52 protein-coding genes and 1 pseudogene (2 of these 53 cut by a window edge) are annotated in these 57,671 nt (G+C 35.4%); 46 read left to right on the forward strand and 7 right to left on the reverse strand.

From position 1 onward, the window contains the following. The 10 genes from NFR82_RS00300 to NFR82_RS00345 all read left to right on the forward strand — a co-directional run. A protein-coding gene (locus NFR82_RS00300) for an ABC transporter ATP-binding protein (protein WP_251716151.1) crosses the window boundary here: on the forward strand, window positions 1–278 show its 3' portion. The gene continues 700 nt to the left of window position 1, outside the view; the window shows 278 of its 978 coding nt (coding positions 701–978); the start codon falls outside the window, past its left edge; the stop codon is at window positions 276–278. A 2-nt stretch (window positions 279–280) separates the two neighbouring features. Beyond that, the gene (gene opp4B / locus NFR82_RS00305) at window positions 281–1,240 is read left to right on the forward strand and encodes an oligopeptide ABC transporter permease (protein WP_251716152.1); all 960 of its coding nucleotides are present in this window, start codon (window positions 281–283) and stop codon (window positions 1,238–1,240) included. Between the two features lie 13 nt (window positions 1,241–1,253). After that, window positions 1,254–2,180 carry an ABC transporter permease gene (locus NFR82_RS00310; protein WP_251716153.1) on the forward strand — a complete coding sequence of 309 codons (927 nt, stop codon included), beginning with the start codon at window positions 1,254–1,256 and terminating at the stop codon, window positions 2,178–2,180. 226 nt (window positions 2,181–2,406) lie between these two features. Beyond that, entirely contained in the window at window positions 2,407–4,170 is a 1,764-nt protein-coding gene (locus NFR82_RS00315) for an oligopeptide ABC transporter substrate-binding protein (RefSeq protein WP_251716154.1), read from the forward strand. Between the two features lie 185 nt (window positions 4,171–4,355). After that, entirely contained in the window at window positions 4,356–6,125 is a 1,770-nt protein-coding gene (locus NFR82_RS00320) for an oligopeptide ABC transporter substrate-binding protein (RefSeq protein WP_251716155.1), read from the forward strand. 103 nt (window positions 6,126–6,228) lie between these two features. After that, window positions 6,229–6,912, forward strand: coding sequence for a ribonuclease III (rnc, locus tag NFR82_RS00325; RefSeq protein WP_251716156.1), 684 nt, complete (start codon window positions 6,229–6,231; stop codon window positions 6,910–6,912). A gap of 13 nt (window positions 6,913–6,925) precedes the next feature. Beyond that, on the forward strand, window positions 6,926–10,492 hold the full coding sequence (gene smc / locus NFR82_RS00330) for a chromosome segregation protein SMC (RefSeq protein ID WP_251716157.1): 3,567 nt from the start codon (window positions 6,926–6,928) through the stop codon (window positions 10,490–10,492). Next, window positions 10,492–11,850, forward strand: coding sequence for a signal recognition particle-docking protein FtsY (gene ftsY / locus NFR82_RS00335; RefSeq protein WP_251716158.1), 1,359 nt, complete (start codon window positions 10,492–10,494; stop codon window positions 11,848–11,850). The genes smc and ftsY overlap by 1 nt, the downstream gene beginning before the upstream one ends. Before the next feature lie 58 nt (window positions 11,851–11,908). After that, entirely contained in the window at window positions 11,909–13,333 is a 1,425-nt protein-coding gene (locus NFR82_RS00340) for a C69 family dipeptidase (RefSeq protein WP_251716159.1), read from the forward strand. A 504-nt stretch (window positions 13,334–13,837) separates the two neighbouring features. After that, the gene (locus tag NFR82_RS00345) at window positions 13,838–15,424 is read left to right on the forward strand and encodes an ATP-binding cassette domain-containing protein (protein WP_478334632.1); all 1,587 of its coding nucleotides are present in this window, start codon (window positions 13,838–13,840) and stop codon (window positions 15,422–15,424) included. 121 nt (window positions 15,425–15,545) lie between these two features. Here the strand turns inward: NFR82_RS00345 and NFR82_RS00350 are convergent, their stop codons facing one another. Then, on the reverse strand, window positions 15,546–16,970 hold the full coding sequence (locus NFR82_RS00350) for an APC family permease (protein ID WP_251716160.1): 1,425 nt from the start codon (window positions 16,968–16,970) through the stop codon (window positions 15,546–15,548). A gap of 126 nt (window positions 16,971–17,096) precedes the next feature. On the opposite strand from NFR82_RS00350, the gene ylxM reads away from it, so the two are divergent. From ylxM to rplS, 6 genes are all read left to right on the forward strand, one after another. Then, on the forward strand, window positions 17,097–17,438 hold the full coding sequence (gene ylxM / locus NFR82_RS00355) for a YlxM family DNA-binding protein (protein WP_251716161.1): 342 nt from the start codon (window positions 17,097–17,099) through the stop codon (window positions 17,436–17,438). A 4-nt stretch (window positions 17,439–17,442) separates the two neighbouring features. Beyond that, on the forward strand, window positions 17,443–18,873 hold the full coding sequence (gene ffh, locus NFR82_RS00360; protein ID WP_251716162.1) for a signal recognition particle protein: 1,431 nt from the start codon (window positions 17,443–17,445) through the stop codon (window positions 18,871–18,873). Between the two features lie 89 nt (window positions 18,874–18,962). Beyond that, the gene (gene rpsP, locus NFR82_RS00365) at window positions 18,963–19,235 is read left to right on the forward strand and encodes a 30S ribosomal protein S16 (RefSeq protein WP_251716163.1); all 273 of its coding nucleotides are present in this window, start codon (window positions 18,963–18,965) and stop codon (window positions 19,233–19,235) included. A gap of 68 nt (window positions 19,236–19,303) precedes the next feature. Continuing rightward, a complete protein-coding gene (rimM, locus tag NFR82_RS00370; RefSeq protein ID WP_251716164.1) occupies window positions 19,304–19,819 on the forward strand; it encodes a ribosome maturation factor RimM in 516 nt (171 codons plus the stop codon). Further along, window positions 19,809–20,528 (forward strand): tRNA (guanosine(37)-N1)-methyltransferase TrmD, encoded by a 720-nt coding sequence (gene trmD / locus NFR82_RS00375; protein WP_251716165.1) that lies wholly within the window; start codon window positions 19,809–19,811, stop codon window positions 20,526–20,528. The genes rimM and trmD overlap by 11 nt, the downstream gene beginning before the upstream one ends. A gap of 112 nt (window positions 20,529–20,640) precedes the next feature. Beyond that, on the forward strand, window positions 20,641–20,988 hold the full coding sequence (rplS, locus tag NFR82_RS00380; protein WP_251716215.1) for a 50S ribosomal protein L19: 348 nt from the start codon (window positions 20,641–20,643) through the stop codon (window positions 20,986–20,988). 477 nt (window positions 20,989–21,465) lie between these two features. Here the strand turns inward: rplS and lepB are convergent, their stop codons facing one another. Then, window positions 21,466–22,080 (reverse strand): signal peptidase I, encoded by a 615-nt coding sequence (gene lepB / locus NFR82_RS00385; protein WP_420908720.1) that lies wholly within the window; start codon window positions 22,078–22,080, stop codon window positions 21,466–21,468. A 167-nt stretch (window positions 22,081–22,247) separates the two neighbouring features. On the opposite strand from lepB, the gene NFR82_RS00390 reads away from it, so the two are divergent. From NFR82_RS00390 to NFR82_RS00400, 3 genes are read left to right on the forward strand one after another with little or no spacing between them, the layout of a single operon-like run. Further along, window positions 22,248–22,667: a bis(5'-nucleosyl)-tetraphosphatase gene (locus NFR82_RS00390; RefSeq protein ID WP_251716166.1), complete on the forward strand. Its 420-nt coding sequence runs from the start codon at window positions 22,248–22,250 to the stop codon at window positions 22,665–22,667. 46 nt (window positions 22,668–22,713) lie between these two features. Then, window positions 22,714–23,361, forward strand: a complete 648-nt coding sequence (locus NFR82_RS00395) for a uracil-DNA glycosylase (protein ID WP_251716167.1) — start codon at window positions 22,714–22,716, stop codon at window positions 23,359–23,361. Beyond that, complete coding sequence (locus NFR82_RS00400) at window positions 23,362–24,144, forward strand: SGNH/GDSL hydrolase family protein (protein ID WP_251716168.1); 783 nt, start codon at window positions 23,362–23,364, stop codon at window positions 24,142–24,144. A gap of 57 nt (window positions 24,145–24,201) precedes the next feature. Here NFR82_RS00400 and lexA read toward each other — a convergent pair whose 3' ends face one another. After that, on the reverse strand, window positions 24,202–24,825 hold the full coding sequence (lexA, locus tag NFR82_RS00405) for a transcriptional repressor LexA (protein WP_251716169.1): 624 nt from the start codon (window positions 24,823–24,825) through the stop codon (window positions 24,202–24,204). Between the two features lie 160 nt (window positions 24,826–24,985). Between lexA and NFR82_RS00410 the strand changes: the two genes are divergently transcribed. The 6 genes from NFR82_RS00410 (at window position 24,986) to NFR82_RS00435 (ending at window position 32,655) form a co-directional block, all read left to right on the forward strand. Beyond that, window positions 24,986–25,234: a DUF896 domain-containing protein gene (locus NFR82_RS00410; RefSeq protein WP_251716170.1), complete on the forward strand. Its 249-nt coding sequence runs from the start codon at window positions 24,986–24,988 to the stop codon at window positions 25,232–25,234. 70 nt (window positions 25,235–25,304) lie between these two features. Beyond that, window positions 25,305–25,526, forward strand: a complete 222-nt coding sequence (locus NFR82_RS00415) for a YneF family protein (RefSeq protein ID WP_251716171.1) — start codon at window positions 25,305–25,307, stop codon at window positions 25,524–25,526. An 83-nt stretch (window positions 25,527–25,609) separates the two neighbouring features. Beyond that, window positions 25,610–27,376, forward strand: a complete 1,767-nt coding sequence (locus NFR82_RS00420) for an ABC transporter ATP-binding protein (protein ID WP_251716172.1) — start codon at window positions 25,610–25,612, stop codon at window positions 27,374–27,376. Then, window positions 27,369–29,162: an ABC transporter ATP-binding protein gene (locus NFR82_RS00425; protein WP_251716173.1), complete on the forward strand. Its 1,794-nt coding sequence runs from the start codon at window positions 27,369–27,371 to the stop codon at window positions 29,160–29,162. Before NFR82_RS00420 ends, NFR82_RS00425 begins: the two co-directional genes overlap by 8 nt. A gap of 12 nt (window positions 29,163–29,174) precedes the next feature. Then, window positions 29,175–31,112, forward strand: coding sequence for a M13 family metallopeptidase (locus tag NFR82_RS00430; protein WP_251716174.1), 1,938 nt, complete (start codon window positions 29,175–29,177; stop codon window positions 31,110–31,112). Between the two features lie 115 nt (window positions 31,113–31,227). Beyond that, window positions 31,228–32,655, forward strand: a complete 1,428-nt coding sequence (locus tag NFR82_RS00435) for an FAD-binding oxidoreductase (RefSeq protein WP_251716175.1) — start codon at window positions 31,228–31,230, stop codon at window positions 32,653–32,655. A gap of 61 nt (window positions 32,656–32,716) precedes the next feature. On the opposite strand, the gene NFR82_RS00440 is transcribed toward NFR82_RS00435, so the two are convergent. Further along, a complete protein-coding gene (locus NFR82_RS00440) occupies window positions 32,717–33,895 on the reverse strand; it encodes an SAM-dependent methyltransferase (RefSeq protein ID WP_251716176.1) in 1,179 nt (392 codons plus the stop codon). Between the two features lie 362 nt (window positions 33,896–34,257). Here NFR82_RS00440 and NFR82_RS00445 point away from each other — a divergent pair, with 362 nt between their 5' ends. The 5 genes and pseudogenes from NFR82_RS00445 to NFR82_RS00465 all read left to right on the forward strand — a co-directional run bounded on the left by NFR82_RS00445 (window position 34,258) and on the right by NFR82_RS00465 (window position 37,436). Continuing rightward, on the forward strand, window positions 34,258–34,959 hold the full coding sequence (locus NFR82_RS00445) for a DUF4097 family beta strand repeat-containing protein (RefSeq protein WP_251716177.1): 702 nt from the start codon (window positions 34,258–34,260) through the stop codon (window positions 34,957–34,959). 39 nt (window positions 34,960–34,998) lie between these two features. Then, a complete protein-coding gene (locus NFR82_RS00450) occupies window positions 34,999–35,523 on the forward strand; it encodes a GNAT family N-acetyltransferase (protein WP_251716178.1) in 525 nt (174 codons plus the stop codon). Next, window positions 35,520–35,600 (forward strand): annotated as a pseudogene (locus NFR82_RS00455) (DUF6176 family protein); the annotation flags it as partial. The gene NFR82_RS00450 and the pseudogene NFR82_RS00455, both read left to right, overlap by 4 nt. A gap of 164 nt (window positions 35,601–35,764) precedes the next feature. Beyond that, window positions 35,765–36,880 carry an MFS transporter gene (locus NFR82_RS00460; RefSeq protein WP_251716179.1) on the forward strand — a complete coding sequence of 372 codons (1,116 nt, stop codon included), beginning with the start codon at window positions 35,765–35,767 and terminating at the stop codon, window positions 36,878–36,880. Between the two features lie 313 nt (window positions 36,881–37,193). Then, window positions 37,194–37,436, forward strand: a complete 243-nt coding sequence (locus tag NFR82_RS00465) for a hypothetical protein (protein ID WP_251716180.1) — start codon at window positions 37,194–37,196, stop codon at window positions 37,434–37,436. 49 nt (window positions 37,437–37,485) lie between these two features. Here NFR82_RS00465 and NFR82_RS00470 read toward each other — a convergent pair whose 3' ends face one another. The 3 genes from NFR82_RS00470 to NFR82_RS00480 all read right to left on the reverse strand — a co-directional run bounded on the left by NFR82_RS00470 (window position 37,486) and on the right by NFR82_RS00480 (window position 38,874). Then, window positions 37,486–37,938 carry a hypothetical protein gene (locus tag NFR82_RS00470; RefSeq protein ID WP_251716181.1) on the reverse strand — a complete coding sequence of 151 codons (453 nt, stop codon included), beginning with the start codon at window positions 37,936–37,938 and terminating at the stop codon, window positions 37,486–37,488. Beyond that, on the reverse strand, window positions 37,928–38,140 hold the full coding sequence (locus tag NFR82_RS00475; RefSeq protein ID WP_251716217.1) for a helix-turn-helix transcriptional regulator: 213 nt from the start codon (window positions 38,138–38,140) through the stop codon (window positions 37,928–37,930). Before NFR82_RS00475 ends, NFR82_RS00470 begins: the two co-directional genes overlap by 11 nt. 119 nt (window positions 38,141–38,259) lie before the next feature. Further along, complete coding sequence (locus NFR82_RS00480; RefSeq protein ID WP_251716182.1) at window positions 38,260–38,874, reverse strand: lysophospholipid acyltransferase family protein; 615 nt, start codon at window positions 38,872–38,874, stop codon at window positions 38,260–38,262. Window positions 38,875–38,936: 62 nt separating this feature from the next. On the opposite strand from NFR82_RS00480, the gene NFR82_RS00485 reads away from it, so the two are divergent. The 16 genes from NFR82_RS00485 to NFR82_RS00560 all read left to right on the forward strand — a co-directional run. Next, window positions 38,937–39,968 carry a GIY-YIG nuclease family protein gene (locus NFR82_RS00485; protein WP_251716183.1) on the forward strand — a complete coding sequence of 344 codons (1,032 nt, stop codon included), beginning with the start codon at window positions 38,937–38,939 and terminating at the stop codon, window positions 39,966–39,968. 157 nt (window positions 39,969–40,125) lie between these two features. Further along, on the forward strand, window positions 40,126–40,896 hold the full coding sequence (gene rpsB / locus NFR82_RS00490; protein ID WP_251716184.1) for a 30S ribosomal protein S2: 771 nt from the start codon (window positions 40,126–40,128) through the stop codon (window positions 40,894–40,896). A gap of 45 nt (window positions 40,897–40,941) precedes the next feature. Continuing rightward, complete coding sequence (gene tsf / locus NFR82_RS00495) at window positions 40,942–41,970, forward strand: translation elongation factor Ts (protein ID WP_251716218.1); 1,029 nt, start codon at window positions 40,942–40,944, stop codon at window positions 41,968–41,970. Between the two features lie 127 nt (window positions 41,971–42,097). Next, window positions 42,098–42,826: a UMP kinase gene (pyrH, locus tag NFR82_RS00500; protein WP_251716185.1), complete on the forward strand. Its 729-nt coding sequence runs from the start codon at window positions 42,098–42,100 to the stop codon at window positions 42,824–42,826. After that, the gene (gene frr / locus NFR82_RS00505; RefSeq protein ID WP_251716186.1) at window positions 42,826–43,383 is read left to right on the forward strand and encodes a ribosome recycling factor; all 558 of its coding nucleotides are present in this window, start codon (window positions 42,826–42,828) and stop codon (window positions 43,381–43,383) included. The genes pyrH and frr overlap by 1 nt, the downstream gene beginning before the upstream one ends. Before the next feature lie 2 nt (window positions 43,384–43,385). Further along, window positions 43,386–44,120, forward strand: coding sequence for an isoprenyl transferase (locus NFR82_RS00510; protein ID WP_251716187.1), 735 nt, complete (start codon window positions 43,386–43,388; stop codon window positions 44,118–44,120). Window positions 44,121–44,131: 11 nt separating this feature from the next. Continuing rightward, window positions 44,132–44,935 (forward strand): phosphatidate cytidylyltransferase, encoded by an 804-nt coding sequence (locus tag NFR82_RS00515; protein ID WP_251716188.1) that lies wholly within the window; start codon window positions 44,132–44,134, stop codon window positions 44,933–44,935. A gap of 10 nt (window positions 44,936–44,945) precedes the next feature. After that, on the forward strand, window positions 44,946–46,202 hold the full coding sequence (rseP, locus tag NFR82_RS00520) for an RIP metalloprotease RseP (protein ID WP_251716189.1): 1,257 nt from the start codon (window positions 44,946–44,948) through the stop codon (window positions 46,200–46,202). A gap of 30 nt (window positions 46,203–46,232) precedes the next feature. Further along, window positions 46,233–47,936 carry a proline--tRNA ligase gene (locus NFR82_RS00525; RefSeq protein WP_251716190.1) on the forward strand — a complete coding sequence of 568 codons (1,704 nt, stop codon included), beginning with the start codon at window positions 46,233–46,235 and terminating at the stop codon, window positions 47,934–47,936. Between the two features lie 6 nt (window positions 47,937–47,942). Next, window positions 47,943–52,250: a PolC-type DNA polymerase III gene (locus NFR82_RS00530; RefSeq protein WP_251716191.1), complete on the forward strand. Its 4,308-nt coding sequence runs from the start codon at window positions 47,943–47,945 to the stop codon at window positions 52,248–52,250. 109 nt (window positions 52,251–52,359) lie between these two features. Then, window positions 52,360–52,839 (forward strand): ribosome maturation factor RimP, encoded by a 480-nt coding sequence (gene rimP, locus NFR82_RS00535; RefSeq protein ID WP_251716192.1) that lies wholly within the window; start codon window positions 52,360–52,362, stop codon window positions 52,837–52,839. A gap of 18 nt (window positions 52,840–52,857) precedes the next feature. Further along, complete coding sequence (gene nusA / locus NFR82_RS00540) at window positions 52,858–54,060, forward strand: transcription termination factor NusA (RefSeq protein ID WP_251716193.1); 1,203 nt, start codon at window positions 52,858–52,860, stop codon at window positions 54,058–54,060. Window positions 54,061–54,074: 14 nt separating this feature from the next. Next, a complete protein-coding gene (rnpM, locus tag NFR82_RS00545; protein ID WP_251716194.1) occupies window positions 54,075–54,371 on the forward strand; it encodes an RNase P modulator RnpM in 297 nt (98 codons plus the stop codon). Window positions 54,372–54,373: 2 nt separating this feature from the next. Further along, on the forward strand, window positions 54,374–54,685 hold the full coding sequence (locus tag NFR82_RS00550; protein WP_251716195.1) for a L7Ae/L30e/S12e/Gadd45 family ribosomal protein: 312 nt from the start codon (window positions 54,374–54,376) through the stop codon (window positions 54,683–54,685). 4 nt (window positions 54,686–54,689) lie between these two features. Continuing rightward, on the forward strand, window positions 54,690–57,344 hold the full coding sequence (infB, locus tag NFR82_RS00555) for a translation initiation factor IF-2 (protein ID WP_251716196.1): 2,655 nt from the start codon (window positions 54,690–54,692) through the stop codon (window positions 57,342–57,344). Between the two features lie 26 nt (window positions 57,345–57,370). Further along, a protein-coding gene (locus tag NFR82_RS00560; protein ID WP_251716197.1) for a ribosome-binding factor A crosses the window boundary here: on the forward strand, window positions 57,371–57,671 show its 5' portion. It continues 62 nt past the right edge of the window; only the first 301 of its 363 coding nucleotides appear in the window; its start codon is at window positions 57,371–57,373; its stop codon lies beyond the right edge, outside the window.

Here is a 57,671-nt window from a genome sequence, read left to right on the forward strand (position 1 = left end):
TGGTTGAATTAGGAAGCCGTGAAGAAATTTACAAGCACCCAATTCACATTTATACTAAGAGACTTCTTTCCGCTATTCCAGAAGTAGACGTAGATAAGCGTGAAGAACATAAGCTTGAACGTGAAAAGGTTGAACGTGAATTCCAAGAAAACCAAAGTAAGTGGTACGACAAAGACGGTAGAGTTTTCCCATTACAAAAGATTGCACCAAATCACTGGGTAGCTGTACCAAAGGATGAAGTACAAGAAGCAAAGCTTGAAGAAAAGGAGGGTAATTAAGCATGTGGAAAACTGTTTTACGTCGTTTACTGATTATGATCCCACAATTGATCATTTTGAGTTTGCTAGTCTTCCTCTTAGCTAAGATGATGCCTGGTGACCCATTTAGTGGATCCATTAACCCTAATACCGACCCTAAACAAATCGATGCGTTAAGACGTGCTGCAGGTCTTTATGACCCTTGGTACGTGCAATATGGACGTTGGGTAGGTAATTTATTACATGGTGATCTTGGAACTAGTTACATTCAACACGTTCCAGTATCCTCATTAATTGCCGATCGTGCAGTTAACACTTTCTGGCTTTCACTTTTGACTACTATTTTAACTTACTCAATTGCGATTCCTTTAGGTATTACAGCCGGTCGTCACCAAGATCAATGGCAAGATACTTCAGTTAGAATCTTCAACTACATTACTTTAGCCATCCCTGGATTCGTATTCTATATCTTAGGTTTATGGTTATTCGGATTCACATTAGGTTGGTTCCCAATTTCAGGTTCTGTTTCAGCTAATGCATCAGGATTCTGGGGAATTCTTGGAAGTCGTCTTTACCACATGATTTTGCCGGCTATCCTTTATGCTTTGATTACTACAACATTTACTGTTCAATACCTTAGAACTGGTATCATTGATAACAAAGTAGAAGACTATGTGAGAACGGCTCGTAGTAAGGGTGTTCCAGAAAATGTTGTTTTCCATAAGCATATTTTAAGAAACTCACTTCTTCCTATTGCTGCCTTCTTGGGTAACACTATTACTGGACTCCTTAGTGGTTCAATGATTATTGAAACTGTATTTAGTTACCCTGGAATGGGTAAGTTGTTTATTGACTCAATCGGACAACGTGATTACACTACTTTGACTGCTTTGATTCTTATTTTTGGTATCTTGACTTTAATTGGTAACTTGTTATCAGATATCATCATGAGTATCATCGACCCACGTATTAGAATTCAATAGGGAGGAGAGAAAAATGGCTAATAAAAAAGAAGATACAAAAAAGACTAATGTAAAAACTGATGCGCCTAAGGCTTCTCTTCCTCCTTCAGGTTTCAAGATTGTTTTACGAGAAATCCTTAGAAGTAAGTCCGCTTTGACGGCTTTAATTATTGTAATTTTAATTTTGCTGTTTACCTTCGGAGGCTCATTATTCCTTAATAAAGCTCAAGTAACAGAAATTAACATTGCAGACGCATATTATGGCTGGGGTGAAGCTGGTCACTTACTTGGAACCGATGATGGTGGTCGTGATATTCTTAAGTTACTTATCATGGGTGGTAGAAACTCAATCATGATTGGTATTTCAGTAACTATCATTACTGAAGTTGTTGGTTTAATAGTTGGACTTGTTGCAGGATACTATGGTGGCGCTATTGACTCTGTAATTATGAGAATAGTTGACTTCGTGCAAATCTTGCCACAGATGCCAATTATCATCGTTTTGACTACAGTTATTCCAAACTATAACGCTGTAACTTTGGTATGGCTTATTGCGATGTTTGGTTGGACAACAACGTCGCGTTACTATAGATCATTTGTTTTGTCACAACGTGGTCGTGACTACATTTTGGCATCAAAGACCTCTGGTTCTAATAATTTCCAAATTATGTTCCGTGAACTTTTGCCAAACATTACATCAATGATTATCATCGACGTTGTTTTAACTATTGCTGGTAACATTGGTATCGAAACATCACTTTCATTCTTGGGCTATGGTTTACCATCAACTACACCATCACTTGGTACTTTGATTGGATTTGCTAACGATCCAGTTAACGTTATTAATCGACCATGGTTATGGCTTCCAGCAACCTTATTACTTTTGATCATTTCATTAAGTATTAACTATGTTGGTCAAGCATTACAACGTGCAGGTGATGCAAGACAACGTGAAAATTAATAATTTAATATTCTAAAAATACTCCTATCTTCATGATAGGAGTATTTTTGTGCCTAAGATAATGGTTTGTATTAAACTTAACGTTAAAAATGATTATTTAATTATTAAAATAAATCTCATAAAACTATTGCATTTTTAATTTAAGATGGTATTATTTAATCATCAACTTGTTTCAGAGAAAAATAAAGAAGATTAAGAGACCATCTAGTTATGGGGGAATACTATAATGAAAACAAAGAAGATTTTAGCTTCAATCGGAATCGTTTCTGCAGCAGCTTTGTCATTAGTTGCCTGTGGTAAGAATGGTAATAATGACGCAGCAAAGGATGCTAAAAAATTTCCATCCTCAGCTCCAGTAAAATCTGAAAAGCAAGGTGGAACTGTAACAGTAGCTTTAGAAACTGATACTCCGTTTACCGGAATTTTCTCAGATGAATTATCAACAACATCTATTGATTCAAGTGTTGCTGCACCAGCTGAAGAATCATTATTTGATACTGATGATCATTACAAAATCAACGATAAGGGTGCAGCCAAATTAAAGATTGATAAAAATGCTAAGACTGTAACTATTACAGTTAAGAAAGGCGTTAAGTGGTCAGATGGTCAACAAGTAAATGCCAAGGATCTTGAATATCCATACGAAATCTTGGCTAACAAAAAGACTAAGGCTCAACGTTACGACAGTACTCTTGAATATATTGAAGGTATGAAAGAATACCACGAAGGTAAGGCTAATAGTATCTCAGGTATTGAAATGCCAGATGGCGAAAAAGGTCGTACAATTGTAATTCACTATAAGGAGTTAAAGCCAGGTATGTATTACAGTGGTAATGGTTATTTCTGGGAAGCTGCGGCACCATACCACTACTTAAAGGATGTTCCATTTGATAAGTTAGAATCATCAGATAAGATTAGAAAGAACCCAATGTACTTTGGACCATTTAAAGTTCAAAAGATAGTTCGTGGTCAATCTGTAACTTATGTTCCAAACAAGTATTACTGGCGTGGTAAACCAAAGTTGGATAAGATAACTTATCAAGTAGTCTCACCAAACTCAGCTTCACAAGCAATTAAGAGTCACAAATTTGATATTGCAGGTGTAGTTAACTCACAATGGGATCAAGTAAAAGATACAAAAGATGTAAACTTTGTTGCCCAAGTTCCATTGGCATATAATTACCTTGGTTTCAAGGTAGGTAAATGGGATGCAGCTAAAGGTAAGAACGTAATGGACAAGAATTCAAAGATGAATAATAAGGCATTACGTCAAGCTATTGGTTATGCAATGAACATTGATGCTGTTAACGATCGTTACTACAATGGTTTAACCTTTAGAGTCCCAACTTTAATTCCAAAGGGATTTGGTGATTACCATGATAGTAGTATCAAGGGTTACACTTACAATTTAAAGAAGGCTAATGAACTTCTTGACAAGGCTGGTTACAAGAAGAAGGGTAAGTGGCGTGTACAACCAAACGGTAAACCATTAACTATTAATTACATGGCAATGAGTGGTAACTCACTTAATGAATCAGTAACTCAAAACTACATCCAACAATGGCACAAGATTGGTTTGAATGTTAAATTGCTTGGTGGTCGTTTGACTGAATCTAACTCATTCTACGATAAGCTTCAAAATGATGATAAGAGCGTAGATATGTTTAATGCAGGATGGACATTAGCATCTGAACCATCACAAGCAAGTATGTACGGTGAAACTTCACCAATGAACTTTACTCGTTTTGTAACTCCAGAAAACAACAAATTACTTAAAGAAATGGATTCACAAAAGGCATTTAACCACAAGTACCGTGTTGATGTCTTCCATGAATGGCAAAAGTACATGTTTGACGAAGCTTACGTAATTCCAACAACTAACTCATACAGTATCATTGCTTTGAACAATAAGATTACTGGTTACTCAACCAAGCCTTCACAAAACAATAATGGTCACCAATTATGGTACAAGGTTGGTTACGCTAAGTAGTGCAATAAATCTCTAAATTTTATAACGGTATAATTCTTTATTTAAAACACAATATATATCCTTAACTAACACATAGTGAGCACAGATATTCATATGAGTATCTGTGCTTATTTGTTGTAACCGCTTTTCAGTAATGGTAAGATGGAATAGTCAACTTGCTTCGTTTGCTGGAGGATTTTTATTCTATGAAAAAATTAAAATTACTTGCTGGCGTTACTTTGCTGTCAGGTGCGGCATTAACATTGGCCGCTTGTGGAAATTCTAATAGATCAGGCGACGAATCAAAAACTGCTTCAAAATTCAGTGAAACAGTCCCAACTAAAACACCTAAGAACGGTGGTACAGTAAAGGTCGCTGTAGAAACAGATACACCTTTCACTGGTATTTTTAATGATGAACTTGCAACTAGTGCAACCGATACTGAAGTAGCACAATACGGTGCTGAAAGTTTGTTCGCTACAGACGATAACTACAAGTTCACCAATAAAGGTGCCGCTACTGTTGATATCGATCAAAAGGCTAAGACTATTACTATTAATATCAAGAAAGGCGTTAAGTGGTCAGATGGTAAGCAAGTAAATGCTAAGGACTACGAATATGCTTACGAAATTATTGCTAATAAGGCTTCAAAATCTCAACGCTATACTTCAAGTTTAGCTGAACTTGAAGGTCTTAAAGAATACCACGAAGGCAAGACTGATAAGATTTCAGGTATTGAAATGCCAGATGGTGAAAATGGTCGTAAGATTGTCTTACACTTTAAGACTATGAAGCCAGGTATGGAAATGAGTGGTAATGGTTACTTCTGGGAAACAGCAGCTCCATATCACTACTTGAAGGATGTTAAGTTCCAAGACTTGATGTCAAGTAATAAGATCCGTAAGGCACCTCTTTACTTCGGACCATACAAACTTCAAAAGCTTGTTCGTGGACAATCAGCAACTTGGGTTCCAAATGAATACTACTACAAGGGTAAGCCAAAGATTAAAAAGATCGTTGCTACTGTTGTTAACCCTAACTCAGTTGCTCAATCAATTAAGTCGAATAAGTTTGATGTAACTAAGGTCATCAACTCACAATGGCAAAATGTTAAGGGTACAAAGGACGTAAACTTTATTGCTAATATTCCTTTGGCATACTCATATCTTGGATTTAAGGTTGGTAAGTGGGATGCTGCTAAGGGTGAAAACGTCATGAACAAGAACTCCAAGATGAATAATAAAGCCCTACGTCAAGCTATTGCATACGGTATGAATGTTAATCAAGTTGCTAAGCGTTACAACTTTGGTCTTTCATTTAGAGTTCCTACTTTGATTCCAAAGCAATTCGGTGACTACTACGACAAGGACATCAAAGGTTATACTTATAATATTAAGAAGGGTGAAGAACTTCTTGATAAGGCAGGTTACAAGAAGAAGGGTAAGTACCGTGTACAACCTAATGGTAAGCCATTAACTATTTACTTGGCTGCTATGACTGGTAGTTCAACTCAAGAACCAATTGTTCAAAATTACATCCAACAATGGCAAAAGATGGGACTTAACGTTAAGCTTACAACTGGTCGCTTAATCGAATTTAACTCATTCTACGACAAGGTTCAAAACGATAGTCCAAACGTTGATATGTTCTTAGGTGCATGGTCACTTTCAAGTGAACCTTCACCAGCTGATCTTTACGGAAAGAACGCACCAATGAACTATAGTCGTTTCACTACACCAGAAAATCAAAAGCTTCTTGATGAAATCGACTCAGAAAAGGCCTTTGACAATAAGTACCGTGTTGACAAGTTCCACGAATGGCAAAAGTATATGTTTGACCAAGCTTATGTTGTTCCGGTTTCAAACAACTACTCAATTACAGCTGTTAACAAGAACATTACCGGTTACTCACTTAAGCCATCTAAGTCAATGGGTAACGGATTCCCTAACTGGTACTACGTATCACTTGCAAAATAGAAATAATATTTTTATAAAAAAGTCTAGTTCTATTCAAGCTAGGCTTTTTTGTATGCACATAAAACTGGTATAATCTATAGTATTAGTACGAAAGGCATGGCTTATGGTAAGTACAAAATTTATTAAACAATTAGACGAAAAATTTGGGATTAAATTTAATAACAAAGAATTACTTGAAGAGGCATTTACTCATTCCTCATATGCAAATGAGCACCGTGATGCAGTCCGTGATTATGAAAAGTTGGAATTCTTGGGTGATGCAGTTCTGGAATTAGCTATTTCAGATTATGTGTATCGACACTTTCCTAAGTTGAATGAAGGTGAACTAACCCGTCTTCGTTCAAACATTGTTAGAACTGAAGGATTTTCAGAATTTGCAATCGAATGTGGATTTCAAAATGAAATCAATTTAGGAAAAGGTGAAGAAAAAGCTGGTGCACGTCATAGAAAGACTTTACTTGAAGATGTCTTTGAAGCATTTAACGGTGCACTCTTCCTTGATCAAGGATTACCAGCAGTTCAAAGATTCTTGCACTTCACGGTTTACCCATTAATTGATCAAGGGGAATTCGATGATTCTCGCGATTACAAGACTGATTTGCAGGAATTTCTTCAACAAAATGGTCCAGTTGAAATTGAGTATCAAACAATTAGTGAATCACAATTGCCATCACATTTTGTTGTTGAATTGAAGATTAATGGTAAGGTTCAATCTCAAGGTGAGGGACACAATAAAAAGGCCGCAGAACAGCAGGCTGCAAAAGCTGCATTAGAGGAACTCGAATAGGAGGTGCGGATCTGTGCCATTAACTGAATTAATTATTGATGGTTTCAAATCCTTTGCTAAAAAAACAAGTATCCATTTTAATAAGGGAATTACCGGTATTGTAGGTCCTAATGGTAGTGGTAAGAGTAATATTACTGAAGCAATTCGTTGGGCAATGGGGGAATCTCGGGCGAAAACTTTACGTGGAAATAATATGAAAGATATTATTTTTGCTGGGAGTGAGTTTAGAAAACCTCTAAATCGTGCCGAAGTAACCTTGGTTTTTGATAATAAAAATCGTGAATTAAGCTTTGATCAGGACCGTGTAGCGATCACTAGACGAATTTTACGCTCTGGTGATAATGAATATTTGATTAATAATCAAACTGTTCGTTTGAAAGATGTACGTGAATTATTCTTAGATTCAGGAATGTCACAGAATAGTTTGGCCATCATTTCTCAGGGACGAGTTGATCAAATCTTAAATTCTCGTCCAGAAGACCGACGTGAGATTTTTGAAGAGGCGGCTGGAGTTTTGCACTTCAAGCAGCAAAAAGAATCGGCTCAAGCACAACTTGAAAAAACAAATGACAACTTGATTCGTATTAATGATCTAGTTAAGGAACTTGAAACACGAATCGAGCCACTACATGAGCAAAGCTCGCTTGCAAAAGAGTATAAATTTCAAAAAGCAGGTCTAGATCAAAAATTAAAGACCTTGTTGGCTTTTCAAATTGAAGATTTAAGTAAGCAAAAAAAGCAGCAAGAAGATTTGGCTACTAAGAATCAAAAGATTTTGTCTAAACTTGATGAAGAAGTTAAACAGTCACAAGCCGCAGTGATTAAAAAGCGGAATGAATATAAAGAATTACGTGAAAAAAGAGAGAAGATTCAAGGTCAACTTCTTGAGTTAACTCAAACTCTTTCAGAAATTAATACTAATTTACAAGTAACAGAACAATCTAAGCAGTTTGATGAAGCTACTAAAACTGAATATAAAAATCAGATGACTCGACTAAAAGAGAAGGTTACAGCACTTTCAAATGAGATTTCTGATTTAAGTAGTGAAGAAGAACAGGTAAACTCTGAAAAAGAAAAGCTGCAAGCTAAACGCGATGAATTAACTGGACAACTAAATGAAAATCCAGATGATTTAAATAAACGTTTAGAAGATCAAAGAAACGAATATATTCAAGTTTTACAAGATCAGACATCAACCAATAATCAATTAGTATATTTGCGTAATGAATTGAAGAAAACTTCTGATGATAATTCATATCAGAACACTGAAATTGCAGAGCAATTAGAAAAAGCTAAAGCAGAATTAGAAAACTTGCGTAAGCAGGGAAAGGATTTAACTGCCGAGCGTAAAGCCGAAGTTGAAAAAGATGAAACTATCAAAACTGAGGTTAATAAACTTGCTAACGATTTAGAAATCTTGCGAAAAGATGTCATTGAAAAAAGAAATAAATTGCAACAAGTTAGTGCTCGCCATGAAGCTTTGGTGAATATTCAAAAACGTCATGAAGGTTATTACTATGGCGTTAGAAATGTTTTGAATCACTTAGATAATTATCCAGGCGTTATTGGAGCAGTTGGTGAGTTAATTGCGTTTTCTAATGATCTTGAAGCTGCGATGACTACAGCTCTAGGTGGTGGTGTTCAAAATTTAGTAACTGAATCACGTGTTAGTGCTCGTGATGCTATCAATACTTTGAAGCGAACTCATGCAGGACGGGCAACATTTTTACCCCTAGATGGGCTTCGCAGCTACACAATTCCTAGCTCAACAGTTACGGCTTTAAAGAATATCGATGGTTTTGTTGGGGTGGCAAGTGATCTTGTTACTAGTAAGGCCAATATTGATATTTCTGCTGCTATCAAGCATTTATTAGGAAATGTAATCATCGTTAAAACGATTGAAAATGCGATGGTTGTTTCCAGAAAAGTTGATCGTTATCGTGTGGTTACCTTGGATGGTGATGTCATCTCACCTGGTGGATCAATGACTGGTGGGGTACGTAATCAAAAGAGTAATTCCCCACTTCAAACAACTGCCGAAATTAATACTTTAGAGCAAAAAATGATTACTCTGAAGCAACAGTTTGAAGATGGGCAAAAACAATTAGAACAATCTACTGAAAAATTAGCACAAACTCGCAAACAGGCACAACAAATTCATGATAAGATTTCTGATTTAAGTCAAAATATCAATGAAACAGCGATTTCTTTTCAAAGTCAGGATAAAGAAGTTAAGCGCTTGATTGATGCTAATAAATTGCAAGAATCAAGAATCAAAGAACGTGAGGATCAAATTGCTTCACTTAATGAACAAATTGATGAAAGTAGTAAAAAACAGGAAGAATTGGCCAAACAAGCCGATTTAGAAAAGAATAAGATTGCTGAAATTCAAGCAAGAATTAATAATTTTGCTAGCTTAAATCAAAAAATTCAAGATCAATTAACTGATTTAGATCCAAAAATTGCGGTGTTTGCTAATAAGTTAGAGAACTTATTAAGTCAAAAGCGTGAAAGAAATCAACAGTTAGAAGATAATCAAGGTCAGTTAGATAGTTTGCAGCAGAAGCTTGAAGATTTGTCACATAGTGGGGAACTTTCAGTTCAAAAGAAGAAGGAACTTCAAGATAAGAGTAGTGATTTGGAAAAATCGAGGGATGCTCTTCAAAAAAATCTGAACGAATTATCTGCTAAATTGGGGCAATTTGATGCACAAATTAATCAGCTTGATCAAGTTGCAAGTCGAAACTATGATTTACGTAAAAATGCAGCTACTGAACAAGAAGAATATTCAGTTAAAATTGCTAAGTTCAATAGTTCGATTAATCAAAAATTAGAAACTTTAAGTGAAGAATATTCATTAACATATGAAGCGGCTTTGGCTAATGCGGAAGGCAAAAATGATGCAGAAACGCGTGATCAATTAGCTAAGTCAGTAAAGCTTCACAAAATGTCAATTGAAGATATTGGGCCAGTAAATCTCGATTCAATTGAAGAATATGAAAATGTAAAGACGAGATATGATTTCTTAAATCAACAACAAAATGACTTGCTTGATGCGAGAAAAGATCTTGAGCAATCTATGATTGAGTTGGACAAAGAAGTTAAGACTCGTTTTGGTCAAACTTTTAATAAGGTTGCTGCCAGCTTTACACAAATTTTCCCTGTAGTATTTGGTGGTGGTGAAGCCAAGCTTGTTTTAACTGATCCAGACAATTTACTTGAAACAGGAATTGAAATTATTGCTCAGCCACCTGGTAAGAAGCTCCAACGTTTAAGTTTGCTTTCAGGTGGTGAACGTGCTTTAACTGCGATTACTCTTTTGTTTGCAATGCTTCAAGTTAATCCAGTTCCATTCTGTATTTTGGATGAGGTTGAAGCGGCTCTTGATGATGCGAACGTAACAAGATTCGCACAATTTTTACAGAAATATGATATGCATACCCAATTTATTGTGATTACTCATAGACGTGGAACAATGCAAGAAGCCAATCAATTATTTGGTGTTGTGATGCAAGAATCCGGTGTATCTCAAGTATTATCGGTATCTCTTGATGATATAAAAGATGAGGTGAAGAACTAGTGGGATTATTTGATCGAATTAAAAAATCTCTTTTTGGTAATAAAGAAGACGAAGAAAAGAAAGAACAAGAAGTCGAAAAAGTAGAAGATACTGAAACTTCTGAATCTGATGCAGCTGCAAATGAAGAAAAGCCTGAGGTTGATGAAAATCAAACTGAATCTACTGATGAAAATGAAGTAGTAGAAAAAGATGAGAAACCTCAAGAAGAAACTCCGACTGAACTTGATCATGAAGTTGAAGAAGTCGAAACTGAATATGAAAATTCAGATGAAGATTCCGAAGAAAAACCGGATGAAGCTTCAAATGTTGAGGAAGTTGAAGTCAAAGACGAAAAGCAGGAAACTGAATCTAAATCTGAAGTAGAAGTTGAAGAAAGCGATTCAGAAGATGTAGAAGAAACTACTGATGAAACTGAAGAAGAACAAGATCAAACTGAACTTTACGAAAAGGGTTTAGAAAAAACCAATAAAGGTTTTGGTGCGAAGTTAAATGCCTTCTTTGCTAAATTCAGAACTGTCGATGAAGATTTCTTTGATGATCTTGAAGATTTGTTAATTGAATCTGATGTCGGTTTTGAAACGGCAGAACAATTAACTGAACAACTTCGTGACGAGGCTAAGCTTCAAAATGCAAAATCACGTGATGATCTTAAGCGAGTTATTGTAGAAAAACTTGTTGATCTTTATGACCAAAATGGTAATTCTGATGATGAAAAGCTTGTTTACCATGATGATGGCAAGCCTAATATTTACTTATTTGTTGGTGTTAACGGTGCAGGTAAGACAACTACAATTGGTAAACTTGCAAAGCGCTTCAAAGACCAAGGCAAAAAGGTTATGATGGCGGCAGCTGATACCTTTAGAGCAGGTGCGGTTGAACAACTTGTTGAATGGGGCCGCCGGGTAGATGTTCCTGTAGTAACGGGTAAAGAAAAAGCTGATCCCGCATCAGTTGTGTATGACGCAACTGAACGTACAATTAATGAAGGCGTTGATTATCTTTTAGTTGATACTGCTGGTCGTCTGCAAAACAAGAAGAACTTGATGAGTGAGTTAGAAAAGATCCAAAGAACCATTAAGAAACTTGCTCCAGATGAACCAACTGAAACTTTGCTAGTTTTGGATGGATCAACTGGACAAAACGCGCTTTTGCAAGCCAAAGATTTTGATAAAACAACCAAATTAACAGGTTTAGTTTTGACTAAACTTGACGGTTCATCAAAAGGTGGGGTTGTTTTAGCAATCCGTAACGAAATGAACTTGCCGGTTAAATTAGTTGGACTTGGCGAAAAGCCGGAAGATTTGGCTGATTTCGATGCAGCCAACTATGCAATTGGTCTTTTCCATGGCTTAGTTTAATGGTTAGTGGTAAAGTTAAATTATTAAGTTTTTTATATAACTATAAGGAGAAAAAATTATGATTGAACCTAGTGCATGTACAACAATCTTAGTTGGTAAAAAAGCATCCGTTGATGGTACTACTATGATTGCTCGCAATGATGATACTTTTAGACCTATTACCCCTCAAAAGTTCATTATTGAACCAGCTGCTCATGGTGAGAAAGGTCGCCATATTAAATCATGGCTTAACAAGTTTGAAATGGATCTTCCAGAAGATGCACAGCGTGTTCCAGCAGTTCCAAACGTTGATTACAAGCATCTTGGATATTACGATGAAAGTGGTATTAACGAAGAAAATGTTGCTATGTCATGTACTGAATCAACATACGGAAATGAAAGAACTTTAGCTTTCGATCCACTTGTTAAAGATGGTCTTGATGAAGATTGTATGCAAACCGTAGTCCTTCCTTATATCCACTCAGCTCGCGACGGTGTTAAGCGTCTAGGTGAACTTATTAAGAAGTATGGTTCACCAGCTGGTAACTCAGTTTTATTCAGTGATAAAGACGAAATTTGGTATATGGAAATTGTTACTGGTCACCACTGGGTAGCACAAAGAATCCCAGATGATTGTTATGCAGCAACTGGTAACCGTGTTGCTATTCAAGAAGTTGATTTTGATAACCCAGAATACTTCATGTGGAGTGATGGTATTCGTGAATTCGTTGAAGAACATCACTTGAACGTTGATCATGAAGGTTGGAATTTCCGCCATATCTTCGGTACATACACTGAACAAGATCGTCACTACAATACTAACCGTCAATGGTACATTCAAAAGTTGTTCAATCCTGAAATTGAACAAGATCCAGAAGATGGTGATATTCCATTTATCCGTAAGGCAGCAAAAAAGATTACTCGTGAAGATATCCAATTTGCTTTAGGTTCACACTACCAAGATACTCCTTACGATCCATTTGGTAAGGGAACCGATGAAGAAAAGCATCGTTTCCGTCCAATTGGTTTGAATAGAACTCAAAATGCTCATATCTTGCAAATTAGAAGTGATGTACCAGAAGATCGTGCAGCAATTATGTGGTTATGTATTGGTGGTCCAACATTTACACCATTTGTTCCATTCTTTGCTAATATGAGTGATACTGATCCTTCATATAACAACACTTCAATGGATTATAATATGAACGATGCATGGTGGTACTATAAGTCACTAGCAGCACTCGTTGAAAGCCACTACCCACAATTTGTTCAACTTGATACAACTTACCTTACTGAACTTAATCGTTACTATAGAGGTCGTGTAGAAGAAATTCTCAAAGATTCTGAAGGTAAGTCAGGTAAAGAATTAACTGAATTATTGACTAAGGCAAACCAAGAAACTGTTGCTCATACTAAGAAGGATAGTGAAGACCTTTGGGGTAAGATGATGATTGAATCAATCAAGATGTCAAAACTTACTTTCAATATGGATGCTAACCTTTAATATAAAAATAATTTGTAGTACCTAATAGAATTAGGTATTCTTCTATATATTATGCGATAAAAGGATTAATTTCGATATTATATCGGGGTTAATCCTTTTAGTTTTGTTTCTTATATTGTGGGAATTAATTTTAATATAAAATCGTATAGTTATTGACTTTGTATTATTTGATATTTATAATTAAAAAAAGATTAAGTAGTCATTAATTTGTTAACTTTTGAATTTCTTTGAAAGTCGTAGAAATAGATTAGATTTAGAAGTTAGTGAAGTTAGAAATAATAATCTACAATACTATTAATTGGTATTTTATTTAAATTAAAAGTAAGCATTTGTTAAAAAGGTGCTTTTAATAATTTTAACTATATGAGTGAAAATAAAATGAATAATATACTAAATTTATAACGTTTAATGATTTAGAAAATTTAAAAGTTAAATCGATTACGGCGATTATTAATAAAGATAGAAGTGTTGTGGTGGAGTATGAATAGAAGGGTATAAATTGTTATGATAACAATTAAATATTTGTCACCTTTAAAGTTAGTTGAATATGTAATTTTGTCTATTTTTAAATCATTGCAGATTGTATTCATTGCTTATATGTTTGATCAATATATCAATTATGCTCAGTTTCATCATGGTAATATGATATCTTTAACCTTATTTGCTTTAGGTGGGTTAATCTTATTTTGTATAATTGGTATCGCTTATCAGTATCTTTATGCAAATATTGTTGCAGAAATTAATATTAAGATTAAGGAAAAAGCAACTACATATTTGATTAAGACTAAAAATATTGAACAGCAAATAAATACTTCGTTTATGACGAATGATTTGAAACAATTAGAGACTAATAAAATAGAGGCAGAATTGCAAATAATTTTTTATGGTATACAGTTTTTGGCCGCTATTATTTCAGCATTTGTAGCCTCTTGGTGGCTTTCTATTATTTTTCTTGTTGCTTCATTTGTTCCAGCATTAATTCAAAATATCTTTAGTTCGAAAATCAAAAGTAGGGCAGATAAGTGGGAAAAGAGCAATAGTGATTATACAGAAAAAATTAGTGAAACTATAAAAATTAATGATATTGCAAATCTTTATAATGCACAAAAGCAAATTATAAAGCGCCTTATTAGCAGTGCTGTAGGAATGGAAACAGCATTAAAAAAATCTAATGAAATAAAACAAAGCGCTAATGAAGTAACTACAGTGTTTGCATATATTTTTGCTATGATTATTCCATTTTCTATAGGTATATATTTTGTTACTAAGGGTAAATTAACTTTGGGAATCTTTATGATGATTGCTCAATTAGCTAATAATTTCATAAATCCAGTAGTGAATATATTTGGTTGTATAAATGATATAAAAACTACTGATCCTATTTGGAATAAATTGAAGTTAATGCTTAATAATGAAGATGTAGAATTTCCTGAAAGTAGTGTGGGAAAAATATTTAGAAACTTAGAGTTGCAAGACGCAGAAGTTACTTTACAAGGTAAAAGTATATTTAAAAATGTAACCTTAAAAGTAGAGTCAGGCGAAAAGGTTTTATTAAAGGCTCCTTCAGGGTGGGGAAAATCTACGTTACTTAATCTCCTGATTGGAAATTTAAAGTTGAGTAGCGGATCTTATGAAATTAACGATAAAAATAGCAATGGAGATTGGAAACGAGATCATGAATACTTCTCTTTCGTTCACCAGGATCCAGTTATTTTGGATGATACCTTGCATTATAATATTACCTTAGGTAAAGTGGTTCCGGAAAAAGAGCTAAATAAAGTTATAGCTCAGTCTGGATTAAGTAAATTGGTACACCAAAAAGGATTGAATTATAAAGTAGGTAAAGAGGGAAATAACTTATCAGGTGGGCAAAAGCAAAGGATAGAAATAGCCAGAGCATTACTGAACCACCGTCAAGTTTTGATAGCGGATGAAGCTACTTCTGCCCTGGATCCAGCTTTATCTAAAGAGATTCATGAAACATTTATAAATAATTTTAATGGAACTGTGATAGAGGTAGCCCACAAAGTAAGCATGGAGGAGCAGAATTTATTTGATAAAGTAATCGATTTACAAAAGGCTATGTCTTAGAAAGTTTAGTAGAAAACGTCTTTGTTAAGAACAACCCAATGGAGTAATTAAGGCTCACTAATTAGATACTAAAAAAGGAATTGATCGTTTTGATCAATTCCTTTTGTTTGCTCTGAATTTTTTATTTATCATTTAAGTTTGAATGTCTTACACCGTAGAATAAATAGATCAATACTCCTAAAATGAACCAAATGCCTGCATAAAGCTTAGCTTGTTTATCCAATCCTAAAAAGACAGTTAATGAAGCCAAGAATGCTAAGAGTGGCAATACGGGATAAAGTGGCATCTTAAATGATGGATCTTCAATATCTACCCCTTCACGCTTTCTAAGTGGAAAGATTGCCAATGATACGAACATGAAGGCAATCAAAGTTCCTGCGGAAATAAGCTGTGATAATGCTGAGAATGGGAATATTGCCCCGATGATGATGGCGATAGTAGTAATGGTGAAAACCGCATTGTTTGGACGGTGACTTTTATCAATTTTACCGAGCCATTTTGGAAGCATTCCATCACGACCAAATGAATAGATCAATCTTGATCCTGCCATCCCCATTCCGATTAAAGCTGTAAACATCCCTAAAACTGCAATTGTTTGAACAACAACAGCAACGGCAGGGTGACCAGCATAACGAAGGGCAAGACCAACAGGTTCTGCATTACCAGCAAATTTAGTATATGGAACAACTCCAACTAAAACTAAACTAACACTAACAAATAAGACAACAGCGACAATTAAAGAACCGATAATTCCACGTGGCATTGTCTTTTGTGGATTAATTGCTTCAGCTGAGTTTGCCGCAACAGAGTCAAATCCAATATATGAAAGGAAAATCATTGCAACACCGGCATAAATTCCTTGCCAACCACCGAAAGCACCGTTTGGTGTTGGGTGATATTTTGGAATAAATGGAACGAAGTTAACCTTATTAATGGCTGTTGCACCAACAACTACGAAAAGTAGAATTGCAAAAACCTTTAAAACAACTAATGCATTTTCGACTCTAGCTACTTTGCTGACACCGATTGAAATTAAAATACCAACGATAGCAATTGAAAGTATTGAAATTAAGTCGACCACACCGCCATCAGTTCCAAAGGCATTAGATAAGGATGCAGGTAGTTTTAATCCAGCCGGTGCAATTAATGCTCGTAAATTGGCCGAAAGACCTGATCCGACAAAGGCCAGGGCTATGAAATATTCGGCTAGAAGTGCCCAACCGGCAACCCAGCCCCAGAATTCACCAAAAATTACGTTAATCCATGAGTAAGCTGAACCAGCAAAAGGCATTGCTGCAGCCATTTCTGCATAAGCAAAAGCTACAAGTCCAGCTGCAATAGCTGCTAAAATAAATGAAATGGCAACGGCAGGCCCAGTATGCATTGCTGCAACTTCACCAGGTAAGGTGAAGATGGAAGCAGAAACAATTGTACCAACACCTAAGGCTAAGATATCTTTAACTTTTAAAGATCGAACTAAGTGCCCGTCCTTATTTTCATATACTCGTGGATCTTCTTTACGATTCATTTTTTTCCAAAGATTCACAAAACCACCCCTTATATCGACGATTAATCTTAAATTAAAATAGTTCATTTCATTTTAACAATGAAAATCGACTCAGTCAATTCTAAAAAGTGTGATTTTTTGCTATACTTAAGGGCGGTGAAACTAATGGATGAACTAACAAAAAATGAAAAATTAGGTGATCTTTATGCTTTTTATGGTTCTTTATTGACAAAAGGACAACAAAGTTATTTTGAAGATTATTACTATAACGATCTTTCTTTAGGAGAAATAGCAATCAATCATAATGTTTCTAGACAGGCAGTTTATGATAATTTACGTAGATCAAGTAAAACGCTAGAAAAGTATGAGAAGAAACTGGGGATGCAGGCTGATTACAATCAAATCGAAGCTTCCTTAGTAGATGCTATTTTGGCAATTGATAATAATGACTTGCAGACTGCTAAAGATGAGATAAGAAAATTACTAAAACAAATGAGGGGAGAATAAACCCATGGCTTTCGAAAATTTAAGTGAAAGAATTCAAAAAGCTCTTAAAAATTTAACTGGTAAAGGTAAGATTTCTGAAGAAGACATTAACAAAGCAAGTCGTGAAATCCGTCTTGCTCTTCTTGAAGCCGATGTAAACTTCAAGGTTGTTAAAGATTTCATTAAAAAGATTAAACAAGATGCGCTTGGTAAGGAAGTTCAAGAAAGTTTAAACCCAGGTCAACAAGTAATTAAAATTGTTAATGACGAATTGACTAAGATGATGGGTGAAACTTCAGTTGGTCTTAACAAGTCAAAACATATTCCAACTATTATTATGATGGTTGGTTTGCAAGGTACTGGTAAAACCACAACAGTAGGTAAACTTGCATATCATTTACAAAAGACTGAACATGCTCGTCCACTTTTAATTGCTGGTGATATTTACCGTCCTGCTGCCATTGAGCAGTTGAAACAAATCGGTACGCAACTTGATGTGCCAGTTTTCAGTGAAGAAAATGAAAAAGATGTTGCTAAAATCGTTGAAGATGGTTTAGCTGAAGCTGATAAGAATAAGAACGATTATGTGATCATCGATACCGCTGGTCGTCTTGAAATTGATGAAGCACTAATGGACGAGCTTGAAAGAGTTAAGAAAGTCGCAGATCCAGACAATATTCTTTTAGTTGTCGATGCCATGACTGGTCAAGCTGCTACTGATGTTGCTAAAGGTTTTGATGAAAGACTTGACGTAACCGGCGTAATCTTGACTAAGCTCGATGGTGATACTCGTGGTGGTGCCGCTTTATCAATTCGTGCTGTAACTGGTAAGCCAATTATTTATACTGGTCAAGGTGAAAAGTTAACCGATCTTCAAGACTTCCACCCAGATCGTATGGCATCAAGAATCTTGGGTATGGGTGATATGCTTACTTTAATCGAGCGTGCTCAACAGGATTATGATGAAAAAGAAGCCCAAAAAGTTGCAGAAAAGATGAAGGAAAACTCCTTCGACTTCAATGACTTTATTGCTCAACTTGAACAAGTTCAAAAAATGGGACCACTTGATCAAATTATGAAGATGATTCCGGGGATGGCCAATAACCCTCAACTTCAAAATATGAACATTGATGAGAAACAGATTGCTCATATTAAGGCGATTGTTTACTCAATGACAGAAGAAGAACGTGAAAATCCTGAAATTTTAAACCCAAGCCGTCGTAGAAGAATTGCTGCTGGTTCTGGTCGTCCTGTTGTAGAAGTCAACCGAATGATCAAACAATTTAAGCAGGCTCGTGACATGATGTCTAAGATTACAAAGGGTAACTTGAAGGGCTTGGATGGCTTACCAGGAATGGATTCTCCAATGGCTAAAATGGCCATGAGAAGAATGGGTAAGAAGTTTAAAAAAGATAAAAAGAAGCGTATGAAAAAGATTAAGAGATTCCATTCCTAAAATATTTTTAGCTGTTAAGGAAAAATACTTTACACCTCTAAAAATTAATGGTATATTATTAATCGTTAAATATTAGGAGGAAATTATTTATGTCAGTTAAAATTCGTATGCACCGTGCTGGTGCCAAGAGAAAGCCTTTCTACAGAATCGTTGTTGCAGACTCACGTATGCCACGTGACGGTCGTTACATCGAACAAGTTGGTTACTACAACCCAGTTTCAACTCCAAAGGAATTGAAGCTTGATGAAGACAAGATTTTTGAATGGCTTCAAAAGGGTGCACAACCTTCAGATACTGTTAGATCACTTATCTCAGGTGCTGGCATCATGAAGAAGTTGCACGATGCAAAATACAACAAGTAATTATTACTTTCAAGAGTTTGGAGTTAATTCTTCAAACTCTTTTTCTTTAAGGATATAAGGAGAATTCAATGCAATATTATGATGTTGCCAAAATCATAAATACTCATGGATTAAATGGTGAAGTTAAAGTTAAGGTAATTACAGATTTTCCAGAAGAGAGGTTTTCAGCAGGAAGTCAGCTTTCTTTACGTGAAGATACTGAGAGAACTTTAACTGTGAAAAGTGGCCGTCCATTCAAGCAATTTTGGTTGGTTCAATTTGAAGAGATAACTGATATAAATGAAGCTGAACAATTAAAGGGAAAGACCTTAGTTGTAAGTGAAGACCAACAACAAGAGCTTCCAGATGGTGTTTACTACTATCGTGACATTTTGGATTGTGAAGTTTATGATAATCAAACTGGGGAAAAGATTGGTAAGATTACAGATATTGAATCTCCAGGTGCTAACGATATTTGGTTAGTTAAAGAAGATAATGGCAAACAGTTCTGGCTTCCATATATCGACGATGTTGTAAAGAAAGTTGATATTGATGGTAAAAAAGTCTACGTTGAGGTAATGGAGGGTTTGAGAGATGAAGATTAATGTTTTAACTCTTTTTCCAGACATGTTTACGCCACTTCAAACTTCAATGCTTGGTAGAGGATTAGAAGATAAAAAATGGGATTTAAATTTAGTTAATTTCCGTAATTTTACTTCTGATGTTCATCATCACGTTGATGATACTCCATATGGTGGTGGAGCCGGAATGGTGCTACAAATCATGCCAATTAAAAAGGCTTTAGATTCTTTACCATCAAAGGGAAAGGTAATTATTACTGCCCCACAGGGTAAAACTTTTAATGAAGAAATGGCTCAACGTTGGGCCAAAGAAGATGAATTGACCTTTATTTGTGGTCACTATGAAGGTTTCGATCAAAGAGTTTATGATTTAGCTGATGAAACAGTCTCAATTGGTGACTATGTTTTAACGGGTGGAGAACTTCCGACAATGAGTATGATTGATGCCACTGTTAGACTTCTTCCCGGAATATTAGGTAATTCAGCTTCTGCTGTTGAGGAAAGTTTCTCACACGGTTTGCTTGAATATCCCCAATATACTCGTCCTGCAGACTTTGAGGGTCAAAAAGTACCAGAAGTGTTAACTAGTGGTAACCACCAAAAGATAGCAGAATGGCGTCATTATCAAGCTCTTAAGGCAACATATCTAAATCGACCAGATATGTTAAAAGATCGTGTTTTGACTGCCGAGGAAAGAAAAATGCTTGATCAAATTAAGTCAGAGCTTGATTAGCCATATTTTATTTGCTACAATAGTTTTCGTGGCAAAAGCCGCAAAAATAAAGTTATGGGTGTTCCGCTGGGCGCGTGGCGTGATAATGAATGCCGTAGAAGGAGAAAATATTATGGATCCATTAATTGCAGAATTGACTAAAGAACAACTTCGTGATGATATGCCTGAATTTCGTGCAGGTGATACTGTTCGTGTTCACGTACGTGTTGTTGAAGGTACTCACGAACGTATTCAGATGTTCGAAGGTGTTGTAATTAAGAGAAAGGGTGCCGGCATTGCTGCAACTTACACTGTTCGTAAGATTGCTTCAGGTGTTGGTGTTGAACGTACTTTCCCAGTTAACGACCCTCGTGTTGCAAAGCTTGATGTTATTCGTCGTGGTCGTGTACGTCGTGCTAAGCTTTACTACTTACGTGATCGTCATGGTAAGGCTGCAAGAATTGCAGAAGCACGTCGTTAATCAACAGATTACACAAATTAAAAGACAGCTCAATCGGGCTGTCTTTTTTTAGTGTAAAAATTAGAATGGGATATGTTTGACGTGACGACAATGAATGCGCTGAAACTAAAAAGAATTGATTAGTAAAGAAAAAGTGAAAAAATAACGCTTTGTATGGTTTATAGATTTTACGCAATTTTTTAAACATAGTTGACAGTCAAAATAAGTATGATATATTTTAATTACGTTGATGAAAGGAATGAAGTCAGATATATACTATTTCAGAAATCAAATAAGTGAATAGAGCATGTGTTTACGTTTGTAATACGTTCCTTATTTGGATCTAAGGTAGTTTCTGGCTTTTTCTTTTCTAATAAAACCTCAACGGCTAGGAAGGTAGACTAGTTAGTTGAAAGGCATTGTTTTCATTTTATGAAGACGATGCCTTTTTATTTATCTAAAAGAAAAAGAACTGGAATATTTCCAGTTCTCTAATCTTTAATAGAATTGCATCTTATTGATTGGCCAGTAGCGCCATTTAACAACACCAACGACTTTATCCTTTGGAATAGTACCAATGTATCGGCTATCTTTAGAAACACTTCTGTGGTCTCCCATTACGAAGTAGGTACCAGCAGGAACTTTATTGGTTCTTTGCATAGTTTTAAGTTGAGTCGTAGTGTAGTACTTTCGATAATCAGCAGTTTTAGCTAATGAGCTAAGCGTGAAGTTTTGAGTGTAAGAATACTTAGTTCCTGAGAAACCATCTTCACCGTTATCGATCATCTTGCGTCCTTTGTTAAGCCATGGCTGTGCAATCTTTTTACCGTTAATGTAAATTTGTTGGTTTTTACTTACGATTGTATCACCAGGCATACCAATAATTCTCTTGATGTATAAAGCACCAGGCTCATCGGGAGCATCAATAACAACTATTTCACCACGCTTTAATTGCGCATGTCGAACTGCGACAACACGATCACCATTATCAAAGGTTGGCTCCATTGAAATCCCTGAAACTGTACAATTGGCGATCACATATTTGTTTAAAGCCCAGAAGATTCCACCGATAACAAGAACCATTACAAAGACTTCAACCCAAAAGCTTACAATCTCTTTTGTTTTCTTATTCAATTTTTTCACCTAATATCAACATAAAATTTATTTCACTTTCCTAGTTTAACAAAAAACACCTAAAAATTAAATTAAATTGGAAAATGATTATTTATACAAATGAATTTTGTGTATAATATAGTCACTGAACATAAGGGGGATTCATCATGATTCACGAGCATTCGGCTGGTAGTATTATTTATCGTATAGAAAATGGCGACGTTCATTTTTTAATTGTTGAAAGTGTTTTGCACCACACATGGGGTTTTCCAAAGGGACACTTGGAACCTGGTGAAACTGAACAAGAAGCAGCAAAGCGTGAAGTAGCTGAAGAAGTAGGTTTGTATCCAGAGTTTGATTTCAATTTTCACAGAGATATTGAATATGTAACTGAAGAAAAAACAATAAAAAAGGTAGATTTCTTTTTAAGTGAGTTTGTTAAGAATCAACATGTAGTTGATCAAGTAGAAGAAATTTTGAATTCTAAATGGGTTACTTTGGATCAAGCCAAAGATTATTTACCAACTGATCGTGGTCTTAATGAAATCTTGCAAGATGCGATAGCTTATTTGAATGATAAAAAATAAGGAAGTGGACCAGAGTGCCCACTTTTTTTAATAGGAGAATTTATTGATGAAATATCCAGATGAGCTAATTGAAAAGGTTAAAAAACGATCTGCAGGGATGCGTTTAGAAGGAATTAATGAGGGTGCAGGTCCAAAAAATCCGGCTTTAATGATTATTGGGGAAGCACCTGGTAGAGAAGAAATTGTTTCTCATATTCCATTTCATGGAGACTCGGGTAAGGAATTGATGAAGTCTTTGGCAAGTATTGGGCTCACTAGGGATGATGTTTATATTACTTCGGCTGTTCGGAGCCGCCCATACGATATTAAAGAAGTCTTTAGTAAACGAAAAAATAAAATAGTTACAAAATATCCAAATCGAAAACCAACTAAAAAAGAGATTCTGGCTCATGCATTATTCTTGGATTATGAAATAAAAATGGTAAAGCCAAAGCTAATTGTTGCTGTTGGAAATACTGCCTTAGAAAGATTGCTGGGTCCGGGACATAAGATTTCACAAGAGCATGGGACAGTTATTAAGAATACGCCAATTCTTAAATTAAATGAAAAAGAAGATGGATATGTATGGTCGAAAAAAAAGTACACTATTTTTCCGCAATATCATCCGGCAGCTGTATTTTATAATCGAAAATTGACCGATGTAATTCCAAAAGACTGGCAGGTTATAAAGAAATATTTAAAGAAGGAAAAGTAATTGAGTAACGAAACATTTTTAATTTCAATTAGACAAAATAATGACCTATCTGATGTTGCCGTTGCAGAACTCAGAAATGACCTTGATTTACATCCACTTAATCAGAGACTATATACAAGTTTTGCAAGCATGCCCGGTAATGCCCGAAAGTATGCAGTTAACCAAATGAAGACGCAGGTTGAACCTTTAACAGGTAAGAAAATTTTGTTTTTAGGCTCTTCAGTTACTTTAGGATTTGGAGCTCTAGGAGAATCATTTGTTGATTATCTTTGGAAAATTGATGGAGTTGAAGCTATCAAGGATGCTGAAAACGGTACTACTTTAGTTGATAAAAATACCAGCTACCCAGGTGATTCATATTTGGAACGTTTTCGTGAGGATTTGAAAGAAGTATTACCTGATATGTTAGTAATCCAACTTTCGACTAATGATGCAAGGTTGGGTAATAGTGCAATTGGAGAAGTCAAAGATAAAGATTTTGATACTCAAACGGTAATTGGCAGTTTACAAACAATAATTACTGAAGCACAGAAAAAGTGGAATTGTCCAATTGTGATTTTTACTAATCCATACTTTGAAAATCCAACTTATGCCAAAATGGTTGAAAAAACGCAAGAATTGAGTGAAAAGTATCGAATTGAATTAATTGATTTATTTAATAATCAAGATTTTAAAAGCCAAAGTAATCTCTACATGGTTGATCAAGTTCATCCAACTAGAGCAGGGTATCTTGAAAAGTGGTTACCAGTTTTTGAGAAAAAACTAGTTAAATATTTTAAATAGTAATGTTAAGCAAAAAAATAAAGAGCTAGAATTTCACTAGCTCTTTTCTTATTGATTCTATTCAATACCAGTACGATACAAACTAACAACTTTACCAAGAATTGTAACGTTTGAAAGAATAATTGGATCCATTGTATCGTTTTCTGGTTGCAAACGAATATGACCATCTTCTTTATAAAAACGTTTGACCGTTGCTTCATCATCGTCAGTCATGGCAACAACAATTTCCCCATTATCAGCAGTACTTTGCTTTCTAACTATAATTTCATCACCATTAAAAATACCTGCATTGATCATGCTTTCACCCTGAACTTTAAGCATGAATAATTCACCGGCATCTGCTTTAAGATCAGGTGGAAGTGGGAAATAATCTTCTACATCTTCGTAAGCTAAGATTGGTTGACCAGCAGTAACTTTTCCGATTACTGGGATTTCTTTTGGCTTAATGCCAAGTTCCTTTAAACCGTCCTTGGTAATTTCAAGGGCACGAGGCTTAGTTGCGTCCTTAAACAATAGGCCTTTTCTCTCAAGTCGAGACAAGTGACCATGAACCGTTGAAGTTGAAGAAAGATCAACTGCTGAACAGATTTCTCTAACAGTAGGTGGAAATCCACGATTTTCAACAGTATCATAAATATATTGCAAAATTTCAATTTGTTTAGTTTCGTAATTTTTTCTCATAACAATGCTCCAAATAAGAGTGTATTTGATAGTTTATCTTAGTAGTTATTTTAACAAAAAAGATTCAGATTTACAAACAGGCGTTCTAAGCATTTTGGCTTTTTTTATTGGTATAAATACTGTAAACTAATAATATAGTTTACAAGAAAGGGTGTTTTTTATGTCTGAAAAAAATATTGATGATGTAACAAAAAGAATAAACGAATTGTACCATAAGAAAGAAAAAGAAGGCTTAACACCTGAAGAAGAAGCAGAAAGAAAAGAATTACATAAGAAGTTCTTGGAAAACTTCCGTGCCGGATTTAAACAACAAATTGAAGACATGGTTATTCTTGACAAGAATGGTAAGGAAGTAACTTCTGAAAAAGCCAAAAAGGCTCAACGTAAAAAGGGTCTTAGAAAAGATTAATTTTTGTCTTTAAATATTTCTTAACTCTGGTAAGATATATATGTTAGTTAATGGAGGAATTTGAAAGATTATGAATTTAGGTTTAGCAATTGTATTAATTATCGTCGCATTAGGTATCGGCCTTGTAGGTGGTTTTTACGGTGCCAGAGCATATATGAAGAAATATTTTAAGGATAATCCTCCAATTAATGAAGATATGATTGTTGCCATGATGTCACAAATGGGACAAAAGCCATCTGCTAAGAAGGTTAACCAAGTGATGAATATGATGAAACATCAACAAGGTAGATAATTCAATATCTTAAAATATTGGTATATCTGTAAAGACGAAGAGATTATTCTTCGTCTTTTTTGTGCTATCAAAGGGGTGAAAAGATGGGGATTTTTAGAAAACTGGGATGGTTTTTTAGGAAAGAAAAGAAGAGATACATATTAGGAATTATATTTTTAGCATTAACTTCTTTTGCTAATCTAGTTCCACCAAGGGTGTTGGGACTAATGTCGGATCGACTTGATAAAGGTCATATTACTTGGGGACAATATGGTATTTTGGTATTGGCAATTGTTGCTGCGGCTATCGTGCTTTATGTGTTGCGTTATTTTTGGCGTAAGCAAATCTGGGGCGGTGCTGCAGAGCTTGAACGGCAAATGAGATCAAAGTTATTTGACCATTTTATGAAAATGGATCGAACTTTTTATCAGCGTCACAGAATTGGGGATTTAATGGCGCATGCGACTAATGATGTTTCCGCAATTCAAAATGTTGCTGGAGATGGTGTTTTAACATTAGTCGATTCTCTAATGATGGGACTTTCAACAATGATTGCCATGATTATCTTTGTTGATTTTCGTTTGACAATTGTAGCACTTTTGCCACTGCCTTTTTTAGCATGGGGCGCGCAGAAACTTGGAGATCGACTTCATGATTCGTTTAATGATTCACAAGCTGCATTTTCTAGATTGAATAATAAAACTCAAGAATCTGTTTCTGGTATTAAAGTTTTAAAAACGTTTGGTCAAGGAAAAGAAGATACTGAAGCGTTTGATCGAATGGTAAATGATACTATTCGAATTAACCGTAAAGTATTTGTCTGGGATTCATTATTCGACCCCCTTGGAACAATTATTATTGGTTTAACTTACACAATCACAATTATTTATGGTGGTATTTTAGTAACTAATAAAGTCCTCACAATTGGACAATTAGTCTCATTCATTGCTTATATTGGAAACATGGTTTGGCCAATGTTTGCTATCGGATATTTATTCAATATTTTGGAGCGTGGTAGTGCTAGCTACGATCGTGTGCAGAAGCTTCTTGATGAAAAGCCAACAATTACCGATGCAAATGCGGATGAGAATATTACGGCCGATGATATTGCAGGAGATTTAAAGTACCAAATTAAGTCATTTGCCTATCCAGATGAAAAAGATATTCCAGTTCTTCAAAATATTGATTTTAAATTAAAAAAGGGTCAAACGCTTGGTTTAGTTGGGAAAGTTGGTGCAGGTAAAACTACAATTATTCAACTACTCCTGCGTGAATTCGACACTTACGACGGTCAAATTACCCTTAATGGTCATGATATTCGTGAAGTGCCGCTGAATGTACTATTGAGACAAATTTCTTACGTTCCGCAGAACAATTATCTGTTTTCAACGAGTATTCAGAAGAATATTGCCTTTTCTGATTCGGGAGCTGAAGATAGTCAAATTATTGAAGCCGCTCAAAAGAGTGATTTGCATAATGATATTTTGCAAATGCCGCGTTCGTACCAAACTCTGGTTGGGGAAAATGGTATATCACTTTCGGGTGGTCAAAAACAAAGAATGTCGATTGCCAGAGCGCTACTTAAACATAGTCAAATCCTAATTATGGATGATGCTTTGTCTGCAGTGGATGCAAGAACTGAAACTGATATATTGAAGGCATTACGTAAGGAAAGAAAAGGTAAGACTACCTTGATTGCGGCTCACCGTTTAACCTCTGTGATGAATGCTGACTTAATTTTAGTATTGAGAAACGGACAAATCGTTGAGCGAGGAACTCATAAAGAACTGCTTAAGCTTAATGGTTGGTATGCTGATATGTGGCGTAAACAAGAGTTAGAAGAAAAGGTTGGAGGTGAAGTGAATGAATAATGAAGAAAAGAATGAATCAGTTTGGGCACAAGCGATTCCTTTCAAAGAGCAAATGCAAATTTTTAAGCGAATCATGGGATTTGTAAAAACTTTCAAATTTGAAATGTTAATTTCATTGTTTGGAGCATTTCTCGTTAGTGTGATCAACATGCTTTTGCCATATGGATTGCAATATTTCCTTGATCACTTTTTATTAAAACAAACTGCTACAGTCCAAATTATTATTTTTGCGGGAGCATTATATGCATTTGGATCTTTACTAAAGGCGGTACTTCAGTTTACCTATGAATTTTTCTTTGCTTTAGGTTCGGAAAAGTCGCTAGAAAGTGTTCGTAAGGCACTTTATCGCAAGCTTCATACACTTGGGATGCGTTACTTTGATCAAACTCCAGCAGGTTCAATTGTCTCAAGAGTTACTAACGATACCATGACCTTGAGTAATTTCTTAGCAGTTTTATCAACTGTAGTTATAAGTATTTTTTCAATTGGCTCGGCACTAGTTGCGATGTTTTCAACTAATGTAACTGCCGGTTGGTTAATGCTGGCATTCTTGCCAATTCTTTTGATAATCATTTGGCTATATTCACAAAAGAGTTCAAAATTATATCGTAATTATCGTGAACGCTTGAGCCGAATTAATACTAACTTAAATGAATCAATTGAAGGTGTATCTTTGATTCAGCAATTCAAGCAAGAAGGACGCATGACTAATGAGTTCGAAGATGAAAACGGCGGTTTAATGAATACTCGGTTCAACATGATCCGCATTAATTCGCTACTTCTTTCACCTCTTACATCAATGCTTTATTCATTGGCACTTGCAGTTTCATTGATGTACTTTGGTTTTCCACTTCAAAAAACTTTTGTGCCAGCAGGTGTTGTTTATGCTTTCTCACAATATATTTCTCAATTCTTCAACCCGATTTCAACTATGATGGATCAAATGACTTTGTTCCAAGATGGTATTGTTGCTGGTAAGAGAATTTTTGGAATCTTAGATGATACTGAATATGAACCAAAGCAGAATCCAGAAGCTGGTTTGACTATTAGCAAAGGTAAGATTGAATTTAGACATGTTAGTTTCTCATATGATGGTAAGCATGAGATCTTACACGACATTAACTTCATCGTAAATCCAGGTGAAACTCTCGGAATTGTTGGCCACACCGGTTCAGGTAAAAGTTCGATCATCAATGTTATGATGCGCTTTTATGAATTTCATAAAGGAGAAATTCTGATTGATGATGTTGATATTAGAAAGTACCCGAAAGAAGAACTTCGCAGGAAACTAGGGTTAGTTTTGCAAGAGCCATTCATGTTTTATGGTGATATTTCTTCAAATATTCGTCTTTATAATGACGAAATCACTGATGATCAAATTAAACAGGCTGCAGAAACAGTTCAGGCTGATCAGTTTATTGAAAAAATGCCAGGTAAGTATCATGCTAAAGTTATTGAAGGAGGCGGAGAACTCAGCCAAGGTGAGCGTCAATTGGTCTCATTTGCTAGAACTTTGGTTACTGATCCGAAAGTCTTGGTTCTCGATGAAGCTACAGCTAATGTTGATACCGAAACTGAAACCATGATTCAAAAAGGCTTAAAGACACTTCGTAAGGGTAGGACTACTTTAGCTATTGCCCACCGTTTATCAACGATTGCAGATGCTGATCAAATTATTGTTTTAGATAAGGGTCGAATCATTGAAAAAGGCACTCATGATGAACTTTTAGCTAAGAAGGGATACTACTACGACTTGTATACTTTGCAGAATAATAAGAATAAATAAGGGGAGAAATCTATGAAAAATTTATTTGCTGTACGTGGCGGTACTGGTGATTTAACTAAACCAGATGTTAATACTCGCATTCAGGATAACTTGTACTTAGCAGTTAACTCTGAATGGCAAAAAGATGCCGTAATTCCTGCTGATCGTACCGAAATTGGGGTCAATACAGAAATTGATATGCGGATTGAAAAAAGAATGATGGACAACCTTGATTCCTTTGTTAAAGATGGTAATTTACCAGATTTAAAGAATCTTGATAAAGCAGTTAATTTATATAAATTAGCCAAGGATTTTGATCGTAGAAATTCTGAAGGTGCTGAACCTATCAAAAAGGATTTGGCCTTTTTAACTAGTGTAAATAACTTTGCAGGATTAAATGAAAAAGCTAAGGAGATTGCTTTTATTTCGGCTCTTCCATTTGGTTTTGATGTTGAAGCTGATATGAAAAATACTAAAGAACATGTTTTGGAGTTTTATGGTCCCGGAACTTTTTTGCCAGATACAACAAGTTACAAGCAAGATGATGCGGAGAAACTATTATCAATTTTAAAAGATCAAACTATTAAAATGCTCGTAATGGCAGGAATGACCGAAGCTGAAGCAAGTAAATATGTTGAAGCTGGAATTGAGTTTGATAAAAAATTAGCTAAGGTCGTTAAGTCAACAGAAGAATGGGCAGATTATCCAGCAAGCTATAATCCCTATAATATCAATGACTTTTTAGCAAAATTCAAGTCCTTTAAGATGGAAAAATACATGCTTTCTATGTTTGATAAACTTCCAGAAAAAGTTATTGTAACTGAACCAAGATACTTGGAAAAAGTAGATGACTTAGTAAATGAAGGTAATTTCGATCAAATTAAAGGTTGGATGATTATTAAGTTCATTAATGGTGTAAATAATCTCTTGTCTCAAGACTTCCGTGAAGCCGGATTTCCATTTGCTCAAGCTTTAAGTGGTCAAGATGAACTTGTTCCTCAAGCTCGTCATGCATATTACCTTACTAATGGAACGTTTGATGAAGTTCTCGGAATTTTCTATGGTAAGAAATATCTTGGTGATGAAGCAAAGCAAGACGTAATTAATATGATCCATAGTATGATCAAAATTTATGAATCACGTATTAAAAAAAATGACTGGCTTTCTGAAGAAACTAAGGAAAAGGCTATTGTTAAGTTAAAGGCATTGGTTCTTAAAATCGGATATCCTGACAAGCAAGAAGAAATCTATGATTTGTTGAAGATTGATCCAGCCAAGAGTCTATATGAGAACGAAAAGATTAACGGCAAGATCATAACCGAATATAATTTGGCTAAATTGGATAAGCCTGTTGATCGTTCTGTTTTCCTCATGCCAGGAAACATGAATAATGCTTGTTATGATCCACAAAGAAATGACATCACATTCCCAGCAGGTATTTTACAAGCGCCATTCTACGATCTTAATCAATCTCGTGGTGCTAATTACGGCGGTATTGGTGCAACTATTGCTCACGAAATTTCTCATGCTTTCGACAACAATGGTGCCAAGTTTGATGAATTCGGAAATATGAAGAATTGGTGGAAGGATTCAGACTTTAAAGAATTCGAAAAACGTACTAAAGCTGCAATTAATATCTATGATGGTCTTCAATATGGACCAAGCAAGTTAAATGGTAAACAAGTTGTGGCAGAAAATATTGCTGACCTTGGTGGTTTAACTTGTGCTATTCAGGCCAATAAATCTGAAGATGGTGATATGAAGGAATTATTTAAGAACTATGCACGTTCTTGGGCACAAAAGCAGCGACCAGAAGCAATTAAAACTGAGATTGCGACCGATGTTCATGCTCCACAGCCAACACGTGTTAATATTCCTTCACAATGCCAAGATGAATTTTATGAAACTTTCGATGTAAAAGAAACTGATGGTATGTGGCTTGATCCAGATAAACGAGTAACAATTTGGTAAATAAAATGATTAGCGTAAGCTAATCATTTTTTTAATACTTATATTTTGACAGCGATTACATAGATAGCTACACTAAAGTTGACAAGGGATAATTTTAACGAAAGGAAAATGCATAATGGAGTATCATAAGATTAATCAGTCAGATATTGAAACTTTAAGAAGTTATATTGCAGATCCAGAAAGATTTATTACCCAGCCAACTGAACATTGGGATCATGACCAATTCAAGACAGTTAGAGCAATGCCTGATTTAGTAATTCAACCAGTTACTAATGAAGAAGTTGAAAAGGTTGTTAAGTATGCAAGTGATAATCATATTCCCATTGTACCTAGAGGTAACTCAACTGGCCTTATGGGAGCAAACTTAACTGTTGAAGGTGGTATTTCACTTGATATGATCAAGATGAATAAGGTTCTTGAATACGATCCAAGTAGTTTAACTATGACGGTTCAAGCTGGTATCAGATTGAAGGACATTGAAGAATACTTGGCTAACAAGCCATTTACTTACATGCCAGCACCAGCCATGCACTGGGCAACAATTGGTGGTAACGTTGATACTAACGCTGGTGGTTTGAAGGCTATTAAATACGGTGTAACTCGTGAACATATCCGTGAATTGAAGGTAGTCTTAACCGATGGTAAGTTGTATAAATTTGGTGCGAAGGCTGTTAAGTCTTCATCAGGTTACTCATTAAAAGATTTAATCATAGGTTCAGAGGGTACTCTAGCAGTTGTAACTGAAGTAACTATTAGATTGTACCCACGTCCTAAAAAATCTATAAACGCCATTATTCCATTCCCAACTTTGGATGATGCAATTAAGTCAGTTCCATCAATTTTAGCATCTGGAGTTGTCCCAACCACCGTCGAATTCATGGGCAGAAAAGTAATAAGTTTGTGGGAAAAATATTATGATGAAAAATTCCCAATTACAACCGGTGAAGGATTTATTATCTTGGGTCTTGATGCGTTTACTGAAGGGGAGCTTGATGCAGAATTGAAACAAGCTTTGGCATCAACCAAGCAATTTGATTCTCAAGATGCAATTGTATTGAATGCCGATTCGCCAGAAGCTAAGAAGATTTGGGATTGTCGTGAAAAATTGTTATTGGCTATTCAAAAGTCAACTCCTAAGATGGATGAAGTTGATATTTGTGTGCCAATTAATCGTATTCCAGATGTGCTTCATAGAATTGATCAACTTGAAACAGAAATTGGTATGAGAATTCCAAACTTCGGTCACGCTGGTGATGGTAATCTTCATATTTATCTCTGCTCAGATAATATGACTGATGAAGAATATAAGGAAAAGAGCTTCAAGGTTATTACCGAACTTTATAAGACAGCTAAATCACTTGATGGTAACATGTCTGGTGAACATGGTATTGGTTATGCTAGAAAAGACTGGTATGAATGGTACTATGGTAAGGATTATACTGAACTTCTTAGAAAGATTAAGAAGATCTTCGATCCAAACTCAGTCTTAAATCCAGATAAGATTTTTCCATTAGAAGAAAAAGACGTTAAGAAAATTGAATAAGAGCGTATTTTAAAGCATAAGAAAAAGGCGAGATTTTAAAATCTCGCCTTTTTTTATGACTTTATTTATCAAGCATGTATGCACGAGTCATTGGTAAGTTTTTACCTGAAGGACCCTTAGTTAATAAGTATTGAATAACATCGATGTTACCAGATTCAAAGGATGCTGCACATGCATTGAGATACATGTCCCACATACGCACAAATCTTTCGCCCATTTTTTCTTGAATTTGGTCACGAGCAGCGTTGAAATTCTTGTCCCAAATTTCAAGAGTTCTTTGGTAGTGACGACGAAGTGTTTCCATGTCAGTAATTTGTAAGTTGTTATTGACAATATCACCGACAATTTCTTGAAGACCAGGGATGTAACCACCTGGGAAGATATACTTGTTAATCCAAGCGTTAGTTGCACCGCCTTGTTGACGGGTAATACCGTGGATAAGTGCGATACCATCTTGGTTAAGGTACTTGTAGATATCAGCGAAGTATTCGCTTAAGTTTTCTGAACCTACGTGTTCAAACATACCAACTGAAGTAACGTAGTCCCACTTTTGATCACCAAGTTCACGGTAGTCAGTAAGTTTAACTTCTGCAACATCTTGTAAGTTTTCATCGTAGATACGTTTTTGAACAAATTTATATTGTTCTTCACTAAGAGTTACACCAGTGACTTTGAGACCGTATTCTTTAGCAGCTGTGAGCATTAAAGTACCCCAACCACAACCAATATCAAGAAGAGTTTTACCTTCTTCAGGGTGAAGCTTGTTCAAAATATGGTGAACCTTAGCAATTTGTGCTTTTTCTAGGTCATCTGTGTTGCCTTCTTCAAAGTAGGCACATGAGTATGTCATAGTAGGGTCAAGCCACATTTTATAAAAATCATTACCGATGTCATAGTGGCTTTGTACATCTTCTTCACTTTGCTTTTCAGTGTGCTTTTGCTTAGGTAAGAACTTACGGAACTTTGAAGATCTCATGAAACTTCCAGCACTTTCATAAGCACCGAAGATCAACTTTTGAATATCACCGTGAATTTCAATCTTTTTGTCCATGTAACCTTCACCTAAGGCAAGAGAAGCATTACGTGTGATGTCTGACATAGGAATCTTTTCATTGAAAACAATTTCGATTTCAGGTGTTCCATTGCCGTATACTTCGCTCTTTCCATCCCAGTAGGTTACTTTAACAGGGAAGGGGAAAGACTTACTTAACATCATTTTATAGAAAGTTTTTTCTAACATTGAATTTCCTCCAATAATAACTGCATGATTTAATTTTAACACTTATTATTTGAAAACTCATATGTGAAAAGTGAGATCGTATAATTATTTTTGTTTAAGTATTAGGCTAGAATTTAAAGACATATAATGAGCTAAATCTTTCGACATCGTTTTCAACTTCTAATATTTAGTAATTGTCGCTTTTATAGAAAAAATATCGTATTTCTCATTTCACAATTTCTACTTGATAATTAAATAAATAATAGTATTATTAAAATAAAATTAAATAAGGATGATTTTAATTTAAAAGAGTTGTTAAGGCGAATATTCCCCAAAATTTAATGGATGTTTTTAAACGTTTAGTAAACGTACAAGGTGAAAATATGTTTTTTAAAAGAAAAAATAGAATTAATGAAGTACTTACTACGGATAGCTTCAATGAATTATTTTTGGATTTGAAGTCAGTTAATTTAAACATTAAATCTGGTGATCATTTTGAAATTAGATTTAAAGGTCTGAAATCTAATAAACCTGAATTAAAAATTGATGGTGAGAAAGCAAAGTTAGTTCAGAATTATAAGCAAAATAATTTTTTAATTAGTATAAATACAGGTAGATCTAATCTTGTGATAGTGACTATTCCCAAAGAGCAAACTTTGTTGGAAGTTAATATTGAGAATGTCAGCGGGAATGTAAAGATCGAGGATCAAGGCATTGAAGAACTTAATCTTAGAGCAGCTAGTGGTAGTTTAGACATAAAAGGCGGCCATATTGAAAATACTAGAGTTGATGTGGCATCTGGAGATGTAGAATTTGAATCTGTTTCTTTGAATACTGGTGAAATTAAACTTACTAGTGGTGGATTTGAAATGAAGGGCGGAGAAATTACTGGAGAATTATCTGTATCGAATGTTTCAGGAGATAATTTTGCTAAAGAAGTTAATGTAGATAGTTGTGTTTTAAATACTGTTTCTGGTGATTCACGTTTAAATGGTGTAGAAGTTAAAAGTGGTAAAGTCAGTGAAAAGCTGGATGGAAGCTTATTAGAGATGAGCTCTGTTTCGGGAGATAATGAAGTGAAATAGACAATATAGGTTAAAGATTATTGATTGAGGTGAAATATAATGATTCCTTTTACTTTGTACAAATTTATAGCCGAAGGTCATCAAGTTCAGCTAGTCCTACCTGAAGTATGGCAAGCGGATGAGTTTTTTAATCGTTTGCAAGAAAACCTTGCTGAGTTTTCTAAGTGGCTTGTTTGGGCAAAAAGCATTGATTCAGTTGAAAAAGAAGCCAACTCGATCAAGACTTTTCAACAGAAGATGGTTGATGGGATAGCCTTTAATTTGGTTATCTTGGTTGATGGGGTGCCAGCAGGGATGCTTGATCTGCATGAGATGAATAAAAAATCAGGTGAGGTTGGTTATTGGCTGGCTAAGTCATATCAGCATTTTGGCATTATGACAAAGAGCGTGAATTTCTTGATTGAGTATGCGTTTAGTCAGTTGAAATTGGAATATTTGATTTTGCGAACTGCGCCGGATAATTTTGCTAGTCAGAGTGTGGCGAAGCGATGCGGATTTTCGTATGTTGAGATTGATGAAAATAATCATAAGGTATTTAAGTTGGAGAAAGAGCTACATAAATAATGCAAATCGAATTAACACGTTTTAGAATCAAAAAGGGTAAGGAAGCAAAAGCTCAAGAATGGATGGATTTTTTAAATTCTCAACAATGTTTCCTGAAAAGATTGCTCCAATCGACGTAAATAAAATTTTAAGACATATGAGAAGTGGTGAACAAAAATGTTAAAAAGAATCACAGTTCAAAAACGTATTGCATTGACCTTCTTAATATTTACTGCATTTTTTACACCTTTTTCGTTCTTCAATGTCAGGGATTTTTTCACTTTTTTATGCAAATAATCATATTCCGACTGCATCAATTAGTTCGATTAAGTCATTTCAAAGTATTGGAATTATGGTGGGACTTTTACCAGCAGGATATTTATCCGATAGAATTGGAAGATTAAAAATTTTAAATTTATCTGCTATAGTGATTAGCCTTAGTTTTTTGTCATTAATTTTATTTAGGACTTTTGTTTCTTTTTCAATTTCAGAATTATTATATGGGATAGGATTGGCATTGAATTCGGGAACATTACTATCGTATATTACTGATTTACAAGAACAAAATGATATAACACCTGATAGTAGATTGATGGGTAAACAAGTAATAATGCTAAATTTGATGACTTTAGTGGGTGGAAATATTGGAACATACTTATTTAATATGAACAATACCACGCCAATATGGTTTGCTTTGATAGGTTTAGCAATATATCCTATTTTTGCTTATACCTTGATTAAATATTTGGGGTTTGCAGATAATAAATCGACAAATAGTAATATAACTTTGTTTGATGATATAAAAATGCTTAGGTCATTTTTACAAAAAAAGAAATTTTGGATTCTATTGTTGCTAAATGTTGGTTATGATTGTGGGACGCAATTTATTTTAATTTATTGGTCAATCATTTATGTTGATCAACTTCACTTTGAGTTATCAGTAGTATACACATTATTTATGCTATCACTAATATTGGGTTCAATAGTTTTTAATAACTTAGTTGGTGCTTTAAATACAAATAGATTAGTGATTGTAAGTACTCTTTTTATGATTGGCTTACTGATCCTTAATACATTATTAACGAATCGATATATTTTATTGTCGCTATTTCTCTTGATTGAATTAGTAATGGGAATGATGTCAGGACAAATTTCTTCTGCAAGTAATATAGCTATTTATGGTGAAAATAATAAGTCGTTAATGCTATCATCTGTTTCTTTTCTTACGGAAATTATAGTTAGTCTTTCTCTATTTTTGAATGATAGAATTATTAAATTAGTTGGCAATTTAAAAGTGATGTATATTATATCGGCATTATATTTTGCAATTATTTTGTTGGTAATACCGTTACTGAAGAAAGAGAGAAACAGTTATTAAAAATAATAAAAGAAATATAATGAATTGAACCAAAATAATAGAATTATAATATCTAATTAAAAATATTTACTTTGGGATAAAAATTAAAGTTATAGCAAGTTCAAATAAGAATTTTAAATACTCTTTTTTAGATCATACTTAAAGGTAGAAATTTTGAACCTATCTTTTTATGCATAAGTAAACCTTCATGTTGTGTTTATGTTTAAACGGTTTTTTTGAGGAAGTAAAATGAAAATAGCCGTATTTCTAACGTAAGGCCAATCGATGAGATATAATGAAAGAGGTTTTAAAAAATAGAAAGTGAATGATTAAAATGCCAAGCAAAGAAAATAAAAAATTCAGAAAAGAACATCCAGCAATGGATATTTGGTTTGCGATTGGCTGCTTTTATTGGGTATTTACATTACTGTTAAGTCTATTTAATATATCCTGGCCTAAATCATATGTTGGAAGGTGTATTATGGTTATCCTTGCTGTAGCTGATTTAATTTATTTGATTTACTTCGATGTTAGAATGCTTAAGTTCAAGCGCGAGCAAAGAGAAAAGCATAGATAAAAAAGCAGGGTTGAAATTGTCATCAACCTTGCTTTTTATATGTCGTATATTAACTTTTATGCTCAACAATCACGCTAATAATTATTTCAATAAGTAGGAAAACATTCCATAGCATTCCTAAAGTCACAGCAATTAATCCAACTGCAAAGGCAAAGTCATGATTACCAGGCTGTTTATATAAGAATCCGGCAAAGCACATTAATACTGCCGCAAGTCCCAAGATGATCCACTGAGAAATTTTGTACATCTTAGCATTGACTCTCTGATCAATATAATTATCTCGTTCATCTTCATCATCAGGGGTTCCAATATCACGCAATCTAAAATATTCCAACATGGTCACAACTAGTAAAACAATAACATAAATTATATCTTGTATTGGATTACCATTGTGTACGTTTGTTATATCTAGAATGAGGAACACTACCCAAATGAGTGTCATTAAGAATGTAAGGATAGTGGCAAGAGTGTATTTTAATCTTCGCTTTTTTTCATTCTTCATTTTCAACGTACTCCTTTAAACAAAATAGCTCTTCGATACTTGTATCAAATTCTTGCGCAAGTTTATATGCTAAAACGATCGAAGGTTTATATTTTCCTTTTTCAAGTGAGATAATCGTGCGCTCAGACACATGAGCTTTTTCAGCAAGTTCACGTTGGGTGAGTTTATTTTTCTTGCGATACTCTTTAACTAAATTATTAATAAACATCAACTCCATTTCAAAAAAACTGAAGTTAACTTCATGAAGTATACTTCATATTTTAAATCGTAAGTTTTTATTCGTAAATAGAAAAAAGCTACTGAGCATTAGCTCAATAGCTTTTATTTAGCAACATAGTGGAAGTCGGGATTTTGTTCCTTATCTAACTTATCCCAAGCTTCTTCAAGCTCGCCATATAATTTGGTTTCATTTTCTTTTGTCATCTTAGTTTTGCGGTCTACAGAAATCGGATCACCGAAACAGATATCGATCGGTTCGCGCTTAAGCACGCCTTTAAAAGTAAGAGGTCCTTGATATACTACAGGAACCATTGGTTTTTGTGACATTTTAGCGATTACAAGTACACCGGCCTTTAGTTCACTAGAATGACGAGTTCCAGAAGGGAAAACGATTAGTGATAACTCGCCTTTTTTTAACCCTTTAACTGGTGTTTTTAAGACTGATGGACCTGGGTGTTTACGATCGACAGGAAAAGCATGTGAATGATTTAAAATAAATCTCAAGAATGGATTTTTAAATAATTCAATTTTAGCCATGAACATGAATTCCATTGGACTTGCTGCTAAGGCGAAAAGAACAGGTTCCCACCAAGTTCTATGAGGTGCAACTAAGATATAGTTTCCTTTAGGAATTCTTTCTTTATGATGAATATGCATATTGCCATTCAATAGCCAAACGAGAAAACGGACAATAACCCGCATAAATTTATAAAACATCTTTTTCCTCCTAATTTGTTGTAAGATATTATAGCAAAGTAAAGCGAGAGGATAAATATTTTATGGTAAAACTTGGTGAAAATGAACGCATCGACTATATGTACAGCGACAATCTGCGAATTGTTCAAGATAAGACAGCATTTAGTTTTTCACTGGATACTCTATTATTAGCTTATTGGGCAAAAGAAAATATATATGATAGGTATAAAGTAGCCGATCTGTGTTCTGGCAACTGTGCTGCGACTATGTACATGGCTTACTTTAATCGGGCTAAATACGATGCAGTAGAGATTCAAGAAGAAGCATACTCTCAAGCAGTTCGTTCGGTTGAATTGAATAATATGGAAAACCGAATTAATGTGCATCAAGATAATGTTCTGAATGCTCCAAAGTTTTTGCGTAAAGATTCATATGATATAGTCACGGTTAATCCACCATATTTCAAGGCTCCAGAAGGTCATGAAGTTAATCCCGATCGGAAAAAGGCAATTGCTCGTCATGAACTGTTAATTAATCTAGAACAAATTATTGAAGTAGCAAGTGGCTTGCTTAAGATGAAGGGCAAGATGTTTATGGTCCATCGACCTGAGCGACTTGGTGAGATTTGCTATTATTGTATGAAACATGATATGAGCGTAAAACTAGTTCAGCCGTTTGTTTCTCATCGCGGAGAAGACAGTAATTTAATTATTGTTGAAGCCGTGAAGCACACAGCTTTTGATGGAACAGTTTTAAAAGATCCTGTTGAAGTTCATGATGAAAATGGTGAATTCTTGCCAGATATTCAAAAGATTATTCGTGAAACTGATGAGGACCGTGAAAAGCATGAAAATGCCGGAAAATTTTTCTTTTATGTCTTAAAGTGTAACGATGGCAGTTTTTACGGTGGTTTTACTAATGATCTTGGTCATCGCCTAAAAATGCATAATGAAGGAAAAGGTGCTAAATATACGAAGACGCGTCGACCTGTTAAGATGATCTATCATGAACAGTTTGACGATAAACGTTTAGCACTGAAACGTGAATACTGGTTCAAACATCATACTAGAGCTTGGAAAGAAAAGTTTTTGCGTGAACATAATGTAAAATTTTAGTCTTGCATTTAGCTTGACTTTTTTGTATCATGGTTAAGTGCGCTAAGTGGCGCATAAAACACATCAAGAGCGATCGATATCATTGGTGCCTGGGTAGTGGCTTAGATATCGAGTTGAACGCTTGAGAGGATTTAAAACCATAGGAGGAAATTTTATTATGACAGTTGTTAGTATGAAGCAATTGCTTGAAGCAGGTGTCCACTTTGGTCACCAAACTCGTCGTTGGAACCCAAAGATGGCTCCTTACATTTTTACTCAAAGAAACGGTATCTACATCATTGATTTACAAAAGACTATCAAGATGTTAGATGATGCCTACAACTTTATGAAGGCTGTTGCTCAACAAGGCGGCGTTTTCTTATTTGTAGGTACTAAGAAGCAAGCACAAGACTCAATCGCTGAAGAAGCTACTCGTGCAGGTCAATACTTCGTTAACCAACGTTGGTTAGGTGGTACTTTGACTAACTGGGTAACTATCCAAAGCCGTGTTAAGAGATTAAAGCAATTAAAGGAAATGTCACAAGATGGCACTTTCGATGTACTTCCAAAGAAGGAAGTTGCACTTTTAACTAAGGAAATGGACAAACTTGAAAGATTCTTAGGTGGTATCGAAGATATGCCAAGAATTCCTGATGTATTGTTCGTTGTAGATCCTAAGAAGGAAAAGATCGCTGTTCACGAAGCAAATATCTTGGGTATCCCAGTTGTTGCTATGGTTGACACTAACACTGATCCAGATCCTGTTGATGTAATTATTCCTTCAAACGATGACGCAATCCGTGCTATTCGTTTAATCGCAGGTGCTATGGCAGATGCCATCATCGAAGGTCAACAAGGTCAAGACGATGCAAACGAAACTTTGGAAGTTGACTTTGCAGAAGACGCTGATGGTAAGGAAGAAATCGTTAGCGCTGAAGAATTAGATTAAAACTAGTTTTTACTATATAAGTTCTAAAATATAGGAGGACTACAAATTATGGCAATTAGTGCTAAGCAAGTTAAAGAATTACGTGAACTTACTGGTGCCGGCGTTATGGACGCTAAGAAGGCATTGGTAGAAGTTGACGGTGACATGGACAAAGCAGTTGAATTCCTTCGTGAAAAGGGTATGGCTAAGGCTGAAAAGAAAGCTGACCGTATTGCTGCCGAAGGTTTGACTGGTGTTTACGTTGCTGGTAACACTGCTGCTTTAACTGAAGTTAACTCAGAAACTGACTTCGTTGCTTCAAATGATAAGTTTGTTAACTTGGTTAAGGATGCAACAAAAGTAATCGCTGAAAACAAGCCTGCAGATCTTACAGCTGCTGCAGAAGTTAAGATGGACGATGGCAAGACTTTAGACCAAGCTTTTGTTGATGCAACTGCAACAATTGGTGAAAAGATTGTTTTACGTCGTTTTGCTATTGAAGAAAAGACTGATGACCAAGAATTTGGTGCTTACCAACACAATGGTGGTCAAATCGGTGTTGTTACTGTACTTGAAGGTGCTGATGCAGCAACTGCTAAGCACTTAGCAATGCACATCGCAGCTATGGGTCCTAAGGTTATTTCACCAGATGAATTAGATGACGAATTCATTTCTGAACAATTGGCTTTAATGAACCACAAGATCGATCAAGATAACGAAAGTCGTGAATTGGTTAACAAGAAGCCATTACCACACCTTGTTTATGGTTCACGTAAGCAATTGACTGATGAAGTTTTAGCTAAGGCTGAAGAAGACATCAAGGCTGAACTTAAAGAAGAAGGTAAGCCAGAAAAGATCTGGGATAAGATTATTCCGGGTAAGATGCAACGTTTCATCGATGATAACACTCAAGTTGATAAGCAATTCGCTGTTTTATCACAAGACTACATCATGGATGACAGCAAGACTGTTGGCGAATTCTTGAAGGAAAACGGTGCTAAATTAATTTCATTTACTCGTTATGAAGTTGGTGAAGGTATCGAAAAGAAGCAAGAAGACTTTGCTGCTGAAGTTGCTGAACAAATGAAGAATTAATTTCTAAAAATGAAAGAGGACTTGGGTCCTCTTTTTTTTATCTAAAAATTTAATAATGAATCATTAGATACTCAACAAACGCGCTTCATATATGGTAGAATAATTAAAGCTATTATAGGAGGTTACTATGAGTCAAGTTAAATATAAACGCATCATTCTTAAAATATCTGGTGAGGCTTTAGCAGGTGATGAAGGTACAGGCATTAACCCAACTGTCATTGCCCACTTAGCTAAAGAAATTAAATCAGTTCATGATTTGGGTGTAGAAATCGGAATCGTATGTGGCGGGGGAAACATGTGGCGTGGTGAAACTGGTGAAAAGCTCGGCATGGAACGCGCACAAGCCGATTACATGGGTATGCTCGCTACAATCATGAATGGTTTGGCACTTCAAGATGGTTTGGAACATTTAGGTGTACCAACTAGAGTTCAAACTTCAATTGAAATGAGACAAGTTGCAGAACCATACATTCGTCGTAAGGCGATTCGTCACCTCGAAAAAGGTCGTGTTGTAATTTTCGGTGGTGGTACTGGTAACCCATACTTCTCAACTGATACTACAGCAGCACTTCGTGCTGCAGAAATTAATGCAGATGTCATCTTGATGGCTAAGAATGGTGTTGACGGGGTTTACTCAGCTGATCCTAAACTTGATCCATCAGCAACTAAATATACTGAATTGACTCAATTAGATGTCATTTCAAAGAACTTGAAAGTTATGGATAGAACTGCAAGTTCATTATCAATGGATACTGAAATCCCATTAATTGTCTTTAATGTTAATACTGAAGGTAACATTAAGAAGGTTGTTATGGGAGAAAATATCGGAACTGTTATCGAAGGCGGTAAAAAATAATGAATAATGAAGTAATTACAAAAGCAAAGGAAAATATGGATAAATCTATTAAGGTTTTCCAAAAAAACTTAGGAAATATTAGAGCAGGTGTTGCAAATGCAGCCCTTCTTGAAAATGTAAAGGTAGACTACTATGGTGCTCCAACACCATTGACTCAAATGTCTAGTGTGACCATTCCAGAACCACGTGTTCTTTTGATTACACCATATGATGCAAACAGTGTAGATGACATTGAACATGCTCTTCTAGCATCAGATCTTGGCTTGACACCAGCAAATGATGGTAAGGTGATCCGTTTAGTAATTCCTCAACTTACTGGTGAAAGAAGAGAAGAAATTGCTAAGCAAGTTGGTAAAGAAGCTGAAGAAGCTAAAATTGCTATCAGAAATGTTCGTCGTGATGCAATGAATTCACTTAAGCGTCAACAAAAAGATGACGAAATCACTGAAGATGAACAACGTAATTTAGAAAAGCAAGTTCAAAAAGTTACTGATGATGCAACTAAAGAAGTTGATAAACTTGCAGAGGATAAACGTAAAGAAATTACTCAAGGTTAATAATGGGTAAAGAGAAAAATCAATTAAATCATCTCGCTATTATCATGGATGGAAATGGCCGTTGGGCCAGGAAAAGACATAAGCCAAGAGTATTTGGTCATAAAGAAGGCATGAATAATGTGGAGAGAATTACTCTTGCTGCTGATAAACTTGGCATTAAGGTGTTGACTCTATATGCATTTTCTACAGAAAATTGGGCAAGACCTAAGGAAGAGGTTGCATATTTGATGAATCTTCCAGTTAAGTTTTTTGACAAGTTTATGCCAACTTTGATGAAAAACAACGTTAAAGTTAACATCATGGGCTATTTGGATCATTTACCAAAAGCAACATATGATGTTGTCAAAAAGGCAATGTCTGAAACCGCCCAAAATACGGGTTTAGTTCTAAACTTTGCCTTTAATTATGGCTCAAGAAAAGAAATTGTCTCAGCTGCTCAAGAAATTTCCAAATTGGTAAAAGAAGGAAAACTTGAGATTGATCAAATTACTGAAAATACAATTTCAAACCATTTGATGACTGCTAAATTTGGTGAATATCAAGATCCAGATTTATTAATTCGTACATCAGGTGAACAAAGAATTTCCAACTTTTTACTATGGCAGATTGCATATTCGGAATTAGCTTTTAGTGAAAAGGCTTGGCCAGATTTTACAGAAGATGATTTAAACCAATTTGTAGAAAATTACCAAACTCGAAATCGACGATTTGGTAAAGTTAATGAATCAGATAGTTAAGATAGAGAAAAATGAAACAACGTGTAATAACTGCGATTATCGCATTAATTTTATTTATTCCAATTGTTCTTTTAGGTGGACTATGGATGGATTGGTTGACCATTGCTTTTGCAGTAGTTGGAATAAGCGAAATCTTTTTGATGAAAAAACAAATTCTTGTATCAATTGACTTCTTGTTGGCGCTACTTGCCACATTAGTTTGGACAGTTCCCGATGCATTTTTAAAGGGAATGCCATTCAACTGGTCAAAGTATGGCATTTTTTATGCCTTAATCATGTTAATGTTGACATGGACCGTTCTTTCAAAGAATAAGACAACATTTGATGATGTGGGTGTTTATACAATAGCAGCATTATATATTGGTACCGGATTCCATTACATGGCGGCTATTAGAAATAATGCTAATGGTTTGGTATTACTGTGCTATGTTTTTGTAGTGGTATGGTCAACTGATATTGGTGCATACATGATTGGTCGAAAGATTGGTAAACACAAGTTATGGCCAGTTATTAGTCCAAACAAAACTTGGGAAGGCTCAATTGGAGCTGTAATCTGTGCTTTGATTCTTTCAGCAATTTACGTAGCTGTATTTGCTAAATACTTCAATCAATCACAAATTTTCATGCTCGGATTAACCTTTGTATTATCAATTATTGGTCAAATGGGTGATCTAGTAGAATCAGCATTTAAACGTTTTTACGGTGTGAAAGATTCCGGAAAGATATTACCAGGACATGGTGGTATTCTAGATAGATTCGATAGTATGCTATTTGTTTTACCTGTTATGGCTGCCGTTTTAGGTATTGTACATTAGGAGATAGCTTTTGAAAGGTATACTAATCTTTTTAGTAGTATTTGGATTGCTCGTATTCGTTCATGAATTCGGGCATTTTATCGTTGCTAAGAAATCTGGCATCTTGGTCCGTGAATTTTCAATTGGAATGGGGCCAAAACTCTTTCAAATCAGAAGAAATCCAACAACATATACTATTAGATGGTTGCCACTTGGTGGTTATGTAAGACTTGCAGGATCTGATGATGAAAGTAAACTTGATCCAGGAATGACGGTAGTTGTTCAACTAAATGATAAAAAAGAAGTTATTAGAATTGATGCTTCTGAATCAGATTTGCCGATTGAAGGCATTCCGGTTCAAGTAATTAAATCGGATTTGGTTGATGAATTAACGATTACTGGATACGAGAATGGCGACGAAGATAAGGAAATAACTTATCATGTAAATCACGATGCTACTATTATTGATAAAAATAAAACAGAATTAATAATTGCACCAAGAGATACTCAATTCCAACAGGCTAATGTATGGCAAAAGTTAGCAACTAACTTTGCTGGACCATTTATGAATATTGTTTTAGGTTTTGTGGTTTTTCTTATTTGGACATTTACCGTTCCGGGCCCTGGTACAACTACCATCCAAAAAGTGGTAAATAATTCACCGGCCCAGAGTGCCAAAATTGAAGCAGGGGATAAGATAGTTTCAATTAATGGTAAAAAGATGTCAACGTTTGAAGATATTTCTACTGCAATAAATGAAAGTAATGGAAAAACTTTAAACATGAAAGTTGACAAGAATGGTAAAATTGATTCTGTAAAAGTTAAACCAGAAGAAAAATCTGTTCAAAACCAAAAGGTTTACCAAGTTGGAATTCAGGCAAAATCTGATGAAAATGCAATGGTCAAGTTAAGGCGTGGTTGGGATACGGCTGTATCTACAACTGGAATGATTTTCTCAGCAGTAGGAAATCTATTTAGACACTTTAGTTTGAATAAGTTGTCAGGACCTGTTGGTATTTATTCTCAAACAGCTCAAGTTTCACAAATGGGATTCAGCTATATTTTGGCTTTCCTTGCAATGATTTCTATTAATCTAGGAATTGTTAACTTGATTCCAATTCCAGGTCTTGATGGTGGAAAACTTCTGCTAAACTTAATTGAGCTTGTTCGTGGCAAGCCGATTTCTGAAGATCATGAAGCAATTGTTGAGTTAATCGGCTTTGGTTTACTATTGATCTTAATTATTGCAGTTACGGGTAATGATATTTATCGTTACTTCATTAAATAGTATTTAAATTAAATTATTGGAGAGATAAGAATGCGTCAATCAAAATTCTTTATGCCAACTTTGAAGGAAGCTCCATCTGATGCGGTAGCTGAAAGTCACAAGTTGATGCTTAGAGGTGGATATATTCGTCAAGTTACAGCAGGTGTTTATGCATACTTGCCATTAGGATATCGAGTATTACGTAAGGCTGAAAACATTATTGAAGAAGAAATGGAAAATATTAATGTTCCAGAAATGATGATGCCTCACCTTTTACCAGCAACTTTGTGGCAAGAATCTGGTAGATATGAAAAGTATGGCGAGGAAATGTTTAAGTTAAAGGATCGCCATGGTCGTGAAAGTTTGCTTGGACCAACTCACGAAGAAACATTCACTGAAATTATTGCTAAGAACTTGAAGAGTTACAAGCAAATGCCACTTGCTTTGTACCAAATCCAAACTAAGTTCCGTGATGAAAACCGTCCTCGTTTTGGTCTTCTTCGTGGTCGTGAATTCGTAATGCTCGATGCTTATAGTTTCGCCGCAACCCGTGAACAATTAGATGAACAATTTGAAGATCAAAAGGGTGCATTTATTAAGATCTTCAAGCGTGCTGGTGTTAAGGTCCATCCAGTTATTGCTGACTCAGGAACAATGGGTGGTAAGAACTCAACTGAATTTCAAGCTCCAGCTGCAATTGGTGAAGATACTATTGCAACTAACGAAAACGGTACTTACGCAGCTAACCTTGAAATGGCTGTAAGTATTGATACTTTCAAGCAAGAACCAGAAGATGCAAAAGAATTAAACAAGGTAGCAACTCCAGATTGTGATTCTATTGATAAGCTTTCTAAGTTCTTAAATGTTCCAGCTACTCGCATTGTCAAGAGTATTTTATTTATTGCTGACGATGACAAAAAGATCCTTGTTTTAATTCGTGGTGATAAGCAAATTAACGAAGTAAAATTAGGCCACGTTATTGATGCTGATAATTTACGTGAAGCAAATGTAACTGATTTAAAGGAAATTACTGGCAGTGAAAAAGGTGGTGTTGGTCCAATTAATGCAGATTGGGCCGATAAGATCATCGCTGATGAAACTGTTAAGGGCCTTTACAATGTTGTTGTTGGTGCTAACGAAACAGATTACCAATTTGAAAATGCTAACCTTGATCGTGATTTTAAAGTCGATGAATTTGCTGACATTAGAACTGCTAATGAAGGTGAACCAGATCCTGTTGATCATCAACCTCTTAAGTTCACTACTTCAATTGAAGTTGGACACATCTTTAAGTTAGGAACTTACTACACTACTAATATGGGTGCAGATTTCTTAGATAATAACGGTAAAGCAAAGCCAGTTATTATGGGTTCATACGGAATCGGTGTTACTAGAATGCTTTCAGCAATTGTTGAACAACACCTTAATGAAAAAGGCGGTATTGCATGGCCTAAAGAAGTTGCACCATTTACAATTCACCTTATTCAAATGAAGATGAATGATGAAGATCAAACTACTTTAGCAGAAAAGCTTGAAAAAGAATTGTCTGCTAAGTATGATGTATTATACGACGATCGTAAAGAACGTCCAGGTGTTAAATTTAACGATGCAGATTTAGTTGGTGCTCCAATTAGAATTACTATTGGACGTAAAGCTAATGAAGGTATTGTTGAAGTTAAGCGCCCAACTGATGAAAAATCAACTGAAGTTTCTGTTGATCAATTAGAAGAAATTTTAAATAAAGAGTTAGGATAATTTTTCGTGACAAATAAAAACGATTTATTCTTAAAACTTTTAAAGCAAATCAAATTTCCTGATAGCTTTGAAGACAATGTAAATCTTCAAGCTGGAGAAATTGAGAACGTGGATGTATACGCTAAAGAACATAAGTGGGATATCCACGTTCTTTTTGATACGCCTTTAAATTTTGAGACTTATAATGCTTTAAATAAAGCAGTAATTGAAAACTTTAAAGACTTTGTGAATGTTGAATTATTTGTTAAAACCAAAGATGGATCTGACAAGAATTTGTTAGATTACTGGGGATTCGCCGTTCAAAATTCTCAAGTTTTACAACCCGTAGCTAGGGAATTTCTTGCAAGACAAAAGCCAAAGAAGACAGATGGAAAATGGGTTATTCCAGTTGATAATTCCGTGATTGATGGTTTGATTGAGCAAGAAGCTTTAGACAAGTTGGCAGAAGAATTAAGAAATTACGGTTTCTTCAATTTGAAATTCATAACTGAAATGAATCAGACAAGTTCCCAAAATGATTTAGAGAGTTTGCAACAACTTCAAGAGGAACATGAAAAGAGTATGCAGGAAGCATATGAGGCGACTCCTGAAAAACCAAAACCGCAACCTAAACAAAATCCAACTAGACGTAGAAGCTACGGCAACAAAGAAATTGATAAGAATGCTCCAATTACAAAGATTCATGAGGTTGAAGATGGCAGTAGAAATGTAGTAATTGAAGGTAATATCTTTAATGTTGAATCGCGTGAATTGAAGTCTGGATCAGTTATTTTCACAGGTGAAATTACCGACTATACAGATTCAATCATGTTCAAAAAATTTGTTTCTCAAAAAGATGAAATTGAGAGTTTATCTGCACTTAAACCAGGAACTTGGGCCAAGATGCAAGGTACTGCTGCAGATGATCAATGGGAACATGATGTTGTATTCAATATTTATAATTTTGAAACAGTTGAACATGTTGGTCGTACCGAAGCGTATGAAGGTGATAAAAAGCGCGTAGAACTTCACTTACACACCAACATGAGTCAACTTGATGCTACAAGTACTGCAACTGAATATATTCAGGCGGCTAAAAAGTTTGGTCAGACGGCTATAGCAATTACTGATCATGGTGATGTTCAGGCCTTCCCAGAAGCATACAGTGCAGGAAAAGGCGCCGGATTAAAGGTTTTATATGGTGTTGAAGCCAATATGATTGATGATCATGCCTTACTTGTATTAAATCCTGCAGATATGACTTATAAGGACCGTGAATTTGTTATCTTTGACGTGGAAACAACCGGACTTTCTTCTGTTTATGATACGATTATTGAAATCGGAGCGGTAAAGATGAAGAATGGTGAGGTTATTGAAAGATTTGATAAGTTCATCAACCCTCATCATCCATTAAGTGAGCAAACTATTAACCTTACTTCGATTACTGATGAAGATGTAAGTAAGGCTGATGATGAAGATGTAGTTATCAGACAATTTAAAGAATTTTATGGTGATCGTCCCTTATGTGGTCATAATGTACAATTCGATGTTGGATTTGTTAACGCAGCACTCCGTAGATCAGGCCTTGAAGAAATTTCACAACCGGTTGTTGATACTTTGGAAGTATCACGTTTATTGCACCCTGAACAATCAAGACATACCTTAGACTCACTGGCTAAAAAATATGATGTTGTGTTAGAGCACCATCACCGGGCCAATCAAGATGCGGAAGCAACAGGTTACTTAATGTTTAAATTGCTTGACGCATTTAATGAGCGATTTAATCAAGATAATTTAGGTAAAATGAATGATTATGCGAAATTTGGACAAGTATATAAGAGAGCTCGTCCAATGCATATGACAATCTTGGCAAAGAATCAAGCTGGTTTGAAGAATATGTATAAGCTAGTTTCAATTGCAAGTACTAAGGATTTCTACCGAGTTGCGAGAACACCAAAATCAGATTTAAGAAAGTTACATGATAATTTACTTTATGGATCTGGTTGTGCTCAAGGTGATGTCTTCATTTCGATGATGCAAAAAGGTTATGATGAAGCTCGTAAGAAAGCAAAATTTTATGACTTTTTAGAGATACAACCACCCAAAGCATATGAGCGTTTAATTGATGATGGTTTAATATCAGATGAAGCAGAACTTGAAGAAATTTTAACTAATATTTATAAATTAGGAAAGGAATTAAATATTCCTGTTGTTGCAACTAGTGATGCACACTATGTGGATCCAGTTGAAGAGATTTATCGTACCATTCTTATTTCTGCTCAAAGAAGTAATCCTAATAGAAACAAGCCGCAACCTGAGTTACCATTCTACACCACTCAAGAAATGCTTGATGCATTTAAGTTTTTAGGTGAGGATGCTGCAAAGGAAATTGTTATCGACAATACTAATATGATTGCAGATTCCATTGAAGAAATTGCGCCGATTAAAGATGGCTTGTATCCACCTCATATTGATAATGCTGATCAGGAAATGCGAGACTTAACTTATAACAAGGCTTATGAGTTATATGGAAATCCGCTACCAAAACTAGTAAAGGATCGAATTGAATTGGAATTAAATTCGATTATTTCAAACGGATATGCAGTTATTTACTTAATTTCTCAACGTTTAGTGGCCAAATCTAATAAGGATGGATATTTAGTTGGTTCGCGTGGATCAGTTGGTTCAAGTTTTGTTGCGACAATGTCAGGAATTACAGAAGTTAATCCATTGGTGCCCCATTATCGCTGCCCAAATTGTAAATATTCACACTTTTTTGAAAATGGTGAATATAGTTCTGGTTATGACTTACCTGATAAAGAATGTCCTAAATGTGGTACACCACTTGTTAAAGATGGACAAGATATTCCGTTTGCGACTTTCTTAGGATTTCATGGTGATAAGGTTCCCGATATTGATTTGAATTTCTCAGGTGACTATCAACCAGTAGCGCATAACTTTATTCGTGTTATGTTTGGACCAGATAATTCATATCGAGCTGGTACTATTGCGACTGTGGCGGATAAGACCGCATATGGATATGCAAAGCACTTTGATGAAGAACGTGATCTTCAATTGAGAAATGCTGAACTAGATCGTTTAGCTGCTGGTGTTTCTGGGGTAAAGAGAACCACGGGTCAACACCCGGCTGGTATCGTTGTGGTACCAAATGATATGGATATTTACGATTTTACTCCAGTACAATATCCAGCTGATGATGTTAATGCTGCATGGCTTACAACTCACTTTGATTTCCACTCGATCCACGATAATATTCTGAAGTTCGATATCCTTGGACACGATGATCCAACCATGATCAGAATGCTGCAGGATTTGTCAGGGGTTGATCCATTAACAATTCCACCAGCCGATCCAGGAGTTATGTCACTATTTTCAAGTCCTGAAATTTTAGGGGTAACGCCTGAACAAATTCAATCTCAAACTGGTACTTTAGGAGTTCCAGAATTTGGTACGAAGTTTGTAAGAGGAATGCTGGAAGAAACTAAACCAACTACTTTCTCTGAATTACTTCAAATTTCTGGTTTATCTCACGGTACAGATGTATGGCTTGGCAATGCAGAAGAATTGATTAACAAGGGAATTTGTAAGTTGAAGGATGTTATTGGTTGTCGTGATAACATCATGACTGACTTGATTCACTGGGGTGTTAAACCAGAAGTTGCCTTTTCAACAATGGAAACAGTAAGAAAGGGTAAGGGTATCAGTGATGAAAATATGAAAGTTCTTCAAGCTAATAAGAATATTCCGGACTGGTATATTCCTTCATGCTTGAAGATTAAGTACATGTTCCCTCGTGCTCATGCGACTGCATATATTTTGATGGCTCTGAGAATTGCATGGTTTAAGGTTTACTATCCAGAAATTTATTACACTGCATACTTTTCAGTTCGTGCTGATTTATTTGATCTTGTTGCAATGAGCCATGGTAAAAATACCGTCAAGGCGGCAATGAAGAAGATTCAAGATAAAGGAAATGATGCATCAGCCAAAGATAAGAGTTTATTGACTGTACTTGAAATTGCTAATGAATGTCTTGAAAGAGGCATTAAGATTAAGATGGTCGATGTTGATGAATCGGAAGCAACTAATTTCAAGATTATCGATAAGCACACTATTCTCGCTCCATTTAATGCAGTTCCAGGATTAGGCGATAACGCTGCTAAGCAGATTGTTGCTGCCAGAGCTGAGCAAAAGTTTCTTTCAAAAGAGGATCTTGCTAAGAGAGGAAAGGTTTCTCAAACAATTATGGAATACTTTGAAAATAATGGAGTATTGGAAGGAATGCCAGATCAAAATCAGTTATCATTATTCTAATTGTAACAATTTGAAATATTTTTTTGACATGGTATACTAATTGTTGAAGTTCGAATAGGTAATTCGAGTGAGCAGAGATGCTCACTCTTTTTATTACGGAGGAAAATTTTTGTCTAAAGTTACAGAGCTAGTTCGTTCAGAAATTGAACCAATCATTGCTGCAAGAGGCGATGAATTTGTAGATATTGAATATGTAAAAGAAAAGGATCAAAATTATCTTCGGATTTACGTTGATAAGGATCAACCTGGCGGTATTGACATTGATGAAATCGCACTTTTAAGTGAAGAAATATCTGAAATGCTTGATAACTTGGAGCCTGATCCTTTACCTGATCCATATGTGCTTGAATTGTCATCACCAGGTGCCGAACGCCCACTTAAAAATGAAAAAGACTGGGAAAAGGCATTAAATGATTATATTCATGTTGGTCTTTATCAAAAGATAGAAGGCAAAAAGATTTTTGAAGGAGCGCTTTTATCATATGACGATGAAGAAGTAGAACTCGAGGTCAAGATAAAGACCAGACGAAAGACGTTAACTATTCCTCGTAAGTTAATTGCAAATGCTCGTTTTGCAATTGAATTTTAGAAAGGTTGATTAAAACTTATGTCTAAAGAAATGCTAGAAGCGTTTGCCACTCTTGAAGAAAAGAAAGGCATTGACCAAGAAGTCATTGTTGATGCAATTAAGGCCGCTTTAGTAGCTGCATACAAAAAGAATTATAATCAAGCAGCAAACGTTGAAGTAGAATTTGACCCAAGAAAGGGTAATTTTAAAGTTATTGCTGTTAAGACAGTTGTTGATGAAGTTCAAGACGACCGTTTAGAAGTTAGTTTGAAAGATGCTTTAACAATTAATAGAGCATATGAAGTTGGTGATGAAATTCGTTTCGAGGTTACACCAAAGAACTTCGGTAGAATTGCTGCCCAAACTGCTAAACAAGTTGTAATGCAACGTCTACGTGAAGCTGAAAGAAATCAAATTGTTAGTGAATACTCACAATACGAAGATGAATTAATTACTGGTACTGTTGAACGTCAAGATAACCGTTTTGTTTACGTGAAAATTGGTAATGTTGAAGCAGTTATGCCTCATCGTGATCAAATGCCTAATGAAGTCTACAACCCACAAGATCAAATTCGTGTGCTTGTAACTCGTGTTGGTTCTGATACCAAGAGTGCACAAATCGTTGTTTCAAGAACAGCTCCAGATATGGTTAAGAGATTATTTGAACAAGAAGTTCCAGAAATTTATGATGGAACTGTTGAAATTGTCTCAGTTGCTCGTGAAGCTGGCGATAGAACTAAGATCGCTGTTAAGTCGAATGATCCTAATATTGATCCTGTTGGTACTTGTGTTGGTCAACATGGTGCTCGCGTTCAAAATGTGGTAAACGAATTAAGTGGCGAAAATATTGATATTGTAAAATATGAAGAAGATCCTTCAGACTTTATTGCTAACGCATTGAACCCAGCAGAAGTTATCGCTGTTCAATTCGGTGAAGATGGAGAAGAAAAGAGCGCATTGGTAATCGTTCCTGACTACCAACTTTCATTAGCAATCGGTAAAAAAGGTCAAAACGTAAGACTTGCTGCTCGTTTAACTGGCTACAAGATTGATATTCGTCCAGAATCTGAAGTTGAATTTGTTGAAGAAGATAACAATTCAGATGCAGCAGATGAAACTCCAGCAGAATCAGGTGAAGAAATAACTGATTCAAACGAAGAAGTAAAAGATGAAAATGTTGAGAATTCAGAAGTAGTAGAAGATACTATAGAGAATTCTGAAGATAATGATTCTGAAGAGTAAGGATTGGTGATCTTTTGAAAAAAAGAAAAATTCCAATGCGGAAAGACTTATTGACTAACACAATGCAACCAAAGAAGGAATTGGTTCGCGTGGTAATCGATAAAGAAAAGAATATTTCCGTAGACCCAACTGGTAAAAAGCCAGGAAGAGGCGCATACGTTTCTTTAGATCCAAGCAAAATCGAAGAAGCTAAAGAGAAAAAAGTTTTAGATAGAAGTTTAGGAAATAAGGTTCCTGATGAATTCTATGAAGAACTTTATTCATATGTCGATCATCAAAAAGCTAGGAAAGAATTGTTTGGTGACAAATAAATTTGGAAAATAATCAAAGAGCGTTAAATTTATTAGGACTTGCAATGCGTGCTGGAAAGTTGATTTCAGGTACAGAAACGGTCATTGCGGCTCTTAGTAAAGGACAAGTAAAAGCTGTTATTTTAGCAAGTGACATTCATGAACATACATCTGAAAAAGTCGAAAGAGCTGCTAAAAAAGCCAATGTAGAGATTATTAATAACTTCTCAAGTGATGAATTAATTCATGCGATTGGCAAAAAAAGAAAAGTTCTTGGCTTAACGGATCAAGGTTTCTATAAGTCACTAGCTAATAAGATTAATGAAGGAGTGTGATTGGATGGCTAAAGAAAGAATTTACGAAGTCGCAAAAGAATTAGGCATCGATAATAAAGTTGTTGTTCAAAAAGCAAAGGACTTAGGCTTTGATGCTAAGAATCATATGTCATCATTAGAAGATTCGCAAGTGAAGCAATTGAAGGATAGTTTCCAAAATTCCGCTCCCACTAAAAAACAAGAAAAATCTACAAGTAAGATTAAAATTTCTGTTTCCTCAATTCGAAAGAATGAGAAGAGGTCAGATAATAAAAAGTCTAATTCACGACGCAATAATAAGAACAATAATAATCAAAATAAGCGTCGTAAAAGCGACAATAATAAACAAAGTGGTCAACATGATGGTAGTCAATCTAAGCCTGCTGCACGTAATTTGCTTGAACAATTTAAGAAAAAGCAACGTGCTGAAGTAAGTACCTTAGATGAAGAAATTAAGAAAACTAAAAAAGAATATCACGAACAATTGAAGAATCCGAAAAAAGATACTAAACCAAATACCAAAGAAACAAATAAAAATCAAGAAGCTCCAAGTGCAAAGACTGAAACCAAGAAAACAATTGGTCCTAAGATATTGAAGCCTTCACCAGCTCGCTTTAAGAAAGAAAACAAGTCTGATGATAATAAGAGAGCTGATAATTCACGACGCCGAAATAACTCTAAGCCAAGTATACCTAGAGTTGATTTAGCAGATGCCCCAGCTCCTAAGAAAGATGAAAGACGCGGTAATGGTCATGGCCGTAATACTGGTAAGCCAGGCCGTAAGGGAAAGAATCAATTCTCTAATAGTCATAATGAACATTCTGATCGTCAAGAACGTAAGAAGCGTAAGAATAAGAGACGTCAACAAGAGCAACCAAAGAAACAACCAACAGCTCGTAAGGAACGTCCATTACCAAAAGTATTAGTTTATGACGAAGGTATGAATGCTCAAGACCTAGGTAAGATTCTTCACAGAGAACCTGCTGAAATTGTTAAAAAGTTATTCATGCTTGGTATTATGACTAACCAGAACCAATCATTGGATTCTGATACAATTGAACTTCTTGCTGCCGAATATGGTATTGAAGCTGAAAAGAAAGTTCACGAAGATATTTCTGACCTTGATAAGCTTTATGCTGATCAAATGGAAGCTGCCAAGAATTCTAAGGATCAAGTTAAGCGTCCACCTGTTGTAACTATCATGGGACACGTTGATCATGGTAAGACAACTTTACTTGACCGTTTGCGTCATACTCATGTTTCTGCAAATGAAGCTGGTGGTATTACTCAAAAGATTGGTGCTTACCAAGTTCGTGTTGACGATCGTTTGATTACCTTCTTGGATACTCCAGGACACGCAGCATTCTCAAACATGCGTGCACGTGGTGCTGAAATCACTGATATCGTTGTTTTGGTTGTTGCAGCTGATGATGGTGTTATGCCACAGACTGTTGAAGCTATTGATCACGCAAAGAGTGCTAATGTTCCAATTATTGTTGCAGTTAACAAGATGGACGTACCTGGTGCAAATCCACAACACGTTACTGAACAACTTATGAAGTATAACTTGATTCCAGAAGATTACGGTGGTGACACAATCTTTGTTAACATTTCAGCTAAGACTGGTGAAAATGTTGATGAATTGCTTCAAATGATTTTACTTCAATCCGATGTGCTCGAATTGACAGCTGATCCAAATCAAAAGTCAGTTGGTACTGTTATTGAAGCAAGATTGTCACGTGGTCGCGGTCCTGTAGCCGACTTACTTGTTCAACAAGGTACTTTAAACATTGGTGATCCAATTGTTGTTGGTAACACATTTGGTCGTGTTCGTACTATGACCAACGACCGTGGTCGTCAAATTAAGAAGGCAACTCCATCAATGCCAGTTGAAATTACAGGTTTGAACGATGTTCCTGAATCAGCTGATAAATTGGTTGAATTCGATGATGAAAAGACCGCTCGTGCAGTCGGTGAAGAAAGAGCTCAACAAGCATTACAAAGAGCACGTGAAAATGTAACCCACGTAACTCTTGATAACCTCTTCGATACAATGAAGAAGGAAAATATGAAGGCTGTTGATATTGTACTGAAGGCCGATGTACAAGGTTCTGTTGAAGCTTTACAACAATCACTTGAAAAGATTGACGTAGAAGGTGTTCGGGTAAATATTATCCACTCAGGTGTTGGTGCCATTAATGACTCTGATGTTACTTTGGCTGGTGCTTCAAATGCCTTCATTATTGGTTTCAACGTTCGTCCAACCGCTACTGCTAGATCTCAAGCAGAAACAGATGGTGTAGATATTCGTCTTTACAGTATCATTTACAAGGCTATCGATGATGTAACTTCAGCTATGAAGGGTATGCTTGAACCAACTTATGAAGAAAAGGTTGTAGGTAATTTAACTGTTCGTGAAACCTGGAAGGTTTCTAAAGTTGGTACTATTGCCGGAGCCTTTGTTGATAAGGGTTATGTAAGAAATAATTCTAAGATTAGAGTTATTCGTGATGGTATTGTAAAATATGATGGTGAAGTAGCTTCACTTAAGCGTTTCAAAGATGATGCTAAGGAAGTTAAACAAGGTAATGACTGTGGTTTAACAATTGAAGGTTACAACGATATTAAAGTTGGTGACGAATTCGAAGCATACGAAATGCAAGAAGTTAAACCTCAGTAAAATGGCTTTTAATTTAGGAGGACAATATGAAACACAGAGTAGGTCGTGTTGAAGGAGAAATCCTCCGCGAAACAGCTAAAATTTTGCGTAAGGATATTCATGATCCGCGATTAAGCGATGTAACAATCACTGCTGTTGAATGTACTAACGATTTATCGTATGCTACTATTTATTACAGTATTTTGAGTGAAAATGCTGAAGATGAAAAAGAAGTAGCGGCTGGTTTTGAAAAGGCTAAGGGAATGATCCGTCATTTACTTGGTCAGGTGTTAACTGTTTATAAAGTACCGGAACTAATTTTTAAGCGTGATAATTCAGTTAAGTACG

Origin of the sequence: Lactobacillus agrestimuris (genome assembly GCF_943193025.1) — a bacterium.
Taxonomy (GTDB): Bacteria; Bacillota; Bacilli; order Lactobacillales; family Lactobacillaceae; genus Lactobacillus; species Lactobacillus agrestimuris.

Excerpts from the sequence above, each read along its gene's own strand:
- opp4B (WP_251716152.1), top strand. The coding sequence starts at position 281 with ATGTGGAAAACTGTTTTACGTCGTTTACTGATTATGATCCCACAATTG.
- NFR82_RS00310 (WP_251716153.1), top strand. The coding sequence starts at position 1,254 with ATGGCTAATAAAAAAGAAGATACAAAAAAGACTAATGTAAAAACTGAT.
- NFR82_RS00315 (WP_251716154.1), top strand. The coding sequence starts at position 2,407 with ATGAAAACAAAGAAGATTTTAGCTTCAATCGGAATCGTTTCTGCAGCA.
- NFR82_RS00320 (WP_251716155.1), top strand. The coding sequence starts at position 4,356 with ATGAAAAAATTAAAATTACTTGCTGGCGTTACTTTGCTGTCAGGTGCG.
- rnc (WP_251716156.1), top strand. The coding sequence starts at position 6,229 with ATGGTAAGTACAAAATTTATTAAACAATTAGACGAAAAATTTGGGATT.
- NFR82_RS00340 (WP_251716159.1), top strand. The coding sequence starts at position 11,909 with ATGATTGAACCTAGTGCATGTACAACAATCTTAGTTGGTAAAAAAGCA.
- NFR82_RS00345 (WP_478334632.1), top strand. The coding sequence starts at position 13,838 with ATGATAACAATTAAATATTTGTCACCTTTAAAGTTAGTTGAATATGTA.
- ylxM (WP_251716161.1), top strand. The coding sequence starts at position 17,097 with ATGGATGAACTAACAAAAAATGAAAAATTAGGTGATCTTTATGCTTTT.
- ffh (WP_251716162.1), top strand. The coding sequence starts at position 17,443 with ATGGCTTTCGAAAATTTAAGTGAAAGAATTCAAAAAGCTCTTAAAAAT.
- rpsP (WP_251716163.1), top strand. The coding sequence starts at position 18,963 with ATGTCAGTTAAAATTCGTATGCACCGTGCTGGTGCCAAGAGAAAGCCT.
- rimM (WP_251716164.1), top strand. The coding sequence starts at position 19,304 with ATGCAATATTATGATGTTGCCAAAATCATAAATACTCATGGATTAAAT.
- trmD (WP_251716165.1), top strand. The coding sequence starts at position 19,809 with ATGAAGATTAATGTTTTAACTCTTTTTCCAGACATGTTTACGCCACTT.
- rplS (WP_251716215.1), top strand. The coding sequence starts at position 20,641 with ATGGATCCATTAATTGCAGAATTGACTAAAGAACAACTTCGTGATGAT.
- NFR82_RS00390 (WP_251716166.1), top strand. The coding sequence starts at position 22,248 with ATGATTCACGAGCATTCGGCTGGTAGTATTATTTATCGTATAGAAAAT.
- NFR82_RS00395 (WP_251716167.1), top strand. The coding sequence starts at position 22,714 with ATGAAATATCCAGATGAGCTAATTGAAAAGGTTAAAAAACGATCTGCA.
- lexA (WP_251716169.1), bottom strand. The coding sequence starts at position 24,825 with ATGAGAAAAAATTACGAAACTAAACAAATTGAAATTTTGCAATATATT.
- NFR82_RS00410 (WP_251716170.1), top strand. The coding sequence starts at position 24,986 with ATGTCTGAAAAAAATATTGATGATGTAACAAAAAGAATAAACGAATTG.
- NFR82_RS00415 (WP_251716171.1), top strand. The coding sequence starts at position 25,305 with ATGAATTTAGGTTTAGCAATTGTATTAATTATCGTCGCATTAGGTATC.
- NFR82_RS00420 (WP_251716172.1), top strand. The coding sequence starts at position 25,610 with ATGGGGATTTTTAGAAAACTGGGATGGTTTTTTAGGAAAGAAAAGAAG.
- NFR82_RS00425 (WP_251716173.1), top strand. The coding sequence starts at position 27,369 with ATGAATAATGAAGAAAAGAATGAATCAGTTTGGGCACAAGCGATTCCT.
- NFR82_RS00430 (WP_251716174.1), top strand. The coding sequence starts at position 29,175 with ATGAAAAATTTATTTGCTGTACGTGGCGGTACTGGTGATTTAACTAAA.
- NFR82_RS00435 (WP_251716175.1), top strand. The coding sequence starts at position 31,228 with ATGGAGTATCATAAGATTAATCAGTCAGATATTGAAACTTTAAGAAGT.
- NFR82_RS00440 (WP_251716176.1), bottom strand. The coding sequence starts at position 33,895 with ATGTTAGAAAAAACTTTCTATAAAATGATGTTAAGTAAGTCTTTCCCC.
- NFR82_RS00445 (WP_251716177.1), top strand. The coding sequence starts at position 34,258 with ATGTTTTTTAAAAGAAAAAATAGAATTAATGAAGTACTTACTACGGAT.
- NFR82_RS00450 (WP_251716178.1), top strand. The coding sequence starts at position 34,999 with ATGATTCCTTTTACTTTGTACAAATTTATAGCCGAAGGTCATCAAGTT.
- NFR82_RS00460 (WP_251716179.1), top strand. The coding sequence starts at position 35,765 with ATGTCAGGGATTTTTTCACTTTTTTATGCAAATAATCATATTCCGACT.
- NFR82_RS00465 (WP_251716180.1), top strand. The coding sequence starts at position 37,194 with ATGCCAAGCAAAGAAAATAAAAAATTCAGAAAAGAACATCCAGCAATG.
- NFR82_RS00470 (WP_251716181.1), bottom strand. The coding sequence starts at position 37,938 with ATGAAGAATGAAAAAAAGCGAAGATTAAAATACACTCTTGCCACTATC.
- NFR82_RS00480 (WP_251716182.1), bottom strand. The coding sequence starts at position 38,874 with ATGTTTTATAAATTTATGCGGGTTATTGTCCGTTTTCTCGTTTGGCTA.
- NFR82_RS00485 (WP_251716183.1), top strand. The coding sequence starts at position 38,937 with ATGGTAAAACTTGGTGAAAATGAACGCATCGACTATATGTACAGCGAC.
- rpsB (WP_251716184.1), top strand. The coding sequence starts at position 40,126 with ATGACAGTTGTTAGTATGAAGCAATTGCTTGAAGCAGGTGTCCACTTT.
- pyrH (WP_251716185.1), top strand. The coding sequence starts at position 42,098 with ATGAGTCAAGTTAAATATAAACGCATCATTCTTAAAATATCTGGTGAG.
- frr (WP_251716186.1), top strand. The coding sequence starts at position 42,826 with ATGAATAATGAAGTAATTACAAAAGCAAAGGAAAATATGGATAAATCT.
- NFR82_RS00510 (WP_251716187.1), top strand. The coding sequence starts at position 43,386 with ATGGGTAAAGAGAAAAATCAATTAAATCATCTCGCTATTATCATGGAT.
- NFR82_RS00515 (WP_251716188.1), top strand. The coding sequence starts at position 44,132 with ATGAAACAACGTGTAATAACTGCGATTATCGCATTAATTTTATTTATT.
- NFR82_RS00525 (WP_251716190.1), top strand. The coding sequence starts at position 46,233 with ATGCGTCAATCAAAATTCTTTATGCCAACTTTGAAGGAAGCTCCATCT.
- nusA (WP_251716193.1), top strand. The coding sequence starts at position 52,858 with ATGTCTAAAGAAATGCTAGAAGCGTTTGCCACTCTTGAAGAAAAGAAA.
- infB (WP_251716196.1), top strand. The coding sequence starts at position 54,690 with ATGGCTAAAGAAAGAATTTACGAAGTCGCAAAAGAATTAGGCATCGAT.